59 protein-coding genes (2 of these 59 cut by a window edge) are annotated in these 57,671 nt (G+C 48.1%); 35 read left to right on the top strand and 24 right to left on the bottom strand.

From position 1 onward, the window contains the following. Both ABD744_RS11580 and upp read right to left on the bottom strand, forming a co-directional pair. On the bottom strand, positions 1–591 hold the 5' portion of the coding sequence (locus ABD744_RS11580; RefSeq protein ID WP_344798661.1) for a uracil-xanthine permease family protein. Its footprint begins 636 nt before the window's first position; 591 of the gene's 1,227 nt are visible here — the first part of the coding sequence; the start codon lies at positions 589–591; its stop codon lies off the left edge, out of view. A gap of 29 nt (positions 592–620) precedes the next feature. Next, the gene (gene upp / locus ABD744_RS11575) at positions 621–1,247 is read right to left on the bottom strand and encodes a uracil phosphoribosyltransferase (RefSeq protein WP_344798660.1); all 627 of its coding nucleotides are present in this window, start codon (positions 1,245–1,247) and stop codon (positions 621–623) included. Between the two features lie 279 nt (positions 1,248–1,526). Between upp and ABD744_RS11570 the strand changes: the two genes are divergently transcribed. Further along, a complete protein-coding gene (locus tag ABD744_RS11570) occupies positions 1,527–4,178 on the top strand; it encodes an EAL domain-containing protein (protein ID WP_344798659.1) in 2,652 nt (883 codons plus the stop codon). A 147-nt stretch (positions 4,179–4,325) separates the two neighbouring features. Here the strand turns inward: ABD744_RS11570 and ABD744_RS11565 are convergent, their stop codons facing one another. From ABD744_RS11565 to xdhA, 10 genes are all read right to left on the bottom strand, one after another. Further along, a complete protein-coding gene (locus tag ABD744_RS11565) occupies positions 4,326–5,726 on the bottom strand; it encodes a Rossmann-fold NAD(P)-binding domain-containing protein (protein ID WP_344798658.1) in 1,401 nt (466 codons plus the stop codon). Positions 5,727–6,259: 533 nt separating this feature from the next. After that, positions 6,260–7,438, bottom strand: coding sequence for a urate hydroxylase PuuD (locus ABD744_RS11560; RefSeq protein ID WP_344798657.1), 1,179 nt, complete (start codon positions 7,436–7,438; stop codon positions 6,260–6,262). Then, on the bottom strand, positions 7,438–8,778 hold the full coding sequence (guaD, locus tag ABD744_RS11555; RefSeq protein ID WP_344798656.1) for a guanine deaminase: 1,341 nt from the start codon (positions 8,776–8,778) through the stop codon (positions 7,438–7,440). The genes ABD744_RS11560 and guaD overlap by 1 nt, the downstream gene beginning before the upstream one ends. Positions 8,779–8,790: 12 nt before the next feature. Beyond that, a complete protein-coding gene (locus ABD744_RS11550; protein WP_344798655.1) occupies positions 8,791–9,303 on the bottom strand; it encodes an ureidoglycolate lyase in 513 nt (170 codons plus the stop codon). Then, a complete protein-coding gene (gene uraH / locus ABD744_RS11545) occupies positions 9,303–9,644 on the bottom strand; it encodes a hydroxyisourate hydrolase (protein WP_344798654.1) in 342 nt (113 codons plus the stop codon). The genes ABD744_RS11550 and uraH overlap by 1 nt, the downstream gene beginning before the upstream one ends. Positions 9,645–9,655: 11 nt before the next feature. Continuing rightward, positions 9,656–10,210 (bottom strand): 2-oxo-4-hydroxy-4-carboxy-5-ureidoimidazoline decarboxylase, encoded by a 555-nt coding sequence (gene uraD, locus ABD744_RS11540; protein WP_344798653.1) that lies wholly within the window; start codon positions 10,208–10,210, stop codon positions 9,656–9,658. A 3-nt stretch (positions 10,211–10,213) separates the two neighbouring features. After that, positions 10,214–11,329 (bottom strand): allantoicase, encoded by a 1,116-nt coding sequence (gene alc / locus ABD744_RS11535; protein ID WP_344798652.1) that lies wholly within the window; start codon positions 11,327–11,329, stop codon positions 10,214–10,216. Positions 11,330–11,487: 158 nt separating this feature from the next. Continuing rightward, entirely contained in the window at positions 11,488–12,384 is an 897-nt protein-coding gene (gene xdhC / locus ABD744_RS11530) for a xanthine dehydrogenase accessory protein XdhC (RefSeq protein ID WP_344798651.1), read from the bottom strand. An 8-nt stretch (positions 12,385–12,392) separates the two neighbouring features. After that, complete coding sequence (xdhB, locus tag ABD744_RS11525; RefSeq protein ID WP_344798650.1) at positions 12,393–14,840, bottom strand: xanthine dehydrogenase molybdopterin binding subunit; 2,448 nt, start codon at positions 14,838–14,840, stop codon at positions 12,393–12,395. After that, positions 14,833–16,368, bottom strand: coding sequence for a xanthine dehydrogenase small subunit (gene xdhA / locus ABD744_RS11520; RefSeq protein WP_344798649.1), 1,536 nt, complete (start codon positions 16,366–16,368; stop codon positions 14,833–14,835). Before xdhA ends, xdhB begins: the two co-directional genes overlap by 8 nt. A 550-nt stretch (positions 16,369–16,918) precedes the next feature. Here xdhA and ABD744_RS11515 point away from each other — a divergent pair. The 11 genes from ABD744_RS11515 to gpt all read left to right on the top strand — a co-directional run bounded on the left by ABD744_RS11515 (position 16,919) and on the right by gpt (position 28,000). After that, a complete protein-coding gene (locus ABD744_RS11515) occupies positions 16,919–18,484 on the top strand; it encodes an ABC transporter ATP-binding protein (RefSeq protein WP_344798648.1) in 1,566 nt (521 codons plus the stop codon). After that, positions 18,481–19,596 (top strand): ABC transporter permease, encoded by a 1,116-nt coding sequence (locus ABD744_RS11510; protein ID WP_344798647.1) that lies wholly within the window; start codon positions 18,481–18,483, stop codon positions 19,594–19,596. Before ABD744_RS11515 ends, ABD744_RS11510 begins: the two co-directional genes overlap by 4 nt. Before the next feature lie 12 nt (positions 19,597–19,608). Then, positions 19,609–20,535 carry an ABC transporter permease gene (locus ABD744_RS11505; RefSeq protein ID WP_344798646.1) on the top strand — a complete coding sequence of 309 codons (927 nt, stop codon included), beginning with the start codon at positions 19,609–19,611 and terminating at the stop codon, positions 20,533–20,535. 92 nt (positions 20,536–20,627) lie between these two features. Beyond that, on the top strand, positions 20,628–21,737 hold the full coding sequence (locus ABD744_RS11500) for a BMP family ABC transporter substrate-binding protein (protein WP_344798645.1): 1,110 nt from the start codon (positions 20,628–20,630) through the stop codon (positions 21,735–21,737). 175 nt (positions 21,738–21,912) lie between these two features. After that, positions 21,913–22,674, top strand: coding sequence for an outer membrane protein OmpK (locus tag ABD744_RS11495; protein WP_344798643.1), 762 nt, complete (start codon positions 21,913–21,915; stop codon positions 22,672–22,674). Positions 22,675–22,851: 177 nt separating this feature from the next. Further along, the gene (locus tag ABD744_RS11490; RefSeq protein ID WP_344798641.1) at positions 22,852–23,502 is read left to right on the top strand and encodes a TetR/AcrR family transcriptional regulator; all 651 of its coding nucleotides are present in this window, start codon (positions 22,852–22,854) and stop codon (positions 23,500–23,502) included. Positions 23,503–23,816: 314 nt separating this feature from the next. Continuing rightward, positions 23,817–25,196 carry an 8-oxoguanine deaminase gene (locus ABD744_RS11485; protein WP_344798639.1) on the top strand — a complete coding sequence of 460 codons (1,380 nt, stop codon included), beginning with the start codon at positions 23,817–23,819 and terminating at the stop codon, positions 25,194–25,196. A gap of 187 nt (positions 25,197–25,383) precedes the next feature. Further along, a complete protein-coding gene (locus tag ABD744_RS11480) occupies positions 25,384–26,229 on the top strand; it encodes a DNA ligase (RefSeq protein WP_344798637.1) in 846 nt (281 codons plus the stop codon). A 413-nt stretch (positions 26,230–26,642) separates the two neighbouring features. Continuing rightward, positions 26,643–26,891, top strand: coding sequence for a type II toxin-antitoxin system Phd/YefM family antitoxin (locus ABD744_RS11475; protein WP_344798635.1), 249 nt, complete (start codon positions 26,643–26,645; stop codon positions 26,889–26,891). Beyond that, complete coding sequence (locus ABD744_RS11470; RefSeq protein ID WP_344798633.1) at positions 26,881–27,165, top strand: type II toxin-antitoxin system RelE family toxin; 285 nt, start codon at positions 26,881–26,883, stop codon at positions 27,163–27,165. The genes ABD744_RS11475 and ABD744_RS11470 overlap by 11 nt, the downstream gene beginning before the upstream one ends. A gap of 358 nt (positions 27,166–27,523) precedes the next feature. Next, on the top strand, positions 27,524–28,000 hold the full coding sequence (gene gpt / locus ABD744_RS11465) for a xanthine phosphoribosyltransferase (RefSeq protein WP_344798631.1): 477 nt from the start codon (positions 27,524–27,526) through the stop codon (positions 27,998–28,000). A 124-nt stretch (positions 28,001–28,124) separates the two neighbouring features. Here gpt and ABD744_RS11460 read toward each other — a convergent pair whose 3' ends face one another. After that, on the bottom strand, positions 28,125–28,700 hold the full coding sequence (locus ABD744_RS11460) for a YceI family protein (RefSeq protein WP_344798629.1): 576 nt from the start codon (positions 28,698–28,700) through the stop codon (positions 28,125–28,127). Positions 28,701–28,727: 27 nt separating this feature from the next. After that, positions 28,728–29,276, bottom strand: a complete 549-nt coding sequence (locus ABD744_RS11455) for a cytochrome b (RefSeq protein WP_344798627.1) — start codon at positions 29,274–29,276, stop codon at positions 28,728–28,730. Between the two features lie 300 nt (positions 29,277–29,576). Between ABD744_RS11455 and ABD744_RS11450 the strand changes: the two genes are divergently transcribed. From ABD744_RS11450 to ABD744_RS11390, 13 genes are all read left to right on the top strand, one after another. Continuing rightward, positions 29,577–30,401 (top strand): helix-turn-helix transcriptional regulator, encoded by an 825-nt coding sequence (locus ABD744_RS11450; protein WP_344798625.1) that lies wholly within the window; start codon positions 29,577–29,579, stop codon positions 30,399–30,401. A gap of 154 nt (positions 30,402–30,555) precedes the next feature. Next, entirely contained in the window at positions 30,556–31,299 is a 744-nt protein-coding gene (locus ABD744_RS11445; RefSeq protein WP_344798623.1) for an AzlC family ABC transporter permease, read from the top strand. Beyond that, positions 31,296–31,652, top strand: a complete 357-nt coding sequence (locus tag ABD744_RS11440) for an AzlD domain-containing protein (protein ID WP_344798621.1) — start codon at positions 31,296–31,298, stop codon at positions 31,650–31,652. Before ABD744_RS11445 ends, ABD744_RS11440 begins: the two co-directional genes overlap by 4 nt. 18 nt (positions 31,653–31,670) lie before the next feature. After that, complete coding sequence (locus ABD744_RS11435; RefSeq protein WP_344798619.1) at positions 31,671–32,606, top strand: DMT family transporter; 936 nt, start codon at positions 31,671–31,673, stop codon at positions 32,604–32,606. 44 nt (positions 32,607–32,650) lie between these two features. Further along, a complete protein-coding gene (locus ABD744_RS11430) occupies positions 32,651–33,004 on the top strand; it encodes a ClpX C4-type zinc finger protein (protein WP_344798617.1) in 354 nt (117 codons plus the stop codon). An 85-nt stretch (positions 33,005–33,089) separates the two neighbouring features. Then, a complete protein-coding gene (locus ABD744_RS11425) occupies positions 33,090–33,515 on the top strand; it encodes a DUF4399 domain-containing protein (protein WP_344798615.1) in 426 nt (141 codons plus the stop codon). Positions 33,516–33,802: 287 nt separating this feature from the next. Next, complete coding sequence (locus ABD744_RS11420) at positions 33,803–34,162, top strand: TfoX/Sxy family protein (RefSeq protein WP_344798613.1); 360 nt, start codon at positions 33,803–33,805, stop codon at positions 34,160–34,162. An 11-nt stretch (positions 34,163–34,173) separates the two neighbouring features. Beyond that, positions 34,174–34,653, top strand: coding sequence for a DUF1499 domain-containing protein (locus ABD744_RS11415; protein ID WP_344798611.1), 480 nt, complete (start codon positions 34,174–34,176; stop codon positions 34,651–34,653). A 111-nt stretch (positions 34,654–34,764) separates the two neighbouring features. Further along, positions 34,765–36,171, top strand: coding sequence for an MFS transporter (locus tag ABD744_RS11410; protein WP_344798609.1), 1,407 nt, complete (start codon positions 34,765–34,767; stop codon positions 36,169–36,171). A 16-nt stretch (positions 36,172–36,187) separates the two neighbouring features. Then, on the top strand, positions 36,188–36,811 hold the full coding sequence (locus ABD744_RS11405) for a LysE family translocator (RefSeq protein ID WP_344798606.1): 624 nt from the start codon (positions 36,188–36,190) through the stop codon (positions 36,809–36,811). A gap of 117 nt (positions 36,812–36,928) precedes the next feature. Further along, a complete protein-coding gene (locus ABD744_RS11400) occupies positions 36,929–37,741 on the top strand; it encodes an acyl-CoA thioesterase (RefSeq protein ID WP_344798604.1) in 813 nt (270 codons plus the stop codon). A 321-nt stretch (positions 37,742–38,062) separates the two neighbouring features. Then, positions 38,063–38,518: an META domain-containing protein gene (locus ABD744_RS11395; protein ID WP_344798602.1), complete on the top strand. Its 456-nt coding sequence runs from the start codon at positions 38,063–38,065 to the stop codon at positions 38,516–38,518. A gap of 72 nt (positions 38,519–38,590) precedes the next feature. Beyond that, positions 38,591–39,577 carry a fatty acid desaturase family protein gene (locus ABD744_RS11390; protein ID WP_344798600.1) on the top strand — a complete coding sequence of 329 codons (987 nt, stop codon included), beginning with the start codon at positions 38,591–38,593 and terminating at the stop codon, positions 39,575–39,577. Here the strand turns inward: ABD744_RS11390 and ABD744_RS11385 are convergent. Continuing rightward, positions 39,532–40,434 (bottom strand): alpha/beta fold hydrolase, encoded by a 903-nt coding sequence (locus tag ABD744_RS11385; RefSeq protein WP_344798598.1) that lies wholly within the window; start codon positions 40,432–40,434, stop codon positions 39,532–39,534. The genes ABD744_RS11390 and ABD744_RS11385 overlap by 46 nt on opposite strands. Positions 40,435–40,642: 208 nt before the next feature. On the opposite strand from ABD744_RS11385, the gene ABD744_RS11380 reads away from it, so the two are divergent. Further along, positions 40,643–41,023 carry a DUF3461 family protein gene (locus ABD744_RS11380; RefSeq protein ID WP_344798596.1) on the top strand — a complete coding sequence of 127 codons (381 nt, stop codon included), beginning with the start codon at positions 40,643–40,645 and terminating at the stop codon, positions 41,021–41,023. A 78-nt stretch (positions 41,024–41,101) separates the two neighbouring features. Next, positions 41,102–41,668, top strand: coding sequence for a YfaZ family outer membrane protein (locus tag ABD744_RS11375; RefSeq protein ID WP_344798594.1), 567 nt, complete (start codon positions 41,102–41,104; stop codon positions 41,666–41,668). A gap of 112 nt (positions 41,669–41,780) precedes the next feature. On the opposite strand, the gene ABD744_RS11370 is transcribed toward ABD744_RS11375, so the two are convergent. After that, a complete protein-coding gene (locus ABD744_RS11370; protein ID WP_344798592.1) occupies positions 41,781–43,541 on the bottom strand; it encodes a DEAD/DEAH box helicase in 1,761 nt (586 codons plus the stop codon). Between the two features lie 215 nt (positions 43,542–43,756). On the opposite strand from ABD744_RS11370, the gene ABD744_RS11365 reads away from it, so the two are divergent. Further along, positions 43,757–44,203, top strand: coding sequence for a YaiI/YqxD family protein (locus ABD744_RS11365; protein WP_344798590.1), 447 nt, complete (start codon positions 43,757–43,759; stop codon positions 44,201–44,203). Between the two features lie 128 nt (positions 44,204–44,331). Beyond that, positions 44,332–45,078, top strand: coding sequence for an enoyl-CoA hydratase/isomerase family protein (locus tag ABD744_RS11360; RefSeq protein ID WP_344798588.1), 747 nt, complete (start codon positions 44,332–44,334; stop codon positions 45,076–45,078). A 78-nt stretch (positions 45,079–45,156) separates the two neighbouring features. On the opposite strand, the gene ABD744_RS11355 is transcribed toward ABD744_RS11360, so the two are convergent. Further along, on the bottom strand, positions 45,157–45,621 hold the full coding sequence (locus tag ABD744_RS11355) for a hypothetical protein (protein WP_344798586.1): 465 nt from the start codon (positions 45,619–45,621) through the stop codon (positions 45,157–45,159). 121 nt (positions 45,622–45,742) lie between these two features. Here ABD744_RS11355 and ABD744_RS11350 point away from each other — a divergent pair, with 121 nt between their 5' ends. Then, positions 45,743–46,642, top strand: a complete 900-nt coding sequence (locus tag ABD744_RS11350) for a hypothetical protein (protein WP_344798584.1) — start codon at positions 45,743–45,745, stop codon at positions 46,640–46,642. Positions 46,643–46,688: 46 nt separating this feature from the next. On the opposite strand, the gene ureG is transcribed toward ABD744_RS11350, so the two are convergent. The 7 genes from ureG to ABD744_RS11315 are packed head-to-tail and all read right to left on the bottom strand — an operon-like array spanning position 46,689 to position 51,951. Further along, the gene (gene ureG / locus ABD744_RS11345) at positions 46,689–47,324 is read right to left on the bottom strand and encodes an urease accessory protein UreG (protein WP_344798582.1); all 636 of its coding nucleotides are present in this window, start codon (positions 47,322–47,324) and stop codon (positions 46,689–46,691) included. Positions 47,325–47,379: 55 nt separating this feature from the next. Beyond that, positions 47,380–48,051, bottom strand: a complete 672-nt coding sequence (locus ABD744_RS11340) for an urease accessory protein UreF (RefSeq protein ID WP_344798580.1) — start codon at positions 48,049–48,051, stop codon at positions 47,380–47,382. A 12-nt stretch (positions 48,052–48,063) separates the two neighbouring features. Then, on the bottom strand, positions 48,064–48,591 hold the full coding sequence (gene ureE / locus ABD744_RS11335) for an urease accessory protein UreE (RefSeq protein ID WP_344798578.1): 528 nt from the start codon (positions 48,589–48,591) through the stop codon (positions 48,064–48,066). A gap of 22 nt (positions 48,592–48,613) precedes the next feature. After that, positions 48,614–50,317, bottom strand: coding sequence for an urease subunit alpha (gene ureC / locus ABD744_RS11330; protein ID WP_344798576.1), 1,704 nt, complete (start codon positions 50,315–50,317; stop codon positions 48,614–48,616). Between the two features lie 51 nt (positions 50,318–50,368). Beyond that, complete coding sequence (locus ABD744_RS11325; protein WP_344798574.1) at positions 50,369–50,674, bottom strand: urease subunit beta; 306 nt, start codon at positions 50,672–50,674, stop codon at positions 50,369–50,371. A gap of 35 nt (positions 50,675–50,709) precedes the next feature. Further along, positions 50,710–51,012 carry an urease subunit gamma gene (ureA, locus tag ABD744_RS11320; protein ID WP_344798572.1) on the bottom strand — a complete coding sequence of 101 codons (303 nt, stop codon included), beginning with the start codon at positions 51,010–51,012 and terminating at the stop codon, positions 50,710–50,712. Between the two features lie 57 nt (positions 51,013–51,069). Beyond that, entirely contained in the window at positions 51,070–51,951 is an 882-nt protein-coding gene (locus ABD744_RS11315) for an urease accessory protein UreD (protein WP_344798570.1), read from the bottom strand. Positions 51,952–52,489: 538 nt separating this feature from the next. Between ABD744_RS11315 and urtA the strand changes: the two genes are divergently transcribed. The 5 genes from urtA to urtE all read left to right on the top strand — a co-directional run. Beyond that, a complete protein-coding gene (gene urtA / locus ABD744_RS11310) occupies positions 52,490–53,788 on the top strand; it encodes an urea ABC transporter substrate-binding protein (protein ID WP_425562166.1) in 1,299 nt (432 codons plus the stop codon). 165 nt (positions 53,789–53,953) lie between these two features. Beyond that, positions 53,954–55,555: an urea ABC transporter permease subunit UrtB gene (urtB, locus tag ABD744_RS11305; protein WP_344798568.1), complete on the top strand. Its 1,602-nt coding sequence runs from the start codon at positions 53,954–53,956 to the stop codon at positions 55,553–55,555. A 3-nt stretch (positions 55,556–55,558) separates the two neighbouring features. Beyond that, positions 55,559–56,758 carry an urea ABC transporter permease subunit UrtC gene (urtC, locus tag ABD744_RS11300; protein ID WP_344798566.1) on the top strand — a complete coding sequence of 400 codons (1,200 nt, stop codon included), beginning with the start codon at positions 55,559–55,561 and terminating at the stop codon, positions 56,756–56,758. Next, positions 56,759–57,517, top strand: a complete 759-nt coding sequence (urtD, locus tag ABD744_RS11295) for an urea ABC transporter ATP-binding protein UrtD (protein WP_344798564.1) — start codon at positions 56,759–56,761, stop codon at positions 57,515–57,517. Between the two features lie 22 nt (positions 57,518–57,539). Continuing rightward, positions 57,540–57,671 carry the 5' end (the start) of an urea ABC transporter ATP-binding subunit UrtE gene (gene urtE, locus ABD744_RS11290; RefSeq protein WP_344798562.1) on the top strand. It continues 564 nt past the right edge of the window, so 132 of the gene's 696 nt are visible here — the first part of the coding sequence; the start codon lies at positions 57,540–57,542; its stop codon lies beyond the right edge, outside the window.

The following is a 57,671-nucleotide window of genomic DNA, read 5'->3' as shown; positions in this document are numbered from 1 at the left end:
CATGCCATACGCAATCGCTGCCAAATAACCTGCAATGATCCCGCTCAGAATAGGCAGCAACCGAAACAACCCTTTCGCCCAAACCGAAACACCTATGGTCACAAACAAAGAGATTGCCGCAACTATTAAGGCATCCGCTTGATCAACAAGCTGTACTGCACCATCTCCGGTTTGACCCATCGCCATGTGCACGGCCACAGGCGCAAGACCAAGTCCGATCACCATAATCACAGGGCCCACCACCACCGGCGGTAATAAACGATGAATGAACGCCTGACCTCGCCACGCAATGCAAGCACTCAAGATCATATATAGAACACCCGCAGCCACTAAGCCACTCATAGTTGCAGCAATGCCCCAGGTCTGAGTGCCATAAATAATCGGTGCGATAAATGCGAAAGAGGAGGCCAAAAACACCGGCACTTGCCGCTTGGTCACCAACTGGAAAATCAAAGTACCAACACCTGCGGTAAACAAAGCAACCGCCGGGTCAAGCCCCGTCAAAATGGGTACTAATACCAGGGCGCCAAACGCCACAAACAACATCTGGCCACCCAACAGAGCCATCTGCCATTTTTTTAAGTCATCCATTATCCAACCCTTATTGTTATGTAAGACGCTTATTTGGTGCCAAAAATCTTATCGCCAGCGTCACCCAACCCAGGAATAATATAAGCGTCATCATTAAGATGGCTATCCACCGAGGCAACGTATAAATCCACATCAGGGTGCGCAGCTTGTGCTTTTGCTATGCCTTCCGGTGCAGCCACCAAAAACAAGCCCATGATGTTGGTGCAGCCTGCTTTCTTTAGCAAATCAACCGTCGCAATAAACGAACCGCCCGTCGCCAGCATAGGGTCCAAAACCAAAGCCACACGTTGATCAATGTCTTTCACCAGCTTTTCAAAATAATAAACCGGTTCAAACGTCTCTTCATCACGGTACAACCCAACCACCGAGATTTTAGCATTCGGCATCATTTCCAAAACACCGTCTAACATACCAATGCCTGCACGAAGAATCGGCACGACAGTGACTTTTTTACCTTTAATCTGATCAACCTCAACAGGCCCGGACCAACATTCTTTGATCACTTTCTCAGTTTCAAAGTTGGCAGTCGCTTCATACGTTAAGAGCGCTCCCACTTCGGCCGCTAATTCACGAAATCTTTTGGTGCTGATTTCTTTTTCACGTAACAAAGACAGTTTATGTTGGACAAGCGGGTGGGTGATTTCGTGGACAGCCATGTTGCAGTCTCCTCGGTTGTTTAATTCGAAAAAGTTTACCTGAAATGTTTATAGAAGATATTCCGGATCTATACACAATTCGACAGGTAAAATAATGCGGCCATTTTGCCAAACCACCTCCGCCATTAAAAGCTGTCTTTTCGGTCAAAAGGAACTTTTGTCGGATATAACGAGAGAATTAGTGACGCTGTCCAGAGCCATATGCTATAAAGTTGAATGTTTTAGGGTTTATATAACTAATTTGCACTTTCATCACCGACTACAACAATAATGACACACGTGCTAAAAACTCTCGTTTTCCTGGTATTAATTACCTTCAGTTGGGTAATTCAGGCAGACGTGCCACCTCTGGAGCTTGATTCCACTCAGGACAAAGCCTCCCTGAGAGGGCACTTTCTGGCACTGGAAGATCCTGAAAACCAATTGTCCTTTGGCGATATCCTGAATAACGCACAACAACACTTTAAACCCATTGGCGCCATCAATCCTAACTTTGGTTTCAGCACCTCTACCTTTTGGCTCAAAGCAAAAATATCCGCACCCAAACACACAGGTTCAAGTAACGATCAACACGCCTGGATTCTGACCAGCAGCTATGCGCCATTGAAAGAACTCGAAGTTATTTTTTACGATGAATCCCAAAGAGCCATCCTCCACCACTGGAAAACAGGCACTGAACGTTCTTTTTATGATCGTCCGGTGGAACACCGAGGGTTTGTTTTTCCATTTGAGCTGAAGCAGAACAACGAACTGACCCTTTACGTTAAAGCCCGTTCGGATACTTCCATCCAATTGCCTTTAACTGTCTGGAAGCCAGAGAAGTTTTTCGCCAAAGACAGCTACACCATTTACTACTGGGGCCTGTACTTTGGCATCATGCTGTCCTTGCTTGCCTACAACAGCCTGATGTATGCCATGGTACGCAACGCATCATACGCCTACTACCTGATTTACGTGGTCGGCTTATCCGGAGTGGTGTTGTTTCTTAATGGTCAGGGTTTTCAGTTCTTTTGGCCAGACTTCCAACTATGGAACTCAATCGCACTGCCCTTTTTTACCGGCGTAACCCTGGCCAGCGGCGCTCAGTTCGGGCGGCTCATTCTCAAAAGTGAAAAGCTCACGCCCCAGTTTGATAAAATCATGCTGTGTTTGATTGGCATCGGTGTTTTGATCGCGCTGACCCCTTTCGTCGGTTTGCCCCAACTGCCACAAGTTTCAGGCTACTTAGGCGGGTTATTACCACTGATTTTATTAATCGCTGGCATATTTTCATTACGGGAAGGCAATCAACTGGCGGTATTTTTTATCAGCGCCTGGGTTTGTTTTTTATTAGGACTCACCTGCTATCTACTCAATGTATTCGGCTACCTGCCAACCAATGCATTAACCAGTAACGCCTTACAAATCGGTTCTGCCGGAGAAGTCACCCTGCTATCGTTTGCCCAGGCCTTCAGGATGAAGCTGGAGCGACAAAAACGATTCGATGCCCTCAAGAATGAAAATGAAGCGGTCTTAAAATGGCAGCAAGCAGAAAAACACCTGCTTCATCAAGCGCAACACCACCCTTTAACGCTGCTGCCTAATCACAGTTTATTGAGCATGAAAATCAATGAGTTGCTGAAACACACTGGCAGCAACCGATCTTCGTTTGCCATCATCTTAATTCACATCAACCGTTTCAGTGAGATCAATAAAACACTCGGCAAAATTAATGCTGATCAAATTCTGATTCAGGCAGCGGACCGGATACACTTATCCACCCTGGACATTCAGTCGCTGTACTCATTGGAAGTCACCAACAAAACGAAATACAACGTCGCCATGTTGGATAACGCCACCTTCGCCTGCATTACAGACACCACTGGAATGCGTAATACCGCTGGTTATATTACCGAACAAATTCAGCAATCCATCTCCGTACCGATTAACTTTCAGGGCATGTCGATCAGCCTGGACTGCAGCGCGGGCATTGCCAATTTCCCGGAAGACGGCCTTGATTCTGAAACGCTGCTCAAACACGCAGAAGTGGCCATGACGCTTGCCCGCAAACATCGTAAGTCGGTGGCCGTCTATAACCCTCTGCAAGACAGCTACAGTACCCGTCGGTTAAAGCTCATGGGAGAGCTGCACCATGCCATCGACCAAAATCAACTCAGCCTGTATTTCCAGCCACAGATAGATTCTAAAAGCCGGATGCCCATTGCCTTTGAAGCCTTGCTGCGCTGGACACATCCTACGGAAGGCTATATTCCTCCGACCGAGATCATCACCCTGGCGGAGCAGTGCGGCTTAATGAAGTCCATTACCCAGTGGGTAATTGCCGAATCTTTGACCTTCGGCAACACACTGGATCGCTTGGGGTATAACCTCAAGCTGGCCATCAACATTTCACCGAATAACCTGCATGAACACGACTTTGCTTCGTCCATCAGACAAGCATTACAGGTGCACCAATACAACCCAACCAAAATGGTATTAGAGTTCAGCGAAAGCAGCATCATTGACTTCTCGAACCAGGCGGAGAAAACGCTGCTCGACTTAAAGAAGTTAGGCGTGCAACTTTCACTCGATCAATTTGGCAGCGGCCATTCATCTCTGTCGAAGTTGAAAACCATTCCGCTCAATCAAGTGAAAATCAGCCCCGAGCTGGTGCTCGACATCAGCAACGAAAGCAACACCAAAAACATCGTAGAAACCATCATCAAACTGGGTCACTTACTCGGTATTCCCTGTGTGGCTGTCGGTGCTGAAAACCTGTTATTAACCGATTGCCTGACTGCAATGCACTGCGATGCATTACAAGGCAATTACATCGCAGCACCTATGTCGCAAGAAGCCATTTTCAAATGGCTCGAAAACCACCTGAAAACAGCCAAAGAAACTCAGGCCAAAGTCATCGATTTTACCACCTTCGATGACGGCCCTTCTTAAAAAGAAATCAAAAACCAGCAGGCTGTTGATTTTCGTTATCGAGGCAGGACTAACAAGGCAAAATCAGACAAAAAAGCGGGATTTATAGTTCATAAATGAGCACTTTGAGCCTGATTTTAACGCCGTTAGGGCAACACAGATAGAAAACTAGGAGTCATTTCGAGGCTTGATGAGCTGAGCGTAATAACCACTTGCCGAGGCGATTTCAAAAAATACCTCAGGGTCATTCGCGACCTGCCAACCATGCTCGCTGATCACCAAGCCTTCCAGCAAACACCCCGGAATGTTGCCACTGTGAAAATTAGGCATTCTGGGGTACATCGCAAACTCAGTTGCGCCGACCACGGTTTTAAACAAATGCACCCCCTGAATAGCCAGTCGGTTTCGAATAGGTCGTTTGATGCAAGGGTGTGTGTCATCCGCCACATAAGCGCCCGGCTTGAACCATTCCACCATGTCCTCGATGTCATTCCCCCGCGCAGTCAATACCAACACCAAGTCCGCTTCAGATAAACGTTCCGGTCGCTGACTTTGGAGCACCTGAGCGCCGTATTCAATGGTGCCAACTTCCTGTTCATACCTTGGATCAATCGCAATCACTTTCAGAAATAACTTGGATAAATCCTGAATTAAGGGCTCACCAATCCGGCCTGCCCCACCAAGAATGGCAATGGTCAGTTGATTTGTTGGACGACCGAACTTATCGGCCAGCTGCTTCGCCGACTCCACCATCGCAAAACGCGTTCCCAAACAGCCATTCACCAACGGTTGTTCCAGTTTCAGACCCGCCCTCAAGGCAAATCCGGGAAGCCGACCCACCAACGAGAAAGTGTCTGTGACTTTATAAGTATTTTGAATGCCATAAATGTAATTTCTGACGGCTTCCGAGTCTTCCGCCAGCTCATTTTCAGGAATGGGGGTCGTCACCATCATGCCCCAGCCTAATTTAGATTTGAACAACCCCACCAACACCGACGAAGGACTTAACGCCCGGAACCAGTCAGGAAAATAAGCACGCTGATCCCCCTTAGTGCCATAAACCGCAAACACCACCTTTGGCTTTAACGCCTTTTTAAGTAAAGGCGCCAGTAAATTCACCAGAAGAAACGCGAACATCCGCCCATAACGCCAGAGCGCGCGCTGTAACAGATAAATACCATGGAAACTGTGCTCCGGATCGGAGACTTTTTGTTCAGTGGTGGCGTCGCTCAGAAACTGTTCCGGAGAAGAAGAGATTTTTGCCAGAAACTCAAAATCCGGCGAGCCTTTTTCCGGCCGATCTTCAAACGCCAAACCAATCACGTTCTGAGAAATTTTTTGAATTTTTACGCGCTTTTTAAAATCCCCGGAATCACTGTGAATCGTTACCCCTAAAGACGACTTATTTTCTGCCGCAGTGGCCAACGAAGACGATGCGTTGTTGACTAATGTCAGCTGAATACCCTGATCGGATATTCCCGATGCTCTTGCCTGAAACGTACACTCCCCCACTTCAAGCTCTGCAGGTAAATCAATGCCATAAATTCCTTTTGAACCCAGCTCAGTCATATATCAATCCCTTTTTTTCTGATTATTTTGGTTTTCCATCACACAAACTCAGAGCGAGCAAAGACAATCTAAATACTTATATTTCAATAACTCCTACTGTTGATGATGAAAATTGTTCTGCACGCCTTCGGCCATCAAAATGATGAGCCTGTCACAGCATTCAAGAACTAAATAAAGTAATAGCGGGGATTGAATCAACTCGCAACGTAAGACAACAAAACTTTACGATTAAGACAATTAGTCAACCTATTAGACGACATTTCCTTAACGAAACGTCAGCCAATGACTGGTACTTTTTTATCAATCCAAAAAGAAACGGGGAAAAAGCATCCTGCAACTGCACCAGATTACAGCCATATCGACGCAGAACGCTTCTGACAAGGATAGACTCAGCTTGTCAGCCCCTAAAAACACAACGGGTAGTTGCTTACTCGGAGGAAGTAAAAGAAAAAGAGTCAAATCGCCGGGCGTCAACAACACCCAGCAATAGTTTGTGTATTGGTATTAAAAGATGACGCGATATACCGCACGAATTACTTGGCCAACCAGCCAATCACTTGCTGGCGCTCTTCATCCGTCATCTGGGTAATATTCCCTAGCGGCATGTATTTCGACTGAATCACTTCGATCAGTTTCGGTTTAAGCACATTCACCTGTGCCTGTGTTTCCAAAGAAACACCGGCCGGAGGCGAAGCAAAACCGGCCTGAGTCGGCTGGGCAGCATGACAACTTGCACAACGCTCTTTCATGATCGCCATACCTTGTACATCGGTAAAACCAGCAACCGCTTCCTGATCCACTTCCACCGGCTTAGGCGCGATCCAGAACGCCACACCCGCCATCATGATGGCCGCAATTACAAGAATCGCCGGTTTGAATTCGCCACGGTGACGCAAGTTAAAGAAATGACGGGCAAATGCCAGAATAAAACACATTGCAGATAGCACTAACCAATTCAGCTCATGAGAATACGTCATCGGATAGTGATTACTGATCATGATGAACAGCAATGGCAATGTGAAATAGTTGTTATGGGTTGAACGTAACTTGGCAAACGCACCGTATTTAGGGTCTGGCGCTTCGCCACGCTGTACCGCTTCAACCAACGCACGCTGTGACGGCATGATGCCCAAAAACACGTTACCGGCCATGATGGTACCAATCAAAGCGCCCACATGAATGAATGCTCCCCTTGGCGAGAACACTTCGCTGGCAAACCAAGCCATGAACACTAAGAAAGATGACAACACTAAACCAAAAGCTTTGGCGTTATGACGAAGCGGCGTTTTTACTAAGGCTTCGTACACCGCAAAGCCAACCGCGATATAGGCCATACCAAGGCCAATGGCCTGCCATTGAGTCAATTCCAGACGAGAGTTATCAATCAGGTAACTTTCTGCGCCGATGTAATACACAATCCACAACATGGCCATACCGGTCAGCCAGGTGGTATAAGCCTCCCACTTAAACCAGTGCAGATTATCCGGCATTTTTTCAGGTCCTAACTTGTACTTGGCTACCTCGTAAAAACCACCACCGTGAATCGCCCACAAGTCACCACCAATGCCTTTGTCTTTTTTCCACTGAGGTGGATTTTCAAGGCTGTTATCCAACCAGACAAAGTAAAAGGACGCACCGATCCAGGCAACACCGGCAATCACATGGAACCATCTGAAAAACAGATTGGCCCATTCCAGTAAATACGCTTCCATTATGATGCCCCTCCTGCTGTTTCAGAGGACTTGTCACGATCGTGAACCAGTTTTCCGGCCACATACGTCGCTCGTACTGCTCGGTCATCGCCAAGAATGATCATTGCAAACAGCTTTTCAGCCAAGGTCTTGCACTTACTCTGTTTCAGACTCATCAAAGGCGTGCTATTGAAATCCAATACCGCGAAATCGGCTTCATTACCCTGTTTGAACGACCCGATCTTATCTTCCAGCTGTAGTGTTTTGGCATTACCAAGGGTGGCCAAATACAGGCTCTTCAATGCAGACAGTTTATTGCCGTTTAACTGAGTGACTTTATAGGCTTCATTCAGGGTTTGAAGCATGGAGAAGCTGGTACCGCCTCCCACGTCCGTCGCCACACTGTACGCTACTTGCTCTTGTTCCAGCTCTTTAATGTCCAACAGACCACTGCCCAAAAACAGGTTAGACGTAGGACAGAAAGACACGCTTGAACCGGTTTCACGGAAACGTTCATGTTCGCGAGGTGTTAAGTGAATGCCGTGGGCAAAGACACTGCGCTTACCCAGCAAGCCAAACTGATCGTAGACATCCAGATAGTCCTTGCTGTCAGGGAACAGCTCCTGCACAAAAGCCACTTCGTCTTTGTTTTCTGAGATGTGAGTCTGCATGTACACATCCGGATATTCTTCCATCAGCTGGCCTGCTTTCTGAAGCTGCTCTTCTGTGGAAGTAATGGCGAATCGAGGCGTAACCGCATACAGCTGACGGCCTTTGTTGTGCCAGGCTTCAATCAGTTCCTTACTGTCCTGATAACTGCTTTCAGGCGTGTCACACAAAAATTCAGGCGCATTACGGTTCATCATTACTTTGCCGCAAATCATTCGGGTATTGCGTTGCTCTGACGCTTCAAAAAACGCTTCAACGGATTGCTTGTGTACGGTACCAAACACCAACGCCGTGGTCGTACCGTTCTTTAACAACTCATCCAGAAAGAAGTTAGCGATGTTGGAAGCATACGCTTTATCTTCAAACTGTCGTTCGGCCGGAAAGGTGTAATTATTTAACCAATCCAATAACTGCTCACCGTAGGATGCTATCACTTCCACCTGAGGAAAATGGATATGGGTATCAATCATCCCCGGAATGATTAAGTGATTCTTGTACTCAACCACCTTGATGTCATCCGCCAACTGAGCCAAAACCTCAGAAGCCTCTCCCAATTGAACGACCTTGCCGTCTTCAACCACCAGGGCGCCATCTTCAAAAAACTGATACGCCTTATCCCCGTCCACGTCCGGGTCGGATAAAAAGTGCAGTACTGCAGCTCGATAAACAGTCGGGCGTTGTGCATTCGTCATTATCACGGTCTCTTATAAATCTATTGTTATGTCCAGGTTCTTATCGAAAAAGAACTCTTCACAGTTATTGCCTTCACCCTTGCGATCCACCACCAGGAAATCACACACTTTATGCAATCCAAGGACGGGGTGATGCCAGGTATTCATGTGGTAATTAATGCCCTGTGTACTCTTGGCTAAAAACAGGTGCAAATGTTCCGGCGTCAGTTCTTCCACAGGGTCCGCCACCAAAACCAGATAGTCTTCGCCCGACAAAGGCTGAAACGATTGACTGCCTCTGGGATGACGCTCCATCATTTCAATCTTCATCGGTAACTGACGTGGCTGAGCACGGAAAATATTGATCACTGCGGTGTCCGCCGGAGTTTCCAGCTCAACCTTCACTAACGAATCATAACGCTCGGTGTTTCCGTCATTGATCATGATCAGTGAGTCTTTGGAAACATCGCCCGCTTCCACCACATCACCAAAGGCCGCAAACGCCTCTTTGGTTAACGGCTTAGGCGTTAATTGGTAAGTGCTCATTAACTGCCTCTGTAAGTCGATATGCCATACGCTGAAACCAACAGCGGCACATGGTAATGCTCTTCTGGCTTCTCGATCCGGAAATCAAACGTCACCACCGGGTAAAAACAGGTCTTACCTTGTTTCTCGAAATACGGGTCGGTTGCAAACTCAATCCGGTAAATGCCTTTCTCGCGCTGCTGACCATCCAGCCAATCAACTATCCGGCCATCGACATTAGTCACGCCCGATGCAATTTCAACCAGCGCACCGTCGATCTGCTTATAAAGCGTTACGGCCATGCCCTGAGCAGGGCCCCCTAAATTCGTATCCAACACATGCGTGGTAATCGGACTTGCCATTGTTCAGCTCCTTATCGCTCAGAGATTTTTGTTTCAGGATTGATGTCTGTCGGTAACAATTTATTGATACGGATGGCTGTGATTTTGGCCTGTTCGCCAGCCGCCGTTTCCAACTCCTGTTCACGGGCGTTTGGCAACCGAGCCTGAAGAATTTCCAGCATCTCAGCAGCACTCTTGCCGGTGGCACACACAATGAAAATAAACCCGTTTTGGTTTTCGTATTGGGTATTGCCGTCCGCCAACGCCTGAATCACTTCTTCCGAAGCCGTATTGACCGACGATTGCTCACCGGATGCCAACTGCTTGGTATGCGCATACTTCTTACGAAGGCTGGTTACATCACCAATTTTCGGATGACCTTCAAAGGCTTCCAAGTAATCCGCTTCGCCTAACCCACTCCACACCTCAATAGCCACTTCCTGACACTGCTGAATGGACACGAACGGCCGCCTGGCGACCATGCCCTCAATCCAGCGGGAAGACGTGCAGCAGTTTTCAAAGGCAAACTTTGCATCGTCTTCCGACAGGTTATTCAACTGACTTAACGTGTAGGTCAAATCACTCATTCGTTACTCTCCCTTGACCGTTTCAGGGAAGCCCCATAAACGCAAACGGCTGATACCACCATCCGGGTACATCTTGATACGAACGTGAGTAAATGCAGCGTTACCGCTGACCAATTCTTCTTTAAAGGTATGTTCACGGTCTTCATACAGCTTGGTCCGACCAATGATCGGCTGCCAGTAAATGTCCGCAGTACTTGAAGTTTCGGCCGTCAGTGCATCCGAGTGCGCGTCAGCTTTAAGTAATTCGATGTCTGACGCCTGAGCGTCTGTTAATACTGCGCCTTCCAGAGAGAACGCATCCGGGTAGTTACCTTTGAAATGGCAGGTATCAACCAATATTTTATTGATGCTGCCTTTCGCGGCAAGCTGAAGCACCAACCAGTCGTTATCACGATCTACCTGAACATCGCCAATGGTACGACGGCGTTTGGTTTCCCAACCATCACCCATGTTCGCACCGCGTTCCGGCATGATCAGGTTTTCCATATGACTGAAAAACATATCAGAACACACCAGCGGGCGAGCACCGTTTTTAATGTAGGCAAGATCCACCGGCTCACCCGGCAGGAACCAGTCCCAATCCGGTACAATGTCACCATACACGCGAAGACGGGCAACACCACCGTCCGGGTACATGTGGAAACGAACGTGCGTCCAAACGCCTTCCACCTCGGCGTCGATCAGGTTTTCACTGCCTGGCTCAACGTTCGTGACCGGCACGATTTCAGTCCACTCAGTGGCATCCGTCGGCTCACCTTTGATACGACAAGCTTCCAAAGAAACTTTCTGTGGTGCATTACCCAGGAAGTGATTGGTGTCGGCATTGATGCCTACAATTTTGCCCTGAGCACCCAACTTGATAATGCACCAGTCATGATCCAAACCGTCCGATGAAGAGCCGTCCGGACGGAAACGACGACGACGGGATTCCCAACCGTCCATCCACTTTCCACGGTCCGTGTACTTATCATCAATAAACACACCACGACCCGGTTTTAACAAATTCTCCATTTCCGCAAAAAAATCATCGCTGCAGGAAAGTGTCTGACCGCCCAAACGACGGCTGGCCAAATCGGTATAACGTTGTGAAAAACGATTCATCTCTACTTGTGTTGCCATGTATCTTGTTACCTTCAAACTGCCAATCCGTTAGAAACAGAATGGCCTATTCATTCCCAAGAGGCTGAGCTGTTCAGGCCTCGATTATTTTCATTTCAAATTTTATTGCCCGAGCGGGCTAACTTTGACCAATGACTTCATGCTCTGACACTTTGCACTTAAGTATGGGTCACTTTAAGGACGGAACCCTGGCCTTCGGTATTTACCTCACCGCCAAGCTCTTGTTTGATCTCTTTCCACGCCAATCCTCGGCGGGCATCAGTGGTTTTACCTTTGTTCTCGACTGCAATCAGCTGACCGGCAATCGACACAGCCACCTCCATAGGCAACTTACCCGGCACATCGCTTAATCCCACCGGACAGGTAATACGGTCAATATCGGTTTGATCGATACCTCGATGTAGCATGCGTTTAACAAAACGCTCCGCTTTGGTCAGTGATCCGATCAGACCAACGTGTCTCAAATTGCCATGCTTAATCGCGGACAAGCACAACTCATAATCCAACTGATGATTATGAGTCAAAATCAGCACATCTGAGCCGTTCGGTAACTGCTCAAGTTCATAGGTCGGTTGATCACTGATCACCTGAGTGACATTGGCAGGAACGTCCGCCGGAAACTCCGCTTCACGAGAATCTACCCAGGTTACCTTACAAGGCAGCCCGGCCAGAATCGTTACCAGAGCTTTGGCCACATGGCCGGCTCCGAACAAGCCGATATGAAAATCACAACCGGCAAACGTTTCCATCAGTACCGTTGCGCTGCCGCCACAACACTGACCAAGGGATGCACCCAACGGGAAGTGCTGTATTTCCTGCACCGACTTATTGTCAGAAATCATTTCACGGGCTTTATTGGTCACCACAAACTCCAGATGACCGCCACCAATGGTGTCGTAGGTGCTTTCACCGGTAATGACCATCTTGCTGCCCTGATCACGGGGAGTAGACCCTGTACAACCAAGCACCGTCACCAACGCATAAGCTTCGCCTTTATGCTGACAACGCTGCACTGCATCAAACCATCGCTGAGTTTTCATTGCACCATTCGCCATCACATCACCTACGCATTTACGGAATCAGCAGTTGCCGCGTCTTGAGCCCATTGCGCTTCCTTCGCGCGTTCCGTCGCCATCACCGCATTCAACACACACTCCGGCGTGGCTGGCGTATTCATTGGCGGGCTGAAACGGTAATCCGCAATACTCGATACCGCATCACGCAACGCCGACCAAACCGAAATGCCCAACATAAACGGTGGTTCACCCACGGCTTTTGAGCGATATACAGTAGCTTCACCGTTCGGACGGTCTTCCAGCAATTTCACCCTGAAATCAATCGGCGCATCACCGACCGCCGGAATCTTATAAGTGGCCGGGCCATTGGATAAAAGCTTGCCTTGGTTATTCCAAACCAGCTCTTCCGTAGTCAGCCAACCCATGCCCTGAACAAACGCGCCTTCAATCTGGCCGATATCAATGGAAGGGTTCAACGAGCGCCCCACATCATGAAGAATGTCGGTTCGCAGAACCTTATATTCGCCCGTTAAGGTATCCACAATCACTTCAGAGACTGCTGCGCCATTGGCGTAATAATAGAAAGGTCGGCCCTTGCCGGTTTCACGGTCGTAGTGAATCTTTGGCGTCTTATAAAAGCCGGTCGAAGATAAAGGCACCCGGCCCATATAAGCCTGCTGAACAAAGTCCGCAAAAGGTACCCACTGCTCTTCACCCGCAGCATTCGTGACCACTAGATGATTGGATTCAAGGCGAACCTTATCTTCTTCAACCTGATAGTGTTCAGTCGCAAATTTGAATAGGCCGTCTTTAATACGGAGGCAAGCATCGCGCGCTGCCATACCATTCAAATCAGTCCCTGACGATGCCGCCGTCGGCGAGGTATTCGGCACCTTATCGGTTCGGGTGGAAGACACCTGAACGGTGTCCAGATCCACCTGGAATTCTTCCGCCACAATCTGGGCCACTTTCAGGAACAAGCCCTGACCCATTTCCGTACCGCCGTGGCTCAAATGAATGCTGCCATCGGTATAAATATGTACCAAAGCACCCGCCTGATTCAGAAACTGAACGGTGAATGAAATACCAAACTTCACCGGTGTCAGCGCAAGGCCTTTTTTCATGAACGGGCTTTGTGCATTGAAAACTTTGATCTCTTCACGACGTTTCCAATAGTCTGAAGTGTTTTCTAATTCTTCGATCAATTCCGGCAATAAATTATGTTCAACCGTCTGGCCATAGTGCGTTTGATTACGCTCATCGATCTGGCCGTCGTCGGTTTTAATGTGATCGTATTTGATGCCATACAGATTACGCTTACGAATGGTTAACGGGTCTTCCCCCATATGACGGGCAATGTCGTCCATCATTAATTCAGCAACCATCATTCCTTGCGGGCCACCAAAACCACGGTAAGCCGTCGCGGAAACAGTATGAGTTTTACAACGATGACCCGTCACCGTCGCATTGTTCAGATAATAAGCGTTATCGGAGTGGAACATGGCGCGATCCACAATGGCGTCCGATAAGTCCGGCGAGTTACCGCACTTACCGGCAACCATGATTTCAGCGCCTTGGATAATGCCTTGCTCATCCACGCCCACATCGTAGGTGTTATAGAAATCATGGCGCTTACCCGTCATCTCCATATCGTCCTGACGGGACATACGGTATTTCACCGGCTTACCGGTTTTATTAGCTAAAATGGCAGCAATACAAGCCAAAGGCGCCGCCTGGGTTTCTTTACCACCGAAACCGCCGCCCATACGACGGACATCCACCTGCACTTTATTAATGCTGACGCCCAGTACTTCGGCGACCAACTTCTGAACTTCGGTCGGATGTTGGCTTGAAGTGAAAACTTCCATGCCTCCGTCTTCGGTAGGCACCACCGAGCTTACCTGCCCTTCCAGATAAAAGTGCTCCTGGCCTTTAACGTACTGCTCACCCTGAATCCGATGAGCTGCATTCTCAAGCGCTTTCGCTGAGTCACCACGTTTATGCTGATGGGTCGGACGCACGAAGAATTTATCTTTCAGCGCTTTTTCCACCGTCAACACGGGCTCTAAGACATCGTATTCAATTTCGGCCAACGCAGCAGCTTTCTTGGCTTGTTCAAACGATTGCGCGGCTACAGCAAAAATTGGCTGACCAATGAACTCACACTCATCACTGACCAATACAGGGTCACCCGGAAACACCGGACCAATATCAGTGTGACCCGGAACGTCTTTGACGGTAATGACCGCTTCCACGCCCGGTGCCGAACGAACCGCCGACAGGTTCATCAATTTGATTTTGGCGTGAGCGTATTTACTGCCCCCCACAACAACATGCAACTGATTCGGGTATTCCGGCATATCATCAACATAAACGGCTTTACCCGTGACATGTTTTTCAGCACTTTCGTGCTTCATGCTTTGGCCTGTTTTACCTTTTGATGGTCTTTCACGCATAGGTAATTCATTGGTATTGGTGTCGATTAACTTACGCATGATAAGCCTCACCTTGTTTATCAGAGCCGCTCACGGCGGTTAACACATCGTTCGGATTCAGCGCAGCGCTGTGGACTTGTTCGATACGTGAAATTTTTTCCGGTTCCAGTAACTCCAGCGCACACTTACGCATCAGCCCTTTGGCAACCTGAATGCGATACTCGGCTGTCGCACGAACATCACTTAATGGCGTAAAGTCATTGGGTAACTCATTGGCTGCATTCATGAAGCTCACTTCCGATAACGGCTTACCCACCAGAGCGCGTTCAACATTGCACGCCGCTTTCGGAATGCCGGCCATGCCGCCAAAACCGGTACGCACGTCTTTGATGATGCCGTCTTCAGAGGTCACCACAAAAGCGGCCAATACCGCCGAAATATCGTCTTCAATCCGCTTGGAAATTTTGAATACTTTCAGTGTCTGGTTTGCTTGCAAACGGGGAACCCGGATCGCACGAATGTACTCACCCGACTGCAAAGCGGTTTGTTTATAATCCAGGAAGAATTGATCAATCGGCAACCAGCGGTGGGTATGTTTACTCACCAACTCCAGCTCCGCGCCCAGCGCAATCAATACCGGCGGCGTATCGCCAATCGGTGATGCATTACCGACATTGCCACCCAGCGTACCGTTATTACGAACCTGACGAGAGCCCAGACGATCCAACAAAGCTGAAAATTCCGGATAATGGGTGGTTAGTGTTTCTTCAATTTCAGCGTAAGTTGCTGCGCCACCAAACGTCACTTTGTCGTCAGTCACTTCGATGGTTTTCAGGGACTCAATGGCTCCGATGGACACCAGCTTATTAATGGACTTATTAAACTGCGTCACTTCCAGCGCCAGATCGGTCGCTCCGGCTACCATACGGGCATCCGGGTGCTCGGCCAATAAATCCTTAAGCTGAGCTTCGTTTTCAACCACCCAGGATTGCTCTTTTTTCTTACGAAGGTTACGTGTTCTTCGTTCTGCTTCGGTGCCCGCATTATGAATCTCACCCGACAACTGTTCTTCTGGTTGCCAAATCCCCACATTGGCGACGTCGGGATATTCATTCATGTTTCGGGCGGCATCAATGATCGGGCGATAACCCGTACAACGGCACAAATTACCAGACAGGGCGTCTAGAATTTGATGTTCCGAAGGCTGTTCACCTTCAACATTTTGATGCAAGGCAGCCAGCGACATGATGATTCCTGGCGTACAAAAACCGCACTGCGAACCGTGATAGTCAACCATGGCCTGTTGCGCCGGATGAAGCGAGCGACCGTCGGCCAGAGCGTCAATCGTAATGACACTCTTGCCATGCAATTGCGCCAGAAACGTTATGCAGCCGTTGATCGCTTTATAAACCCATTTCCCTGCTTGTTTCTCACCTAACAGAACACTGCAGGCGCCACAATCACCGGAGCCACAACCTTCTTTGGTACCCGTTAATGATTTACGGGTTCTTAAATAACGAAGCACCGTCGTATCAGGCGTAAGATCGGCCTCTTCAATCCACCGACCATTTAGACAAAATTTAATCACAAGCTTACCTTCATCGAGCCTAAAACTTTCCGATAAACGCTATGGAAAGATAATTATTATTTTCTATCTGTATTAATAATGAACTATTTTCAGAAAATCACGTAACCAATCATCCGAAGACATCAATACCTTATGCAATTAACTGACCATACAGTCAGCTTTTTGTAAAATACAGACTATTTCATGAAAAGGAAAGAAAGATTTAGATAAAATCGATGAAACACACAGCAAAAACCTGACCATAAAGATCAACCACCTTGGTAATAATTTTAGCCAAAACCACAAACCCGCACCAAAACTAACCAATTGGTTACTTTTTTGCACCATTACATCCCATTTCCAACACCAAACCCAAACACGACTATTTTTTGTACAACACTTTAGTTGTACGAGATACAATTAGAACTCGAAACATAATTTTTGCAACCCGCATGGTTACTGACTCTCTGGACAAATTTTAAAGAAAGTACTATTTTCCGCACGCGATTTTACGAAATATGGCAAAGAACTTGCTTTTTAATTTCTGTCCACTTGGTCAAGTTGTAGAAAAATGAAACGCATTGAATTAAAAAACATCACCAAACGATACCCTGGCTGTATCGCGAACCAATCTGTGGCTTTATCTGTGGATGCCGGTGAAATCCATGCTTTACTCGGCGAAAACGGCGCGGGCAAAAGTACCCTGATGAAGATCATCTATGGTGTTGTAAAGCCAGACGAAGGTGAAATGCTGTGGGAAGGGAAGGCAGTCCAGGTTCAGGGCCCGGCCCATGCTCGTAAGCTGGGTATCGGTATGGTATTCCAACACTTCTCATTATTTGAAACCTTGACCGTTGCAGAAAACATAGCACTTAGTCTCCCAAAGTCAGAAGTAAAATCACTTGATGCACTAAAAGAACGCATTATTGACGTTTCGAAACACTACGGCATGCAGCTGGACCCGAATCGTTACGTTCATACCCTTTCCATCGGAGAGCAACAGCGCGTTGAAATCGTCCGCTGTTTATTGCAGGACGTAAAACTGCTGATTTTGGACGAACCCACTTCCGTATTAACACCCCAGGAAGTAGAGACTTTATTTAAAACCTTGCATCAATTATCCGATGAAGGCTGCAGCATTCTGTTTATTTCTCACAAGCTCGATGAAGTCAGAGCGCTTTGTGATAACGCCACGATTCTACGCGGCGGAAAAATCAGTGGGGACTGCATTCCAAAAGACACCACCACCGATGAAATTGCACGTCTGATGGTCGGAGACGATACCCCCCTGACGGAGGATTACCAAAAAGCCAGTGGCGGCCAACCTTATCTCACCATCCACCGTTTAAGTTACAAATCAAACGACCCGTTTGCGACACCGCTGAAAGACATCTCGTTTGATGTGAAAGCAGGTGAAATTCTTGGCATTGCCGGCGTCGCAGGCAACGGACAAGAAGAACTGCTCAGTCTGATCAGTGGTGAAGAAACCACTCAAGCCGCCGCCGTCAAGTTTGCCGAAAAAGCCGTGGCTCACCTGACACCCGAGAAACGAAGAGTGTTAGGGCTCGGTTTTGTGCCGGAAGAACGTCTTGGCCGAGGAGCTGTACCGGACATGTCCTTAGAGCAAAACGCCCTATTGACCGGTTATCAGGGCGACCTCACCCAAAAAGGCTGGATTAACACCGCCAAGGTCAAAGCCTTTACCCAAAAAATTATTGAACAGTTCAACGTGAAAACCGCCGGTTCCCTGGCTCAGGCCAAAAGTTTATCCGGTGGTAACTTACAGAAATACATCATAGGTCGTGAAATTCTGCAGAACCCAAAACTGCTGGTTTGTTCCCATCCAACCTGGGGCGTCGACATTGGTGCCGCAATTTTGATTCGCCATGCGCTGATCGAGTTGCGTGATCAGGGGGCCGCTATTTTAGTGGTGTCAGAAGACATTGATGAACTTTACTCAATCAGTGATCGCATTTGCGCTATCTGCGATGGCCAACTTTCGCCCGTCGCTCCGACCAATGAAGTTTCCATTAACCAGTTAGGTAAATGGATGGCCGGCGACTTTTCTTCTGTGCCCACCGACAGCAACACCAACGCGGCAACACCTCTGACCAATGCCGGAGGCCTGACCTCATGATATTCAATCAAATTGCACTCGAAAAACGCCCTTCTGACTCCAAAACCATGGCGTATCTGTCGCCAGTGCTGGCGATTGTCCTCACCCTCATCAGTGGCGGACTGCTGTTTGCAAGCCTGGGACAAGACCCGATCCATGCGCTTTATACCTTTTTTGTTGCTCCCCTGTCCGACCTTTACGGCTGGACGGAACTGGGCACCAAAGTGGCCCCGTTATTGTTATGCGCCATGGGCCTGACCTTATGCTTTAAAGCCAAAATCTGGAACATTGGTGCCGAAGGCCAGTTCATTCTAGGTGGCCTTGGCGGTGGCTACATCGCACTTGAGCTGCTGGAAGTGGAAGGTATGTGGGTACTGCCTGCGGTTTTAATTTTTGGTGCTTTGTGTGGTGTCGCCTGGGCGGCGTTGGCTGCACTGCTCAAAACACGCTTTGGTGCCAATGAAATTTTAACCACCATCATGCTCAACTACATAGCGTTGAACTGGCTGTTGTATGGCGTACACGGGCCACTGAAAGACCCGGAAGGCTTTAATTTCCCTGAGTCTGCTATGTTATCCGAGTTCGCAACCTTACCTGTAGTGTTCGACGATTACCGTTTAAACATCAGCATTTATTTTGCCTTATTTGCTGCGGCCGTGATTTGGGCGTTGATGTCTAAAACCATGGTGGGTTTCCAGATTTCCGTCATGGGCGAAGACAAAGCCGCCGCACGCTTTGCCGGTTTCAAAGAGAATCGTCTGACCTGGTTTGTGCTGTTAATGTGCGGGGGACTGGCAGGATTGGCCGGCGTCTCCGAAGTGACCGGCCCGGTCGGGCAATTAACACCGTACATTTCTTCCGGTTACGGCTATGCCGCCATCATCGTGGTTTTCCTTGGCCGTATGCACCCGGTAGGTATTGTCATGGCCAGTATGCTACTGGCACTGACCTACATGGGTGGCGAAATGGCACAAATGGATTTATCCCTGCCGAAATCATTAACAGGACTCTTCCAGGGCATGTTGCTGTTTTACCTGCTGACCTGTGACCTGTTAATCAGTTATCGGATCATTCGTAAGGCTCCCCAAAAAAATCACTCGCAGAGTGCACAGAAATTAAACGCTCAAGCGTAGTGAGGCACAGTTATGGACATTGATTTAATTACCAACATTTTATTCGCCACTATTCGTACCGGTACTCCGCTGATCCTTATCGCTTTGGGCGAGATGGTCTGTGAAAAATCGGGCGTGCTGAATCTTGGCCAAGAAGGCATGGTACTGATGGGCGCAGTGTTAGGCTTCATTGCCTCTGTCGTGACTGGCCATGCGGGCTTTGGTATTTTGGCCTCCATCATCGCGGGTATGCTGATGTCTGCGCTGTTCGGCTTCCTCGCCATCTCTTTGGTATCCAATCAGGTGGCGACCGGCCTGGCGCTGACCATTTTCGGCACCGGATTAAGTGCATTTTTAGGCGCGGGTTATGTGGGTATGGCCATCGATGGCATTACTGCCTGGGAAATCCCGTTCCTGAGCGAGATTCCGGTGATCGGTAAGATCCTTTTCTCTCACGACCCTTTGGTGTATCTCTCCTGGATCATCTTCGGCCTGTTGTTCTGGTGCTTTAAGAGCACACGCTTAGGTTTAACGATCCGCGCTGTGGGCGAAAACCCGGAAGCGGCCAATGCCATTGGTATTTCCGTCATGAAAGTGCGTTATGGCGCAGTACTGTTCGGTGGTGCTATGGCCGGTTTGGCCGGTGGTTATTTGTCGATCGCGTACACCCCGATGTGGAGCGAAGGTATGTCCGCCGGTCGTGGTTGGATTGCCTTGGCGTTAGTGGTCTTCGCCAGTTGGAAAGCCGAACGAATTCTGTTGGGCGCTTACTTGTTTGGCGCGGCCAGCATCATGCATCTGGTGCTTCAGGGGCTGGGCTTTGAAGCTTCACCTAACTTGCTGGCCATGCTGCCATACGCGGCCACCATCATAGTGCTGGTTATTTTGGCCAGCGACGCCGTCAAAACCAAACTGAGTACCCCGTTAGCCTTAGGCCAGCCTTACCGGCCACAGGTTTAAGGCTGCGGAAGAACAAACGAAAAACACAACGATAAATTAAAAAATCACACTGAAAACAGATAATTACATTCATGATACCGCAAGGAGATCACATGACACGTTTGGCTGAAAAAGGGCTTTTTAAGAAAGGCAGTTCCCTCACCAAATTATTAACCGCCGCCACCTTAGCCGCTGGTTGCAGCTTGGCAGCCGCTGAAGCGCCACTGAAAGTAGGCTTCGTATACGTTGGTCCAACAGGGGATGCTGGCTGGACATACGCTCATGACGAAGGCCGTAAATACATGGTTGAGCAGTTAGGCGATCAGGTCGAAACCACCTACGTTGAAAGTGTGGCAGAAGGCGCCGACTCTGAGCGCGTTATCCGACAAATGGCGGCCAAGGGCCACGACTTAATCTTCACCACTTCGTTCGGTTATATGAACCCGACACTGAAAGTGGCCAAGCGTTTCCCGAAAGTTAAGTTCGAACACGCGACCGGTTACAAGCGTGGTAAAAACACAGGCACCTATTTCGCCCGAGCTTATCAGGGCCGTTATTTGACGGGCATGATCGCTGGCAAAATGACTGAATCCAACGTCATCGGCTATGTGGCTTCGTTCCCGATTCCGGAAGTGATCCGTGGCATCAATGCCTTTACCAAAGGCGCTCAGGAAGTAAATCCGGACGTAAAAGTCAAAGTGGTTTGGGCAAGCACTTGGTATGACCCGGCCAAAGAGCGTGAAGCTGCTGAAACCCTGATGCTGCAAGGTGCAGATATTCTGACTCAACACACAGATTCTGCCGCCGTGATTCAGGCAGCGCAATCGAAAGGCAAATACGCCATCGGTTACCACTCAGACATGTCACCATACGGTGCTAAAGCACACCTAACCGCCACAGTGCATAACTGGGGTGAGCTTTACACTCAAAAAGCCAAATCCGTGCTGAGCGGCAACTGGAAGTCAGAAGATCTATGGCCTGGCATCGCGGAAGGTGTCACCGACCTGGCGCCGTTCAACGAAGCCATTCCTGCGGACGTCAAAGAACTTGTGCTCAATAAAAAGCAAGCAATCAAAGAAGGTAAGGTTCGCGTCTTCGATGGCCCTGTCATCAACCAGGCGGGTGAAGTGGTCATCCCGGCAGGTAACACCATGAGCGATAACGACCTGAAAGGCTTTAACTGGTACGTCAATGGCGTCGAAGGCCAGTTACCTAAGTCTTAATCACACCGCTCAATCTCAAGTTTTAGTACTTGATTCAAAAACAACAAAAAGCATTCAGTGCGGAAGGCTCATGCCTTCTGCACGCTTCAGGGTGCCGACCAGAGGCAAAAACATCGTATTTTTGCCCGTCTTTGCCCTGAAATGAATATCGAGAATTAGCAACAAGGAAAACAACATGAAAAACTTAAAAGCTTTGCCACTGGCTGCTGCAATTGCGGCGGGTTCACTGATGGCTGCCAACGCACAGGCAGAAATGTACTGGAGCGATAACAGCCTGACTATGCTGTACGGAGAAGATTACGAGAACCCGTTTGGCGATGACCGCGACCTGACCACCATGACTCTGGAGCATGTGTCAGGCCATAACTGGGGCGACGTCTTTATGTTTGTTGACCGTCATGACGGCGGCGATGATAATCTGTCTGAAATTTACGGTGAGCTTTCTCCACGTTTCAGCCTGAGCAACCTATCAGGTTCTAAGCTGGAATTTGGGCCAATCAAAGACGTACTGATTGCAACCACTTACGAGTTCAACAACTGGGACAACGACTTTGCCAGCGGCAACCAGGACAACTACCTGTACGGTATCGGTCTTGACTGGAACATTCCGGGCTTAAAGTTCTTCCAGACTAACTTTTTTCAGGTGAGCAACGACAATACGGAAGACGATCAGCAGTTGACGGTTGTTTACGGTGCACCTTTCTCTGTGGGTTCATTGGATGTCATGATTGACGGTTACATTGACTGGTCAACAGGCGAGGACGATCATAAGTCGGATTTCCACTTCAACCCGCAAGTACGTGCGGATGTCGGTAAGTACATGGGCATCACCAAATCTAAACTTGAAGTGGGTTTTGAATATTCTTACTGGCACAACAAGTTTGGCAGTGCAACGGACGAAAGCGTATTCAGTGCACTGGCAAAATTCCATCTATAATTGATCTACTGATCAGTTTTTGATGCCGAATAAGCCATGATTAGGGTATTTTCAAACCTTTTAATCATGGCTTTTTCGTTACGAGGAACATTCTGTTACAATTGCGCCGATTTGTTCAGCACTGAATACAAAAATGTATCTTCTAAACAGAAGTGAGCACTAAATAAGAGGTTTGTTTTGAGTACCGAGCCAAGAAAATATAAGCCAGGAAAAATCCGTGAACACAACAGCCAAAAAATCCTGGAAGCGGCTGAATGCGAATTTGTGAAACACGGGTATAAGGGTACCAGCATGCAGTCCATCGCTGATGCTGCCGAACTACCTAAGGCCAATGTTCATTACTACTTCAAAAGCAAAGCAAAACTGTATAACGCAGTGCTGGGCGACATTCTTCAACGTTGGAATGAAGTGCTTGCCGACATGAGTGAAGAAGGCGATCCGGCGGAAACATTAGAAAACTACATTCGCGCCAAAGTGGATTTATCCATTCGTTTCCCACAGGCGTCTAAAATCTTCGCCACAGAAATTATTCAGGGCGCCCCGAACCTGAAAGAACACATACGTACGGACCTTCGCCATTGGGTTCGTTCAAAAACCAAGATCATCGAAAGCTGGATTGATCAGGGCAAAATGACCCCGGTAGACCCGGAGCACCTGATTTTTATGATCTGGTCTACAACACAGCATTACGCGGACTTCGAAACTCAGGTACTAACCATCACCAATAAACTTGAGTACGAACAGGAAGACGTGAAAAAAATCAGTGATTTCTTATGTCATATGATTTTGACCGGTTGTGGTTTAAAACCAACCACCAGCTTGGCATAAGCAGTCAACTGATGAGCTACCATAGAAAATTTGGATAAAAAAATGCCGGATCATGTGATCCGGCGAAGGTTGGATTCGAGAAATTAGCCGAAGAAACTAACTAACTTGTATAGATAGACTGGCCAATTTCGATAAAGTTCAGAAGTTTTTAAAAATTATTTAAAATTTTTCAGGCAGATTAACACGCAAGTCACTGCCATGTACCGGACCGGTGCCTGGCTGAATTGCGCCTGACATTTAAAGTCACAAAGCAAAGTACATAAACCCTGTACTCAACAGCAATGCACCTGTCCCTCTTTAACGAGGACATAGGCATGACCTATCCAATATCAAACAACACGCCCCATCAACCTACACTTTGGCTTAAAAACCCATTAGCGGTATTTACCGCCAACGATCAGGACGCCACCAACGGTGTGGTCATCCAGGGCAACCGAATTATTGAACTCATCGCAGAGGGCCAACAACCCAACAGCACCATCGACCAAACCTTCGACGCCTCCCGTCATGTGTTAATTCCCGGCCTGATCAATACCCACCACCACCTGTATCAAACCCTGACCCGAGCCTTCCCGCCTGCACTAAATAAGCGGTTATTCCCATGGTTACAGACGTTGTACCCCATCTGGGCGAAGCTTCAGCCAGAGATGTTGCATGCTGCCACCGAGCTGGGGTTGGCCGAACTGATGTTATCCGGCTGCACCACCGTCGCCGATCATCACTATTTATTTCCTGACGCATTAACCGAAGCCATCGATATTCAGGTCAGTACAGCCAACACCATCGGCAATCGGGTGATGTTAACGCGCGGCTCAATGAGCTTGGGCCAGGATCAAGGCGGGCTGCCGCCGCAAAGTACCGTACAAACCGATGACATCATTCTTCGGGATTGTGAGCGGGTGATTAAACAATTTCACCAGCCCCATGAAGGTGCCATGATTCAGCTGGCACTGGCCCCCTGCTCACCTTTTTCAGTCACCCCCGAATTAATGACACAAACCGCTAGCTTGGCACGAGAGTATGGCGTTCGCCTCCATACCCATTTGGCCGAAACGGAAGACGAAAATGCGTTTTGTTTACAAACCTTCGGGCTTCGCCCCCTCGATTACCTTGAGTCCGTCAACTGGTTAAGCAACGACGTCTGGCTGGCCCACGGCATTCATTTTAACGACGACGAAATTCAACGTTTAGGCCAGGCCGAAGTCGGCATTTGTCACTGCCCTTCGTCAAACATGGTGCTTGCCTCCGGAATTTGTCGCACCAAAGAACTTCAGGCGGCGGGTGCGCATGTGGGTCTGGGCGTGGACGGCTCTGCATCCAATGACGGTTCCAATATGATTCAGGAAGTCCGTCAGGCCCTATTGATCAACCGTCTCCGTTATCAAGCGGATGAGGTTACCCATTTGGACGCCTTGTTCTGGGCGACCAAAGGATCAGCAAAGGTCATCGGCCGACACGATGTGGGAGAACTGGCCGTCGGCAAACAGGCCGATTTGGCTCTATTCAATTTGGATGCACCCAGATTTTCCGGCGCACATGACCCGCTCGCAGCCCTGGTTTTATGCGGAGCACATCAGGCGGATCATGTGATGGTGGGTGGCCAATGGACCGTGACAAATGGCCAACTGATCGGCCAGGATCTGGCAAACATTCAGTCTCGTCATAGCCAGCTGGCCAAACAACTGGTTCAGTAGACCACAGGTTCTTCTAAGCCAAAAGTTTAAACCGATTAACCTGAGCTTCCTTTTTAATTTTGAACAGCCAAACAAAAATGAAGTTCAAATCACGCCTTTCCCGGTAAATCACACTTTTTTCTTGTTGATTCGCCGGGCATCCCGTTTTTAGATGGCATCGAAACAACGCATTTGAAAAAGGATTTTCATGCAGTATTTAGCCATCTTGTTCTTAGTTCTGGCCTGCATCTGGCCCGTGATCAGTTATTCTCAGACCGCACCTTCGGTGATTCTTGCCAACTTATATCAGGGGTCAGAACAACTGGAGAATTATTGGGTCAGCGAAAAATACGACGGCGTTCGTGCCTATTGGACGGGGTCTGCACTGTTCACCCGATCAGGCAGAAAAATATACGCCCCCGAAGCTTGGACCAAAGACTTACCGGACACACCATTAGACGGTGAACTCTGGATTGATTATCAGCAATTTGACCGGGTTTCCGGAATCATCAGCCAAACCACACCGGACGTCGAAGCCTGGAAGCAAGTAAAATACATGGTGTTTGACCTACCGGAGCACAAGGGCGATTTCCAAAGCCGATACCGGGCCTTACAAGCCGTGATTGACGCCCACCAGCAAGACCACTCCCCTGCTCAACTTGTGGTACAACGGCCGGTGCCATCACACCAACAACTGGCGGCCTTGCTCAATCGCAAAGTAAAACAGGGTGCGGAAGGGCTTATGCTCCGTCATATTCACAGCCAGTACCAATCTGGCAGAAGCAATGATTTACTCAAACTCAAGCCTTACATGGACGCAGAAGCCACTGTGGTTGGCCACCAACCGGGCAAAGGTAAATATTTAGGCCTGCTGGGTGCGTTAATCGTTCAAAATGAAGATGGCCAAACCTTTAAAATAGGTACAGGCTTCAGTGACTCAGAGCGTCAATCCCCCCCGCAAACCGGAGAGAGAATCAGTTACCAATATCATGGTTTAACCAAAAACGGACTGCCAAGATTCGCCAGTTTTTTACGAATACGACCAACGGAATAAACTTGCGATTTCAACATAATGAAACCTTTTTTAATCAAAGATTAATTCGGTTTCTATGATCAGAAGTGGGCTTTTTTAGTCGCCCCGATACTGCGAGGGCGGCGAGTATTTATGTGTTGTTGCCAATCAGTGTGGCGGTGTCGAATGATTCAATGTTGCCAAAGAATATCGAAGAAGGGGAACCAAGTATTACAGGAGGATTGGTGCATCTAATTTGAACTTCTTTGGTTTCCGTCATGAGGAAAACCTCCTTGTTGTGAAGTCTTCAAGATAGACAGTCTTTGATAGTTTACTGCCAAAATTTCCACGAAAACGATTTAAAATAAAAAGACCTATTAAGCGGTCTTTTGGTAGCATTTTTCAAAATAAAGACGTATTGTAAGACCTGTTAACCAGTCTTTAAGGAGAGCGTCATGCCCCACAGTGTGTTGGCCGATACCTCGGCCAGTATTTCCGAATTGAAAAAGAACCCTATGGCGACGGTCGCAGCGGGCGGCGGATTTCCAGTGGCGATCTTGAATCGCAATGAGCCGGCGTTTTATTGCGTGCCTGCGGATGCATATGAAGCCTTGATGGATAAATTGGAAGACATTGAATTGAACGCCGTCGCCGACGACCGTGCCGAACAAAAGGAGATTGAGGTCGATTTGGATGACCTATAGCCTGAAGTTCAAGGAAGAAGCGCTTAAAGAATGGAAAAAATTGGGCCACACGCTTCAAGCGCAATTTAAAAAGAAGTTGGCCGAGCGATTAGCGGCGCCACGGGTGGAAGGCGATAAGTTGTCCGGCAGTGTTGATCGGTACAAGATCAAACTTAAACAGGCGGGTTATCGGTTGGTCTACGAGGTGCGGGATTCTGAAATCACGGTGATAGTGATTGCGGTTGGCAAGCGAGAGCGCAACCAAGTGTACAAAATCGCGGCCAAACGAATTTAATACGACTCAATCACCAGCTGTTGTTGCGACTGAAGCGTGTGGCGGTGCTCCATTGGCTGGCAAGAAAGTACCAAGAGCCGGGACACACGACCAAGCTGATTCCTCCCCTGTATTTCAATTCTATCGCCCTCTGTTATAGGTTAAGGGGAAATCAACTGACGCGACAACTATGCTGACACAGAGGATTACCAGAACAATTCAATTCGAATTAATGTGAAGTTAACAGTTTAGTGGCATCTTAAAGTTTCAATGAAAATAGCTGACCATTCTGTTAGAATTTAGCGCCTTTTTAACTTGAAGCTTCAGTTGATCAGAAATCAGGGTTCTGGATCATCAAAGCCGCCACTGAGGATAGTATATGAGTAAGTACGAACTGGATTTCTTCGTTTCTTGGGAAGAGCTTCATAAAACAGGCCGTCGTTTGGCCAAAACCCTACACGAGATCCAGGAGTGGAAAGGCATTCTGTGTGTGACGCGTGGTGGCATGGTGCCTACCGCCATCATTGCCCGTGAGCTGAACATTCGCCTGATCGATACTATCTGCATCACCAGTTACGATGGTCAAAGCCAAGGTGAATTCAAACTGAACAAAGCGCCGGACATAGCCAATGATGGTGAAGGCTGGCTGATCATTGATGATTTGGTCGACACCGGAAAAACCGCCGCTGAAGTACGTCGCCACTATCCAAAAGCCCACTTTGCAACCCTGTACGCCAAACCGGCCGGGCTTGAGTTTGTCGACAGCTACGTTGAAGCCGTGACTCAAAACACCTGGATTCGCTTCCCTTGGGATATGAAGTTAAGTTACGCCGACCCGATCGTTAAAGGCGGCTAACCTGCACGGTAAATTCGTTATTCTGAGCCATTTTTTCTGAACCACTAAAAAAGGGAACCATGAAGGCTCCCTTTTTAGTGCACACATTTTATGCGTGCGTTTCGTTTATGTATTCAAACGATCATTACTTCTGACGAATGCCTTCTGCATGAAGGTACAACTCAACTTCTTTCGAAGCAGGGCCAAGATTGAAGTTCATATTGAAGTCAGACAACGTCAACGTTGCTTTACCTTCAAAACCGTTACGGAATCCACCCCAAGGGTCATTACCGCCACCAATGTGTTCCGCATCAATCACGATCTCTTTGGTCACGCCGTGCAGAGTTAAATCACCGACAATCTGGAATTCGCCGTCCTTACCAGGAATGACTTTCGTGCTTTGGAAAATGGCTTTCGGGAACTCATCCACTTCCAGGAAGTCATTACCACGTAAGTGCTTGTCACGCTCAGCATGATTGGAGTCAATGCTCTTAGTGTTGATCACCACGTTGACCTGACTCGCCGCCAGATTTTTTTCATCGTAAGTGAATTCGCCTTTAAAGTCATTAAAACGACCAGTAAGCCAGCTGTAACCCAAATGCTTGATTTTAAACTGAACGGATGCGTGAGCGCCTTCAGTATCAATGGTGTACTTGTCTGCCCAAGCAGATACGGACATTAGGGCAGCCAAAGATGCCGCAGCAAAAGTTCTTAGTTTCATTCTTATTTTCTCCTAGTTGTTGTTTGGTTATTGACCTTTGATCATTCTCATTAAAGTTCTGTCTTTATCCACAAAGTGATGCTTGAGTGCACCCAATGCATGTAATACCGCTAATCCAATCAAACCGTACGCCAGGTACTCATGTACCCAGCCGGCAATATCACCTTGCCCATCAATGCCATGCACTAATGCAGGCACTTCAAATAAATCAAACACGTTAACCGGATGGCCTTTCGCCGTTGATATTAAATAACCCGCGACCATGACGGATAACATCAGCAGGTACAAACCCATATGCGCCAGCTTTGCACCTTTCTTTTCCAGCGCCGAATGGCTTTCTAAAGATTTGGGTTGAGTATTGATAAAGCGCCAGCCTAAGCGAAACAATATCAATAACAACAACACCATACCGATCGACTTATGGTAAAACGGCAAAACCTGATACAGGCTGTCGTAATAGGTTAGCGAGCGCATGTAAATTCCGGACGCAAACAAACCGATGACGGCCAGCGCTGCCACCCAATGTACGGTAATGGCAACCAAGCCAAATTGATTTTCTGTATTTTTGATTTTCATACGTTACTTCAGTAGTTCGTTAAGGCCTGTGTATTAAGATCGGTTTGCTAAGACAAAGTCGTCTTAAAATGTTTCGTTCAATCTAATGACAACAGAATAGCCTGTAAAATTCCGATAATCTTCTAGAATATTTTGACTAAATAGATCAATTTAGTTGATCTATTTAACGTATCCATCCCTCAGAAGCACGTACCTTTACGATCTTTACATATCCGGTCTTTTAACCAACAAGTCAATTTTGTACTAAACATTCAGCCACAAACTGGCTAGACTTTGAAGACTGTTTACCGGAAATATCGAATGTCTGAATCAGCCAAATACACCTACGCCAAAGACTTAAACAACCTGGAGATGTTGCAGGCCAGTTTTCGTCGTCAAACCTTCGGCAAACATGTCCATGAAGGGTTTTGCATCGGCGTCATCGAACAAGGGGCCCAGGCGTTTTATCATTCCGGTGAAATTCATGTTGCAGACACCAACAGCATCATTTTAGTCAACGCCGATGAAGTCCATACCGGGAATTCAGCGACCGACTACGGCTGGTCATATAAGGCCATTTATCCTACCGCCGAACATTTTGAGCTGATCGGTTCTGAGTTAAGTCAGGCCGGCTGTACCCCGTACTTCAACCAGTCAGTCCTCCACGACCCTTTGCTCGCCAGTCAATTGAAACGGCTATACGCGCTGATCGCTGACCCACAAAACCATGCAACGTTAGAACGTCAAACGGTCTACCTGGAAGTGATGACGCTCCTGATTCAGCGCCACAACCGACACCATTTTCTGTCACCGGTGACCGGTTCAGAACACTGGGCCATTCAGCAAATCAAAGATTATCTGAACGCCAACATGGATCAGAATATTTCTCTGGATGACTTGAGTACTCTGGTGCAGTTAAACCCCCATTATTTAGTCCGAACTTTTCAAAAAGCCACCGGTTTGCCACCCCACGCCTATCACGTTCAGACCCGCCTTCATCAGGCAAAAGCCTTATTGGCCCATGGTCAGCCAATCAGTAATGTTGCACTAAACACCGGTTTTACCGATCAGAGCCATCTCAACCGCCACTTTAAAAAAGCCTTTGGGGTTACTCCCGGTAAATTCCAGCAACAGGCGCGACATTGACATCTGCCGACGTTAAGGTGATCAATACCTGAAACCTGAAACGGACGGAATGTCAAAAACGTACAATATGCCCTTCTAAAACTGCCTTATAGTCACCGGTCTGCTGTCCTTTTAGTTTTACTTTTGGAATACAACACACGATGGTACTTAACCGATGACCCATTCACTCAAACACAAGTTCATAATGGCACTGTCCGGTGCCCGGGATACATTACCATTGGTGCTGGCAGCAGTGCCTTTCGGCATTTTGTTCGGTGCCTTATGTCAGGCATTCGGATTGCCTTTCATGCTTTGTATGGCTATGTCTGTTTTTGTATTCGCAGGATCTTCTCAATTTGTAGCGGTGAATTTACTCGGGATGGGAACCCCTTGGTTCGTGGTGGTGTGCGCAACCTTTGTCGTTAACTTACGTCACATGATGTACAGCGCCAGCTTAATGAAACATGTACGCCAATATTCTTGGCTCAGGCGAGCCGTTATGGCCTTCGGTTTAACCGATGAAACCTATGCAACTGTGCTGAACCGCCTAAATCAACAAGGCGACCAGGCGTTTTGCCAACACTACTATTTAGGCTCCTTCGCCTTTATGTATTCCAACTGGATTCTGTGCAGTGGCTTAGGGTTCTTGGTCGGAGCACAGCTGAAAGATCCTCTCGGCTGGGGGTTGGACGTGGCGATGGTGGTTGCCTTCATCGGCATTGTCACACCTTTATTAAAGAGCAAACTGATGTGGCTCAGCGCGGTGTTGTCAGGTGGCGTGGCCGTGTTAACCCATGACCTGCCGTTCCAAATGAGCATTCTGGTGTCTTCCGTCATCGCCATCGTAATTCCGACCTGGCTGACCTTCAGAACAAAACAAACTACGCCCGTCCTTCAACCTGAGGTGATACAAGAATGAACACCACAGAATTAACCGATCTGCAAAGCCTATTACTGATTGCTGGTATGATGGCGGTAACCTTTGGCATTCGCTTTTTTCCGTTCGCTCTGGCCTCCAAAGACAAACTCTGGGGAAAGTACCAGACACTGGCCGATACAGCATTGAGTTTTGTCCCCGTGGCGGTATTAACTTCGATCATAATGCCAACTGTACTGATCAGACAGTCAGGAATTGTATCTTTCTCTTTCGAAAATTTTCATCTATGGTCGTCATTAGTTGCTTTCGGTGTATCTCTCCTGACCAGAAATTTATTAATGACCGTCGTTTCCGGGCTCGGCACCTTTGCATTGCTCACCGTGTTATTCCATTAATTCAATGAAGGAAAGTCTGTGCCCAACACACTCCAGCCTGATTCAGGCCAGCTCACCCGAGGAATTATATTTGGCTTAATTGCCGCCATGATCTGGGGAGCCTGGCCCGTCATCTCAGCCTACGGAGTAAAGCAATCGCTGTCGGCCAGTGATCTGGTCTTTCTCCGGTTCTTCGTGTCGGGCATCATCCTGCTGCCGATTTTTCTGAAACACAAGTTCACCGGCATCAACCTCGGTAAAGGCCTGGTGTTGGCCGCAGGCGCTGGCGTTGGTTATATCTCGCTGTGTATGTATGGCCTGTCGTTTGCACCTGCCAGCCACTTCGGTGTCATTACCCCCAGCTGCATGCTGACCTTCACCACACTAGGAAGCTGGTTGTTTTTAAAAGAAAAGCTCACAATGAGCCGGGTCTTCGGCTTCGGTATCATTGTGTCCGGAGTCCTGACCATCGGCTGGTCAAGCATTCATTCCGGCACCGTCAACCCGGATTACCCTGAAAGCTGGAAAGGCGACCTGATCTTCATTGTCTGTGGTTCTTTATGGGCGACCTACACCCTATGCAGCCGATCCTGGAAAGTGGAAGCCTTCCATGCCACTTCACTGGTATCAGTATTGTCGATGCTGATTATCACCCCTCTGTATTTCCTGTTCATGGAGTCCAACCTGACGACCGCCCCGATCGGTGAAGTGATTTTTCAAGGAACGGCTCAAGGGGTATTTACCGCCGTGCTGGCTTTATTATTCTTCAGTAAGTCCGTTAATTTGATCGGTGCCAGCAAAGGCGCTGTATTTGGCGCTTTGGTTCCGGCCGTTGCCTTGATATTATCCGTTCCGGTTTTATCGGAAATCCCTAATTTCATGGAAATCATGGGCGTCATCATTGTCAGCATCGGGATGCTGTTCGCGTTGGGGCTGATAAAACCGCCAAACAGGCAAGTCCGCCTTCAAAACTGACAATTCAACTAAGTTGAAGGCCCCAAACAGAGATGGTTGCGCATATGAACGAACAACAGAAACAGCAAATTAAACGCCTTTTGGCGCAATTCTCTGAGCAGGAAAAACAGGATCTTAAAACACAGATGGGCATTGATTTGGATGCCGACCTAAACCCTGACACCATTGACCCTGAATTGGCCAAACTGTTAATCGGCAGTGGTGTTGTAAAGGATAGCGGCGCTGTTAAGTCAGAGAAGAAAGAAACTAATACGCACCTGACACAGACTTCGGACAAAAATGCGGCCTGCTCTTTCTGCGGCAAGTCCAGTGCAGTTGTGGGTTCTTTAATAACATCCCCGCAAGGCGCAGCCATTTGTCGTAAATGCATTATGCAACACCACGCCAGCGCAGAATAAACACCTGTTCGTCAGAACAAGCTGGCCATCCTTCCAGCGCAGACTACACTTTCTGAGTGATCTCTAACCACTCAGGAAGGATGCGATGAAAACCTATTCAAAATACCTCGCTGGTGTAGTGTTAGCGTGCACCTTAGGTGCATACAGCCATATCACCGTCGCCACCGAGTCCCCGGAAGGCGCCCAAGTCTACATTATCTCTCCTAACAATGGCGAAACAGTGCCCTCAACCTTCACCGTCAAATTTGGTCTTCAGGGCATGGGGATTGCGCCCGCAGGCATTGATAAAGCCAAAACAGGGCATCATCACCTGCTGGTCAACGCCAAATCATTACCTCCGTTCGATCAGCCAATGGGCAGTGATGTGAAGCACTTTGGCGGCGGCCAGACTGAAACCACCCTGACCCTGCCACCGGGTAACCACAAACTACAACTCATCCTTGGGGATAAAAACCACATTCCTCATAACCCGCCGGTGGTTTCTGAAGTGGTCAAGGTCATCGTTAAATGATACTTTTTCCAGCGTACCGTCATTCATCGTGCGCATCCGTAAGGTTGCCACGATGGACACTCACTCCCCGAAATACCTTATTTCTATCTATTATTCCGCTTACAGCCATTCAATGACGATCCCGGTTTTTTGATAAAATCACTACTTCTCAACGCAATCAACTTGGCTAATGGTGATTCTGGATTTATGCTGTTTTTGGCTGTCAGCCACTGTGGATTTGAACCACGGCGCCAGCCCGACTTTTGGGCATAACAATAATGTAACCCGCGTTGAACAGGCGACTTCTAATGAAAAATTCTGAGTTCGTTGACTATTTATGTGAACAATTAATGACTGTTGGCCCCGTTCGCTCTAAACGCATGTTTGGTGGCTTCGGACTGTTTATGGACGAGCTGATGTTCGGTCTGGTGGCCGATGACATTCTTTATCTGAAGACCGATGATCAAACCAGGGGCAATTTTGAAGCTCTGGGATTGGAACCCTTTCGTTTTCAAAAGGGAGATAAATTAATTGCGTTAAGTTATAGTCAGGCACCTGAAGAAGCGTTAGAACAGCCTCACTTACTCTGTGAATGGGCCAACGAAGCGTATGGCGCGGCCCTCAGGTCAGCCAAACCCAATAAAAACAAAAAAAAGAAATCACTGTAAGGCAAAGGATTATGTTCAAAAAGCTCGCTGTGTGGCTTTTCGTGGTGTTATTCATTGGATGCGCTGCGCTTATTACTCGTTTTTATACACTGGGCCTGCAATCCCAGGAAATGATGGCCATCGGCCTGGTTTCTGGCACCTTATCACCCTGCCCGGAAAAGCCCAACTGCATCAACAGTGAGTTTCCTGAGGACACTGGCCATTACACCGAACCCATGTCGATCGACGGTCGGGAATGGGCACAAATTCAAACGTTACTGAAAACAGCACTGCGCAAAGATAAAGGCGTCATCAAACACGTCAGTGACAACTATCTGGCCGCTGAATATCAAAGCCAGACGTTTGGTTTCATTGATGATGTGGAGTTTCGATTTGACCCCGTAACCCAGTTATTGCATGTACGTTCTGCCTCCCGTGTGGGTTACAGCGACCTGGATGCGAACAAAGAACGAGTCATGCGCTTAAAACAGTTCATCAATGACCTGCGTTAAATTACTCAAATCGAAAAATTTGACCAATTAGACCAAGATTTTTCACTGGTTAATTGATAGAAAGCTCTTTAAGCTGGAATCCTACCATCACTCCAGTTTATCGAGCTTTTTATGTCTTCTTCATCTGATAAAAACCTATCGGATCAGTTCATTATTTGGGTCATTATCCTGACTCAATTTGCCACTCCGTTTATGTTCTCCGGGGTTGCCATCACCTTGCCTGAAATGGGCCGGGAATTGCACGCCAGCGCTGTGGCTCTGGGGTTGGTTGAGTCGGTTTATTTGGGGATGTCAGCCGCTTTATTATTACCAATCGGCAGGATTGCCGACGCCACTGACCGCGCAACCTTGTTTAAAATTGGTTTGGTCGGCTACTCCTTGTGTACCCTGTTCATCAGCTTTCTGCCAAGCATTGAACTCATTATTGCCTTTCGGGCAGCACAGGGCGCATTTGGTGCCTTATTGATGGCGACCGGCATGGCAATCATTTCTCAGAAAATCCCCCCTGAAAGGCTGGGCAAAGTCATTGGCCTGAGCGTTGGTGCTGTTTATGCGGGGCTGTCTGCGGGACCGTTAATTGCTGGCTGGATCACCGCGCATTACGGCTGGCGCGCGGTGTACAGTTTGACATTTATCCCCCTTATGATATCGACCTTATTGGCCGTCTGGGCATTACCGAGCCACTGGCAACCGATGAAAACGCGCTTGGACTGGGTTGGCAGTGTTTGTATCTTCCTGGCGATGGGGTTATTGATTTACGGCAGCGCGTCACTGGATTCCGTATGGGGCATCGTCGGTTTAGTCAGTGGCTTTGGCTTCATGCTGCTGTTCTTTTTCAGCCAAACCAAAGTCACCTTGCCATTGCTGGACTTAAAAGAAATGCGTGCCAACTACAATTTCAGCCATGCCTTACTGACTCAGTTGTTCATGTACGTGGGGGCTTTTGGTGCCACCTTTGTACTGGGCTTATATTTACAGTCCATTCAACATTTTTCGCCAAGTGAAGCGGGTCAGACGTTGGTTGTCGGGCCGATTTTAATGGCCATTTTAGCGCCGTTATCAGGTCGGCTGTCGGATAAGTTCAACAAGCGCATCTTAACAACATTCGGCGTTTCTATGGCGATTATCAGTATGAGCCTAGCGTTACAGCTCGACCAGAATTCGGGGCTGCCTTTGATTCTGGCGGTGATTATCTTTCAGGGGCTGGGCTTTGCGTTCTTTTCTTCACCGAATATTGCCATCATTATGAGCAGCGTAGACGCCAGCAAATATAGCTTAGCAACAGCACTGAGCGCTAAAATGCGAGCCTTGGGCATGGTATTCAGCATGATCATCATCACGTTGGTGACCTCAGTTTACCTAGGCAAACAAACCATTGAGCAAGCCCCTGACGATTACATGCAGGTGTTAGCCATTACTTTTTCGGTGTTTACGGGCCTGCTGATCATTGCCTGGTTGTTTTCTGCCAGTGCAATTAAGGCCAGACAGCAACCGGATCAAGTGACCGCCAATCAATAAGGAAGCATAAATTGTTATGTTGAGCATCGAAACCATCACCTTATTTTTCACCGCCAGTGTGTTGCTGTCTCTAAGTCCGGGTCCCGACAACATTTTTGTGCTGATCCAATCCATGACGCAAGGTTTCAAAGCCGGCAGCGTCATCATTTTAGGGCTGTGCTCCGGCCTCCTGACCCACTCCATTGCGGTGGTGCTGGGGGTTGCGGTCATTTTTCAAACCTCGGAAGTCGCGTTCACCGTGTTAAAACTGGTGGGAGCCGCCTATCTCATTTACCTTGCCTGGGGCGCACTACGAGCCAAACCCTCTGAGCTTAATCAAGAACAACAGCGACTGCCGTTAAAACAGCTCTACTTCAGAGGCATAGTGATGAGTTCAACCAACCCTAAGCTGTCCATTTTCTTCATGGCGTTCTTACCTCAGTTTGTCACCCCTGAAACTGGCAATGTTACTCTACAGCTGATCACCCTGAGTGGCTTATTTATCCTGGCCGCCCTGTTGGTCTTTCACACCATCGCTTTATTATCGGGCTACTTAGGCAACAAACTGAATGAATCAGATCGTGTTCAGTTGTTTCTCAACCGACTGTCCGGCTTTGTTTTTGTTGGATTAGCGTTGAAGTTAGTCACCACAGACAGATAAGCCACCAGCATGCGTTTCCAGCCACTCATAATCATCATGATTATGAGTAATGGCTTGTTTCATCGGCTTTGATTAGTATGCATAAGCATTGCAACATCCGATGAATTTGAGGCGACTATGAGCAACTACCACAACACGCTTTCCCAGTTATCCACAGCCCAGCCAAATTACCGCATTGAAATACCGGAAAGCTGGGGACAAGGCCGGGCAACCTTCGGCGGCTTAATTGTCTCTCTGCTGTACAAAGCCATGCGCCTCAACGTAGCGCAAGATCGGCTGATTCGCACGGTCAGCGTCTCCTTCGTAGGACCAGTAGCCCGTGGCGCACTGGACATCGAAGTAACCATTTTACGAGCCGGCGGTTCAGTGACTCAGGTGGAAGCCAAAGCGCTGCAGGAAGGTCAAGTGCAATGCGTGGTACTGGCCAGTTTCGGCGCCAAACGAGATTCTGAGCTGAACATCCCTGCCCCGCTAGCACCGGATGCCAAACCACCCGAAGACTGCCGTGAAATGCCCTACATCCCGGGCGTACTGCCCGAATTCACACAACACGTGTGTTATCGCTGGGCATTCGGCGACATGCCATTTTCCAACTCGAAGCATCATGAGATGGGCGGCTGGATTCGCTTCAAACAACCCGAGGAAGAACTGCAGCATCAACCGGTAGACGAAGCGGCTGTTTTGTCGCTGGTAGACGCCTGGCCACCGGCTTTATTGCCTTTGTACAAAAAACCTGCACCGGCCAGCTCTCTCAGCTGGTACATCGAGTTCATTCAACCCATCGAAGCCATTGACGCCGAAAGCTGGTTACTCTACAAAGCGGACATCGACCAGGTTTCGAGCGGTTACGGCCAAACACACGCACAGCTTTGGTCCAGTGACGGTGAGTTAATCGCCATCAGCCGTCAAACCATTGCTGTATTTGCTTAATGCCAGACACAGCAAAACGCCAGATGAAACAGAAAAACCAAATTCAACAGAAAGCCAAGTCAGTCATTTTGAGACCTTCTGCACCAGCAGGCTGCTGAGTTTCGTCATCGAGGCAGAACTAACAAGGCAAAATCAGGCGAAAACGCGGAGTCAGTGTGCCCCTTGGGTATTATGTTTATAAATGAGCATTTTGAGCCTGATTTTAACGCCGTTAGGGCAACACAGATAGAAAATCAGCAACCTGCCAGATTGAGCTTGATCTTTTAAGCAAAGCCCTCACAATACCAGATCATTCAATTTTTGGCCCGAGAAGACTGACACATGCGCACCTCAAAACATTTCATTCCTCGTAAACCTTTCGCTGTGTTGGCGTTTTTGATGATCAGCAGCCTGATTACGGGCTGCTCTTCTTTGATCGGCCCTTCATCCCCTTCTCTTATTAACACCCAATGGACGTTAAAAGAGATTTTTGGCCAACCGGCTCAAGTTCAAGCGCATCAAAAACCGGCCTATTTAGTGTTTGCAGCGAGCGGAGAACTCAAAGGCTATTCGGGCTGCAATCACCTGTTTGGCCGGTACCACCAGTTCAATACCACCTTATCTTTCTCCCAAGTCGCCAGCACTCTGATGGCTTGCCCCGGCAACACCATGGACAATGAATCCAATCTGATGAAACTTCTGGAGCAGCCAATCACCTACATCATCAAAGGCAAAACCTTGGTGTTCTTCGATAACAAACAACAGCCTTTAGCCAAGTTCGTATTGGTTAATTCTTAAGCGCAATGATGTCATGGACAGTTCGGCCTGCTCAGCCATAATCAATACACGGGGTTAAAATGAGTAAACGCCATGCCTTCTGCCAGCATTCACAAAAATGACTATTTAAGTTCTGAAGAAATTCAACGACTCAAGACTGCTAATAACAAGAAGGCAGCTTGGGGCTTGGCGTTCAACTGGATTGTGATTGGCCTGGCGTTTTTTCTGGTGGCTTTCGACACCAACCCGCTGACGTTGCTGATAGCGCTCATTCTGCTTTCCGGCAGACAACTGGGGTTAGGCATCATCCTTCATGATTGCTCCCATCGTTCCTGGTTTGCAACCCACAAACAAAACGACTTCTTTGGCCACTGGCTGGCCGGAATTCCAATTTTAGTGCCAATGCGGTTTTATCGGCCTTACCACTTCGTACACCACACCAAAACCGGCACCAAGCAAGACCCGGATGTGGATAACATCAAGCAATACCCCGTCACCCGTGCGAGCATGCAGCGCAAAATTATTCGTGACTTTGCCGGGTTATCGGGTTTAAAAGCCATTTACGGCGTTTTGTTCTTCGCAAATACCGGTCGTGTTGGCAATACGGTATCTCTTGGTAATCAAGCATCGGGAAAAAACCAACAACAAGCCATTCAATTCGCATTAGCCAATTTCAGAGATATTTTGATCTTTCACGGTTTGGCATTCGGTTGCTTTGTTTACTTCGACCATCCCTGGCTTTACGGCCTTTGGTGGCTTTCTTATATTTTCACTTACCCTTTCATTATTCGACTCAGACAAATCGCTGAACACGGTGCTATGCCAACGCTCGCCAGTAAAGACGTTCGGGAGACGACCCGAACCACGTTAGCCTCTTGGTGGGAACGATTAACCTTCGCCCCGAATTATGTCAATTACCATTGCGAACACCATTTCTTACCCACAGTGCCAGGTTACCATCTGCCAGAAATGCATCACCTATTGAAAAACCGGGGGTTTTATCAGGAACACAAACCCGCGTTAGTTGAAGGCGGCTATTTGGAAGTACTAAGACTTGCGGCTTCTGCCAAAGCCGATTGAAAAGCCTGACAGACCTCTTCTGGCGCTTCTACTTGCGGATAATGACCAATACCGGCCAACTCAGAAACGCATCCATTCGGAACCAACTCTCGGAAGCGTTCGACCAAATGGGCACCGGATATCGGATCAATCAAACCATCAATCAAATGCAAAGGCACATCCGTTTCTTGTAGCGCGCCCACCCATCGAGAGCGAAATTGTTTGCGCTCTTTCATGTAGCAAATTAATTTCGGCATGACAGCCCGCCCCTCGTGGTGCGTCAACAATTCCCACAAAAGAGCAATGTCATCACAGGTCATTTTCGAAGAACAAATACGCTGAAAGTTAGCCATGAGCTTTTGTTTGGTCATGAGCCGGGCAATCCAGCCACCTACAGGGCTCATCAACAACTTCTGGACAAGCAAGGGCCGATGGGTTTCAGGAAACAAACCACCATTTAAAAAAGTGACAGATTCAATATGAAAACTCAGCTGCCCAAGGTTATGCCTTGCTAACAACTCCTGAGCAACCGTATCGCCATAATCATGTGCAAGAATATGCGCGGTTTCAACACCCTGAATACTCAACAACATCTCGTATAAATCCGCCTGAGCAGCAATGGTGTAGTCAAAGTATTTGGGCTTATCCGACAAACCAAACCCGAGCATATCCGCAGTGATTAACCTGAACTTAGCCGACAACGCCGCCCACATCGGTTGCCAATCCCAGCTCGCCGAAGGAAACCCGTGAATTAATAACAATGGCGACCCTGCACCGGATGTTTTATAGAAAATCCGGTGCTGTTGATAATCAAAAAAATCACCTGTGTTTTGCCAATCCATTAAAGGCTGAGACAGCATAGAAAACCCTTTAGTCATTCTTATTATCGCCAAACATCATGAGTTAAAGCTCACCTTAACAATTACCCACTAAGAAACAAGTCCGAACTGACCCATTTTGAACGATTAGCCCTCAAGACCTGTCAGACATCATTATCGAAGCGATGGTTATCTGCTAATGTAGTAGCATAACAATCGTTTCTACTGTCACTTTTATTTGTCATCCGTAGCCATAGTCGAGGTCGTCATGGAATACAACTCCCTCAAATCTCTCGGTGTGAAAAACACTGCAGACATTGAAAAATACACCCTTCGCAGTGAACTGACTCAGGACGTGCTAAAAATCTATCACACCAAAAAAAAAGGTGAGTTATTTAATCGCAGTGAGAAGTTTAAATTCCCGCGCAGCAAACGCATGGTGCGCTCTCAAAGTAACCCGAATGAATACAAAGAAATGAGCGAAGTATCCGCCGTTTTAACCCACGTGCTGGCCGAACTGGACGACATCACCAACCACGTTCATGACGAAAAAACCGTGAAAGAACAAATTCTTTCCGACCTGCGTCATCTGGAAAAGGTAGTTCAAAGTAAAATTTCAGAAATTGAAGAAAAGCTGGATAGGATTTAACGGTTGGTTGTCCAATTGCGTATTATTTAAAAGTATACTGTTACTTTTAGGTTAAATACCCAATACTCAAGGACTCCAATGAAATCAAACATCTTTGCAAAATCCTTCATTACAGGCCTGGCAGCGCTGGGCTTTTCCGGCAGCCTTTTGGCCAGCGGCTTCGAGTTCAACTTATCGGATGATTCGGTTTACGGCAAATACACATCAACCGACGAATTACCGGTACAGTTTGGCGCAGGTTACCTCTACCACGAGGGTGGCAGAAATCTGTTCAACCTCGATTTACACGCGCAGAATACATCAAGCTTTCAAGGCCAAAGAGTTCATACGGGGATTGGCTTTAAAACCATAGGCTACAAAGAGCATGGCGTTGATGGTTTAGGCGTGGGTCTGGGTGGTTTTGGTGAAATGGAATTAAGTCAGGTGCCGGGGTTATCACTCAGCGCTTCTGGCCACTACGCCCCATCCATTTTAACCTTCAGCGACACCGACAATTTCACCTGGCTTGAAGCAGCGGCAAACTACCAGGTTATGCCTAACGCAGATGTACAAGTGGGTTATCGCTACGTGGAAGCCGGTTTTGATCACACCAAGGATCGAAGTGTAGAGTCGACCGGCTTTTTGGGCTTCCGTTTCCACTTCTAAGATCGCGGGGCATGGCCGTTGATGCTCATGCTTAAATAGCTTGGCCATAAACACCGGACACAAAAAAAGCGCTTGGTCACCCAAGCGCTTTTTTTATATAACCTCAGACGAGTTATTCGTCATCGGTCTTACGAGGCTTGCGGTTTGCGCCTTTTTTGAATGGCTTGCCTTTGCGAGGCTTAGGGCCATTGCTCACTTTGGAAATACGCATTGGCATACCGACAACACGAATTTTCTTCAAGTGATCAAACACTTCTGAAGGCATACCTTCCGGCAAAGAAACAAAAGTACAGTCATCTTGAATTTCAATCTGACCAATGTACTTGCTTTCCATGTCGGCTTCGTTAGCGATCGCACCAACAATGTGCTTAGGCTCAACACCGTGGTTGCGACCCACTTCCAAACGGAAGTTTTCCATCGGCACACCAGTGTCACGAGGCTTACGCTCACGAGGCTTACGATCACCACGCTCTCCGCGCTCACGACGAGTACCACGGCCGTCATCATCACGTGTTTCAAAGTCTTTACGACGATCACGCTTAGGACGGTCTTTGATCAATAATGGCTCATCACCCTGAACCAACTTAGCCAGAGCCGCAGCAATTTCAAGCGCCGGGATGTTTTGTTCGTTCTGATACTGCTCAACCAATTCCTGGAAGAACTGCAAATCACCTTCAGCAGATAAAGCCTCAGTGATCTTATCTTTAAAGCGAGACACACGACGATCGTTAACGTCTTGCGTGGAAGGCAAGGTCATTTCTTCGATCTTCTTGTTGGTCGCCTTTTCAATGGCACGCAACATACGACGTTCACGTGGCGCAGCGAACAAAATAGCTTCACCGCTACGACCGGCACGACCAGTACGACCAATACGGTGAACATAGGCCTCAGTGTCGTAAGGAATATCGTAGTTGATCACGTGCGTAATACGCTCAACGTCCAAACCACGGGCAGCAACGTCGGTAGCAATCAGAATATCTAACTGACCATTCTTCAAGCGATCAACCGTACGGGTACGGGACGCCTGAGCCATATCACCATTAAGTGCGGCGGCTGAATAGCCACGCGCTTCCAGCTTTTCAGCCAGCTCTTCGGTCGCGTTTTTGGTACGAACGAACATAATCAAGCCATCAAATGGCTCGGTTTCCAGAATTCGGGTCAATGCATCCAGTTTATGCATACCGCTGACCATCCAAACACGCTGACGAATGGTCGATGCGGTTTGAGTTTTCACCTTGATGGTAACAATCTTAGGTTCATTCAGATAATTGGTTGCGATGCGTTTAATTTCTTTTGGCATCGTTGCCGAGAACAAGGCGATTTGACGCTGCTCAGGGGTTTGCTCCAAAATCCACTCAACGTCGTCAATGAAGCCCATGCGTAGCATTTCATCCGCTTCATCCAGTACCAAAGACTGAAGGTCGGACAAGTCCAGAGTGCCACGGCGCATGTGATCCATAACACGACCCGGTGTACCTACTACAACGTGGACACCACGTTTTAGCGCACGAATCTGGGCACTGTAATCCTGGCCGCCATAAATCGGCAGAACATGGAAACCTTTACGACGTGAAGCGTACTTCTGGAAAGCTTCAGCAACCTGAATTGCCAATTCACGCGTTGGCGCAAGCACCAAAGCCTGTGGCTTATTTTTACGAAGGTTAATAGTAGAAACCAGCGGCAAAGCAAACGCCGCAGTTTTACCGGTACCGGTCTGAGCCTGACCCAGTACATCGTGACCTTCCATCACGTGAGGAATAATTTGAGCCTGAATTGGCGAAGGAGATTCATAACCCACGTCTTTTAGAACTTTCATGACGTAATCAGGAAGTCCAAGATCGTCGAAGGTTAAGTTTTCTATCTCATCTGACATTTAGGGGGCCTTATATAGCAAAGGAAAAAGATAAAACGGACCACCCTAGGATAAAATTTGAACGAAGTCAGACAAGACCACCACCCTGGTAATCTCAAAATCCTTAAGTGGATACGTTTTCGGCTGCGCAGTATAGCGACTTGCCGTCCACATTGCATGTACTGTTTAATAGCAACCTTCATTTCCTATCAGACTTACCTTCAGGAACTATACATATGTCGATCTGGGTTGATGCCGATGCTTGTCCAAGAGTCATCAAAGACATTTTATTTCGGGCTGCAGAAAGGGCCGCTATTGAGTTGATTCTAGTCGCAAATCAACCGCTTTCCACACCTCCGTCCAAATATATTCGCTCGGTGCAGGTCATGCAGGGTTTTGACGTGGCCGATAACCACATTGTTCAGAACAGCGAAGCTGGCGATCTGATCATCACCGGCGACATTCCGCTGGCCGCCGAGGCCATTGAGAAAGGCGCCATCATATTAACGCCTCGCGGTGAAAGCCTGCATAAAGGCAACATTGGCCCAAGATTAACCATGCGAAACTTCATGGAAGACATGCGCAGTGCCGGTCAGATCAGCGGCGGCCCTGCCACTATGAATCAAACCGAACGTCGGGATTTTGCCAATAAATTAGATCAGTGGATCGCAAAAAATAAATGAGCATTAACCAGCTAAATCACCGAGTTTCTTAACATATGTAATTGTGCTTCAGGACACTCCAGACTAAAGTGTCGACCACATTATGTCTGAACATCTTGACACATCACCCAATTAAGGATGGAAATTTCATGTACCAAGACATCACCTTAACGATTGAAAACCGCATTGCACACCTGCAGATTAATCGCCCGAAATGTTTGAACGCCATTCGCATGCAGACGTACAAAGACATCATTGCAGGCTTAAAAGAAGCCGATCAATCGGATGACGTGTCCGTAATTGTGGTATCCGGCGCGAACAATGCTTTTACCGCAGGCAACGACTTGTCTGACCTGGTCGGCGACGAAATCCAGGCATTAATGGAATGTGTTCAAGGCATCATTGAAACGTCTAACGCAATCACCAAACCGGTCATTGCAGCCGTTGAAAAAGTAGCGGTAGGCATAGGAACAACCATGTTGCTTCATTGCGACATGGTAATTGCAGCTGAAGGAACGCGCTTCCGCGTACCATTTGCCAACCTAGGGGTTTGTCCTGAAGGGGCTTCAAGCTACCTGTTAGAGCGTAATGTAGGACCAAAAATTGCTGCCGAGTTGTTGATGACAGGTCGTTTCTTTAGCACTGAAGAAGCCCAACAATGGGGATTCATCAATCAGACTTGTGACAAAGGCGAAGCAATCAATAGCGCCATGGCACTTGCAGGCGAACTGCTAAAACAGCCGTTGCCATCACTCATTGCAACTAAGCGTTTGATGAAGAAAGACTACATCGACCTGATTCCTGAAATTTCTCAAAACGAATTAAACGAGTTCGTAGCGCTGCTTAACTCAGACAGCACTCAGGCACGTATTAAAGCAATGCTCAAAGGCGCTTAACGCCTAAACACCAGTCAGCCAACGCTGGCTGGTCATATCTCGATGCCCTTATCTACAAACAAGCCCTTGATAAAGGGCTTAATTCAGCAATCGTTGAGATTCGAAACGGACACTTTCAGCCGCACCGTTACGATTATGACGTTCCAAAAACTGCACCAGTGCATCTAACGAACGTTCACAGATGCGTTGCACACTTTCCTGCCAACTGTCGTTCTTTTTAAGACTTTCACTGACCATGGATAAAAACTTGTAATGAGCACGGGAAAGATACTGTTCGGCCTTCAACAAATCACCGGCCATAGCAAATGAATGCGATGCATTTTGACAAGCGATTAAAAAGTGCTGAAAGCTTCGATCATCGGTACAAGTAACGCAGGCACGGCCTACCGTGACTTCCAGGTATTCGACAGACACCGAATAACAATAAGCAGCTCCTTCGTACTGACTGCGGAAATAATACTCATTGCCCTTCATTAAGTAATATTCCCATTTGTTTATGTCTTTTTCTTCCACTGCAACGCATTTTTTAGCTCGACGAAACATAGGAGTTCTTCCATGCAAATGATAATTATTTTTATTTATAGCATAATAAGAATAATTCTCAAGTAGGAATTACAAAAATGTCATCTAATATTTAAACTATTGGATTCGCGTAGTAGTTGCCATGAGAAACCTAAAACACACACTGATTGCATTCATCGTTATCACCTACAGTGCCTATAGCTTGGCGGATGAATACGTACTGGCCAGGCCAAAGTCTGAAAACGACCCTAGGCAAGAGTACGTCAATGCGCTGTTAGAAACATTACTCAACCTGGATCTGCCTGCAACCCGCCACACTCTGCGTTATACCAATGAAGTACACAGTCGAGAGCGGATCAAAAAGCTGCTACTCGAAGGTCGGCGACTGGATGTACAGGCAACAGCCACCCGCAATGACTGGGAAGATGATTTACTGACTATCCGCATCCCCATCTACAAAGGACTGCTTGGTTATCGAATACTGTTGATTCATCAAGACGAACGTCAGGAGTACGAGTGGATTCACAGCCTGGACGAATTAAAACAAAAACAAGCCATTCTCGGCTCACAATGGTCGATCACCCCCGTTTGGAAACAAGAAGGGTTTCACACCATTACCAACGGAGATTACGAGAGCCTATTTAAAATCATCCACTTCAAACGCGCGGATTATTTCCCAAGAGGCGTCAATGAAATCCTTCAGGAGTATCAAAAATTCAACCCCTTGTACCCTGATCTGGCAATTGAGCAACATCTGGGGGTCTACCTGCCGCTCCCCATGTATTTTTTTGTGTCACCTCATAAGCCGGAGCTTGCGGAACTGATTCGAACCAACTTTGAAACTTTCATCAAACGAGGAGAATTTGACCAGTTTTTCATGAGCCGCTTTGAAAACATCATTACGGAATTGAACATTGATTCAAGACGTACTTTTTACGTGCCCAATCAACACTTACCTAAAGAAACACCTTTGCATCGACATGAGCTTTGGTATCTGAACCCTAAGCAACACCAGCCTCAAACACATACACCAAAGCGGTGAAACAAAACCGGCCACCGAGGCATGATTCACCGCTTATCGGATATAATTACCCGTCTTTCATCAAACCGGTTTCTCGCAACATGCCCTGCTCAATAATAAAGCGAACAATCTCCTTTACGCCCTGACCGCTCTTTAGGTTTGAAAACACAAACGGACGATCGCCACGCATTTTCTTAGCATCGCGATCCATCACGTCCAGCGAAGCACCCACGATAGGTGCCAAGTCGGTTTTATTAATGATCAGCAAGTCCGACTTAGTAATGCCCGGGCCACCTTTACGCGGAATCTTTTCTCCGGCAGAGACATCAATGACATACAGCGTCAGGTCTGACAACTCAGGGCTGAATGTAGCGGATAAATTATCGCCGCCAGATTCCACCAGCACCATTTCAAGGCCGTCATGACGCTCACACAATTCTTTCACCGCCGCCAGGTTCATCGACGCATCTTCACGAATGGCGGTATGCGGGCAACCGCCGGTTTCAACACCGATAATGCGGTCTTCACTTAATGCTTCGTTTCGCGTCAAAAACTGAGCATCTTCTTTGGTGTAAATATCATTGGTTACCACCGCTATGTTGTAATGCTCGCGCATTTCATGACACAAAGTTGTTAACAACGCCGTTTTACCTGAACCTACAGGTCCGCCAACACCAACGCGTAAAGTTTGTTTACTGCTCATCTCTATTTATTTCCCAAGTAAAAAATATTGGTTCAATTATCTTTCAAAAATTCGTTTAAGACCGGAATAGCCTTGAATATTGATGTTCGTGTAACGCCGAAGACATGGCCAAACCGGCCAGGCCGGAACCAATTTCATGGTCTTCCATGGTCATCGCCCGCTCAATTACATCCTCAATCATCGGAATCAGATGCCGGATGATCCGCTGTCCATCCGTTTGCCCCATTGGCATCGCCTTACTGGCAGCGGTAATCTGATTTTCCAACCACGCCCAGGTAAAACCAATCAGGGTTTGTTCCACCGGAATCTCTGAAATCACGCTGCTCAACGCATACATGGCCGCAACAGTGGGTTTTTCAATCCAGTCCAGTTTTGCTTCGTGACCCTTAGACTGAGATAAATGCCACTGCTTAAAAGCATCACCCACCTGCACGTCTTCCAGGTATAGTTCTTTGGTCTCCCGGAACGCCAGCAACATCCCGTTCCAGTACTCTAAAGCCGCTTGGTCTTCTTCCAGCCAAGCCCGATGAAGACGAGCCAAAACAGGAAGATCGACGCCACCCAATCCATAATTGAGAACCCCCGATATCCAGGCCTCAACGTCCTTGGCCTGCTTACACCACCCCGCATCCAAGGTGTATTCCAACCCTTGTGAATAAGCAAACGCACCAATGGGCAACGCCGGACTGGAGATATGCAACAAGCTTAATAAACTGCAGGTTTTCAAGCCCTGAACCTCTTAATTGTGATGGTGGTGAGCGTGACCATGCGACGGGTCGTCCAGCTCATTATGGTGATGAGAATGACCGCCATGAGCATGCTCGCCATAAGCGCCATTTTCAGGTTCAAACGGCGCCTGTTCCTGAATAACGGTCAAGCCCAGTTGGCGCAGCATGTCATCCAACACATAATCATTCTGATAACGCAGCCAGCCCTCGCCGACCTGCAACGGCACATGCCGATTGCCCAGGTGATAACAGGCACGCGCAAACAAATGCGAATCCTCGGTCGAGGCGGTGGTGACTTCCTCATCCGCTGATTTCACCCGATAAACCGCCCCCGATTCAGCACGAAGCAAAGTGCCATCACGCATCACATCACCACGTTCAACAAAAATACCGACCGCCTGACCGGACTCGGTTTCCGTTTTTAACCGACCCCGCTTGCGTTCATCAAAGGGCAAACGGATGATATCTTTAACTTCGCCCCCAGAGCGTTCCCACTCGGCAACCTCAGCTAAAGACAATTTTTCGGTAACAGTAATCATGCACTCACCACATTAAATCGAATTAAAACAAATAATATCTCTGTGCCAACGGCAACTCTTCCGCCGGTTCACACGTCAACTCTACGCCATCGGCTTTGACCACATACGTCTGAGGATCAACCTCCACCACCGGTTGATAGTCATTCAGCTTCATGTCGGATTTACGAACCGAGCGACAGTCTTTCACTGCGGTCAGTGTTTTTTCCAGGCCCAAGTGATCCAGCGAATTAGCCGCAAGTGCAGCTTTGGAAACGAAGGTCAAACTGGTGGCCGTCACCGCTTTGCCCAAAGCACCAAACATATGGCGATAATGCACAGGCTGAGGCGTAGGAATGGAAGCGTTGGGGTCGCCCATCGGCGCGGCCGCAATCATGCCACCCTTCAAAATCAACGACGGCTTAGTGCCAAAAAACATCGGTTTCCACAACACCAGATCGGCCAACTTACCCACCTCCACCGAACCCACTTCTTCCGAAACCCCGTGAGTGATGGCCGGGTTAATGGTGTATTTGGCTATGTAACGGCGAGCACGGAAATTATCATGGCCTGCATCATCTTCAGGTAAAGCTCCACGTTGTACTTTCATTTTGTGCGCGGTCTGCCAAGAGCGAGTAATCACTTCACCCACACGCCCCATTGCCTGTGAGTCTGATGAGATCATACTGAATGCACCCAAGTCATGAAGAATGTCTTCAGCCGCAATCGTTTCACGACGAATACGGGAATCCGCAAAGGCCACATCTTCCGGGATATTGGGATCAAGGTGATGACAAACCATCAGCATATCCAGATGTTCATCCACGGTATTCACTGTGTAAGGCCGGGTCGGATTGGTTGAGGAAGGTAGCACATTGGCCTCACCACAGGCCTTGATGATATCCGGAGCGTGACCGCCACCCGCACCTTCGGTGTGGTAGGTATGAATCACCCGCCCTTTCAAAGCACCCAGCGTATCCTCGACAAAACCCGACTCATTTAACGTATCGGTATGAATGGCCACCTGAATGTCGTGCTTTTCAGCAACACTCAAGCAATTATCAATTGAAGCGGGCGTGGTTCCCCAGTCTTCATGCAACTTCAGACCGATGGCACCGGCAACCACTTGCTCATCTAAAGCCTCCGGTAATGACGCATTGCCTTTCCCTAAAAAGCCAAAGTTCATTGGTAACTCATCCACCGCTTGCAACATCTTACCGATGTGCCACGGCCCCGGCGTACACGTGGTCGCGTTAGTTCCGGTTGCCGGTCCGGTGCCACCACCGATCATGGTAGTGATCCCCGACATCAAGGCTTCTTCCACCTGTTGTGGACAAATAAAATGAATATGAGCATCAATCGCGCCCGCCGTTAAAATCTGACCTTCTCCAGCAATCACTTCCGTGCCAGGGCCGATAATAATATCGACGCCTGCCTGCGTATCCGGGTTGCCTGCTTTACCAATGGCACTGATGCGTCCGTTGTTAATGGCCACATCGGCCTTAACCACTCCGGTATAATCCAAAATAAGGGCATTCGTAATGACGGTGTCCGGTACCTTATCCGAAGTTTCCTGACTTTGACCCATGCCATCACGGATCACTTTACCGCCACCAAATTTCACTTCATCGCCATACACTGTGAAGTCTTTTTCTGGCGAAATAAACAATTCAGTATCACCCAGCCGTACCTTATCGCCAACGGTGGGTCCGTACATATCAACATAAGCTTTACGATCAATCGTAGTCATGTGTTCTCTCCTGTTTCCCTAATCCATGAGCCGTTTTACGTTAGCCAAACATTAAAGTTGGCCCATGACATCACCACGGAAACCGTAAATGGTTTTAGTGCCTGCGTATTCTACCAATTCAACTTCGCGGGTTTGGCCCGGCTCAAAACGAACGGCAGTGCCTGCTGCAATGTTCAATCGATAGCCCTTAGTGCTTTCACGATCAAACTGCAGCGACAAGTTGGCTTCATAAAAATGGTAGTGAGAGCCGATCTGAACCGGCCGATCTCCCGAATTGGACACCTGAACTTTGATCGTGGTACGGCCTTCATTCAAAGTGATTGGCTCGTCCGACACTATGTATTCACCTGGAATCATGAAAACGCTCCTATGCGTTAAGTTTGCCGATTAAGTTAGGCGATGGGATTGTGCACTGTGACCAGCTTAGTACCATCGGGAAAGGTTGCCTCCACCTGAACATCGTGAATCATGGATTCAATGCCATCCATGACTTCATTTCGGCTAATCACTTCGCGCCCTTCATTCATCAATTGAGCGACGGTTTTGCCATCGCGGGCACCTTCCATAATAAATGACGAAATGAGCGCAATGCATTCCGGGTAGTTCAGTTTAACGCCACGCTGCCGACGCTTTTCAGCCAGTTCGGCCGCCACAAAAATCAGTAATTTATCTTTTTCTCTGGGTGACAGTTCCATAATGTCCTCTTAAACAGTTCCTCGTAAAATCAGTGACCAGTTTGCACTGAAAATCCGCTATGTATTCCAAATTCGGGGAGGGCATGCCCCACGTTGGTTAACGTGTGGCCGAACCAATGCCCAATAATGGGTAAACACTTTCTTCGCCGTCTCGGCGCATGCGCCAAGATAACGCACAACCACTGCACCGGGCTTCTGAGTTACAGCAAACAGCCCTGTACCCGCCAATTCCTGCAGCAATTCAAAATCCTGTTCGTTCAGTTGAACGACCCGGTTTAAGATGTCTTCTTCGGCTGAGATCACAAAACAGCCAAACACAGGCTCACCTGCCAGACCTGCTTTTAACTGCATAATATCCTGGGCAGCATCGATCCGGTTTCGCTCAATAAACACAGGCTTGGCGTCTCGCCGGATAAGGAGTGATTGTTCAATACGCCCCTTGGCAAACCAGTCTTCACTGCTCGGTCTGCCCAGACAAACGATGTCCCAGCCCACAAAAATACCGGAGCCCGAAATATCAACCTGAGTAATTAACTCCCCTTTGGCACCGTCAAAAACGATTGTTTCCTGCGGCATCCACTCCAGCACCGCCTGATCTTTGATGCACAGACGGACTTTTTGAGTTTGGTTCAACTCAGTAATATTATTGTATATTTTGCCGGCAGAAGGCGTAGTAACAAGCGCTTGGGCGCCATCATCCAACAATAAGGAAATGGTTAAGTAGTCCCCTGCCACCAAACCACCCGGCGGGTGTAACAGATAAAGGTGGGCACATTGATGACCTTCAGGGTAAAACGGACGCTGTACCCGCAACGGGCCAAAATGACGGGTTTTTCCAAGCCGTGTTTTCTGATCCAGATACACCAGTTCAGCCTGATAATTAGCCAGCCAGTGCAGACTTGGATCAAGACTGTCCTGCGAAGTCTCCGCGTAATTCAATATTCTTCCCTATAAAATAGTCTTTGTTTTAAAATCTTTGCACATAAGTGCAGACATAAAAAGAACAATCTCGCACCTAAGCACACGACAACACTTGCAAGATAGCCACTCACCAACGAATGCAAAGAGTCTGCCAAACCTCAAATACTGACTATACAGACAACTTATTTCCAGTCCTTTGGTATGAATCATGGTGCACACAGCTTGTGCAGGCCAAACCATAAATCAACGAGATAACATCCATATCTCAACAAAAATGGAACAATTTGGTGCTAAGTAAAAAACAAACGCACTAAAACAAAACACCAATCGTCCGCTTGGACAGCTTTTAACAGCAGCAATACCTGATAAACACACGACTTACGTCGTAGTGGCATACCCATTGCTAAACATTGTCAATCCTTTTAAAAGACTCACAATCTAAAAGGCGACAAGCGGTCAACAACACCAGAGAAAAGTACAGAGCAATAAGACTGCTGGCTTCTCTTTGGACCGCTTTGATCAGATTCAATTACAGAGAAATCAACTAGGAATCACTATGAAAAGCATCAAGCAATTCTCACAGTTTTCTGCATTGGCGTTATCCGTTACCTTCGGTTCAGCGGTCATGGCGGCCGACGACACCATTAAAGTCGGCGTGCTCCACTCATTGTCAGGCACGATGGCCATTTCCGAAACCACCTTAAAAGACACTGTGTTGATGATGGTCGAAGAACAGAACAAAAAAGGTGGCCTGCTGGGTAAAAAACTGGAAGCGGTCGTCGTTGATCCGGCTTCCAACTGGCCACTGTTTGCAGAAAAAGGCCGAGAATTACTTTCCAAAGAAAAAGTCGACGTTATCTTCGGTTGCTGGACGTCAGTGTCCCGTAAATCCGTATTGCCAGTGGTTGAAGAACTGAACGGTTTAATGTTCTACCCGGTTCAATACGAAGGGGAAGAGTCTTCTAAAAACGTTTTCTACACAGGTGCTGCGCCAAACCAACAGGCGATTCCAGCGGTTGATTACCTGATGAGTGAAGAAGGCGGCAGCGTGCAGCGCTTTGTCCTGGCTGGTACCGACTACGTTTACCCTCGCACCACCAACAAAATCCTTGAAGCGTATTTAAAAAATAAGGGCGTGTCGGAAAAAGACATCATGATCAACTACACCCCGTTTGGTCATTCCGATTGGCAAACCATCGTCAGCGACATTAAGAAGTTCGGTGCTGAAGGTAAGAAAACTGCGGTCATCTCAACCATCAACGGCGATGCTAACGTACCTTTCTACAAGGAATTAGGTAATCAGGGCATTTCAGCCGAAGACGTTCCGGTGATCGCATTCTCCGTAGGTGAAGAAGAATTATCCGGTATCGATACAGGTCCGCTGGTCGGTCACTTGGCAGCATGGAATTATTTCCAGAGCGCAGAAAGCGACACCAACGAAGCGTTCATCGACCAATGGCAGAAATACGTCAAAAATGAAGACCGCGTAACCAACGACCCTATGGAAGCCACCTACATTGGTTTCCAAATGTGGGCCAAAGCGGTTGAGATTGCGGGCACCGAAGACGTCGACAGCGTTCGTGATGCGATGTACGGCATCACAGTACCTAACCTCACCGGTGGGACGGCGGTGATGAACACCAACCACCACTTAACCAAACCGGTCTTGATTGGTGAAATTCAGGACGATGGCCAGTTTGAAATCGTTTGGCAAACCAAAAAAGGGGTCATCGGCGACGCCTGGACCGATCACCTGCAAACCAGTGCCAAGGTTGTGGCCGATTGGACTGCGCCCATCAACTGCGGTAACTACAACATCGAAACCAACGTGTGCTCTGGTCAAAACTACGAGTAAACACAACTGTGCGTGACTAGAAACCCGTCGCGCAACTCAACACCCCCTTGCCACGCACAAGGCAAGGGGATGTTCACCGAAAACCATTCAATTTTTGCAGCAAGGCAATACGAAACAACGTCGTAGGCCATTGCTGTGCCAAAATACGAGAAGCAGGTTCATATAATGAACAGGTTAGCCCCCTTTTTAGCATTGCTCATCTCCGTAATGTTTACCGCATTAAGCCAAGCCTCGGCTTTGGAATCTCATTTCGAGCATTTAAAATCTAAGAAAGTATCCGAAAAAATGGATGCCCTTAACGCCATCGCAACCACCGGCGATCCACAAGCAGAAACAATTCTGAATCAAATGCTTGAGGGAAAACTGTATTACATCAAAAGTACGGGCGAGTTTGTTTACATCGAAAAAGGCGATGATAAAAAATACACCGCTTACAGTGCCCTGACCAACGAAGTGGTGGGCAGCTTTAAAAAACGCAAACTAAAAAAAATCCGAGTAAATAACCAAATCCGGGGGGAAATTCGAACGGCCCTGGCCGCTATCCAACTCACCTCCCCCGATCCGGAATTGCGGCTTCAGGCGGTTCGGAACTTACGGGACGCGTTAAACCCCAACATGTTACCGGCGCTGAAAAAATCATTGGCCCGCGAAGAAACCGACAAGATCACCTCGGCGTTAGAAACCACCATCGCCGCCATTGAGTTCGCCAATGGCGACATTGAAGTACAGCTTGCATCCAGCGCCGTGCTCGCTGACAGCGACGATCCTAAGATCCTGGCTCTGTTCAAACAAACACTGGATAAAACAGCCAAACCGTCTGATCTGGCATCCGCCATTGAAAAGTCCATTGAAATCATTGAATCCAGACAACAGCTTTACGGCGTGGCAGAAAACCTGTTTTTTGGCCTGAGTGCCGGTTCGGTACTATTGCTTTCCGCCATTGGCCTCGCCATTACTTTTGGGGTGATGGGTGTCATTAACATGGCCCACGGCGAAATGATGATGATCGGCGCTTACACCACCTTCGGCATACAGGTGTTGTTCCCTAATTTCATCGATTATTCCTTATTCATTGCCATCCCGGCCGCCTTCCTGGTTTCCGGCCTGGTCGGTATTTTGATTGAACGCACTGTAATACGCCACCTCTACGGCCGCCCGCTTGAAACCTTACTGGCCACCTTTGGCATCAGCTTGGTGTTGCAACAAGCTGTTCGGACATTCGTTTCACCGCAGAATCAAAGTGTGGAAAACCCAGGCTGGATGAGCGGTTCACTGGAGATTACCGAATCATTCGCCCTGACCTACAACCGCCTGTACATCATCCTCTTTAGCTTGGTGATTTTCTTCGCCTTGATGGGCTTATTAAAGAAAAGTTTGTTCGGCTTGCAAATGCGTGCCGTCACCCAGAACCGCGCCATGGCCAACTCCATGGGTATCCGCTCGGGTTGGGTAGACGCATTAACTTTCGGCTTAGGTTCCGGCGTGGCCGGTATTGCTGGCGTGGCCCTGTCTCAAATCACCAACGTAGGGCCAAACCTGGGTCAGAACTACATCATCGATTCCTTCATGGTCGTGGTCTTTGGCGGTGTGGGTAACCTATGGGGGACTTTAGTTGCAGCCATGGGCTTGGGTGTCGTCAACAAACTCATCGAACCTTGGGCCGGTGCGGTATTGGCTAAGATCATTGTGCTGGTATTCATCATCCTATTTATTCAGCGTCGACCACGCGGCTTGTTCGCTCTGAAAGGCCGAGCGGTGGAGGGCTAACTCATGAAAGTTAATTCCATGAAAGATTCATTTTTAATGAAAGACAAAGGCGGGTTGAGAATGCTCTCAATCCTGGGCGCAGCGTTGGTTATTATTACCTTCTTAAACCAAGCGGTGCCTGTGGATAACCCACTGCATGTGACCACTTATACCGTCACGCTGTTCGGTAAATACCTGTGTTATGCACTGCTTGCCTTAGCCGTAGATTTAATCTGGGGTTATTGTGGCATCCTGAGTCTTGGTCACGGGGCCTTCTTTGCGCTCGGCGGTTATGCCATGGGCATGTACCTAATGCGCCAAATTGGTGATCGTGGAGTCTACGGCAACGCCGAGCTGCCGGACTTCATGGTTTTCCTCGACTGGCAGGAACTGCCTTGGTACTGGCAGGGGTTTGACTCCTTTGGCTTTGCCATGGTGATGGTATTAGTTGCCCCTGCAATCTTGGCCTTCGTATTCGGTTGGCTGGCTTTCCGCTCTCGTGTAACGGGCGTGTATCTGTCCATCATCACCCAAGCACTGACTTACGCCTTGATGTTGGCTTTTTTCCAGAACGACATGGGCTTCGGTGGCAATAACGGCCTGACGGACTTCAAAGACATTCTGGGCTTTGACCTGCAATCCGACAGTACCCGTATCAGCTTGTTCCTCGCCTCCGGCATTGCCCTGGCATTGGGATATATCCTGTGCCGCTGGATCGTTTCTTCTCGTCTTGGCCGGGTGTTGGTCGCCGTTCGGGACGCTGAAAGCCGTACCCGTTTCCTCGGCTATCGGGTCGAGCATTATAAGCTGATGATCTTTGTGTTATCCGCCATGTTAGCGGGTGTGGCTGGCGCCTTATATGTCCCTCAGGTGGGCATCATCAATCCAGGGGAATTTGCCCCAATCAACTCCATCGAACTGGTGATCTGGGTGGCTATGGGCGGTCGCGGCACCTTATACGGCGCAATTCTTGGCGCAATTTTAGTGAACTACGCCAAAACCTGGTTCACCGGCGTATTACCAGACGCCTGGTTATTCCTGTTAGGCGCATTGTTTGTAGTCACCACGCTGTATTTACCGAAGGGCATCGCCGGGCTTTATAGCCAGATACGCGAGCGACAGGCGGAAAAGAAAGCCACCTCCGGATCAACGCCAAACAGCGCTCTTGAAAACAATGAGCAATCACCTCACGCATCCAAGTCCAAACTTGTGGAGGAAGTGTAAATGACCGATAAACACATTCCTGATGACACCATACTTTATCTCAATGGCGTCAGTGTCAGCTTCGACGGTTTTAAAGCCATTAACGGTTTATCTTTGGTGCTCAAAGAAGGCGAGCTGCGCGCAGTGATTGGCCCGAACGGTGCTGGTAAAAGCACCATGATGGACATCATCACCGGAAAAACCCGACCGGACGTTGGCGATGTGTATTTCAAAGGTGAAATCGATTTGACCCAACACGACGAAGCCGACATAGCCAACCTTGGCATAGGCCGAAAATTCCAGAAACCGTCCGTCATCGAAACATTAACCGTATGGGAGAACCTGGAACTGGCATTAGCCGGAAACCGAACGCCTTTGCAAAGTCTGTTTTTTAAGCTGACGAAAGAAAACCATAAGCAGCTGACTGACATGGCGGCGTACATCAACCTTGATGATCAAAAAGAAACCGTTGCGGGCGACATTTCTCACGGCCAGAAACAATGGCTGGAGATCGGCATGTTACTGCTTCAGGAACCGGAAGTACTGTTAGTAGACGAGCCGGCTGCCGGAATGACCGACGAAGAAACTTTTAAAACCGCCGATTTGCTCCGTGACGTCGCCAAAAGCCGCTCCGTCATTGTGGTTGAACATGACATGGAATTCGTTAAAGCGCTGGACTGCAAAGTAACCGTCTTGCACGAAGGTTCCGTATTGTCGGAAGGCACCCTAGACGCCGTTCAGAATGACGAACAAGTCATCGAAGTTTATCTGGGCCGATAACCAATTTTAAAGAGAGAACAACATGCTGAACGTCGACAACATTGATATTTTCTACGGCGCCAGTCAGGCCCTTAAAAAGGTGTCCCTGACGGCAGAAGTGGGCAAAGTCACCACTGTGCTTGGACGCAACGGTGTGGGAAAAACCACCCTGATG

Origin of the sequence: Litoribacillus peritrichatus (genome assembly GCF_039537985.1) — a bacterium.
Classification (GTDB): Bacteria; Pseudomonadota; Gammaproteobacteria; order Pseudomonadales; family Litoribrevibacteraceae; genus Litoribacillus; species Litoribacillus peritrichatus.
The sequence above is the reverse complement of the archived record's forward strand: the minus strand, read 5'-3'. Positions and strand labels throughout refer to the sequence as shown.

Bases quoted from the DNA above. Each gene is read 5' to 3' on its own strand.
- ABD744_RS11515 (WP_344798648.1), top strand. From the start codon at position 16,919: ATGAAACGCATTGAATTAAAAAACATCACCAAACGATACCCTGGCTGT.
- ABD744_RS11510 (WP_344798647.1), top strand. From the start codon at position 18,481: ATGATATTCAATCAAATTGCACTCGAAAAACGCCCTTCTGACTCCAAA.
- ABD744_RS11410 (WP_344798609.1), top strand. From the start codon at position 34,765: ATGTCTTCTTCATCTGATAAAAACCTATCGGATCAGTTCATTATTTGG.
- ABD744_RS11415 (WP_344798611.1), top strand. From the start codon at position 34,174: ATGTTCAAAAAGCTCGCTGTGTGGCTTTTCGTGGTGTTATTCATTGGA.
- ABD744_RS11395 (WP_344798602.1), top strand. From the start codon at position 38,063: ATGCGCACCTCAAAACATTTCATTCCTCGTAAACCTTTCGCTGTGTTG.
- ABD744_RS11470 (WP_344798633.1), top strand. From the start codon at position 26,881: ATGACCTATAGCCTGAAGTTCAAGGAAGAAGCGCTTAAAGAATGGAAA.
- uraH (WP_344798654.1), bottom strand. From the start codon at position 9,644: ATGGCAAGTCCGATTACCACGCATGTGTTGGATACGAATTTAGGGGGC.
- ABD744_RS11475 (WP_344798635.1), top strand. From the start codon at position 26,643: ATGCCCCACAGTGTGTTGGCCGATACCTCGGCCAGTATTTCCGAATTG.
- ABD744_RS11430 (WP_344798617.1), top strand. From the start codon at position 32,651: ATGAACGAACAACAGAAACAGCAAATTAAACGCCTTTTGGCGCAATTC.
- ABD744_RS11385 (WP_344798598.1), bottom strand. From the start codon at position 40,434: ATGACTAAAGGGTTTTCTATGCTGTCTCAGCCTTTAATGGATTGGCAA.
- ABD744_RS11565 (WP_344798658.1), bottom strand. From the start codon at position 5,726: ATGACTGAGCTGGGTTCAAAAGGAATTTATGGCATTGATTTACCTGCA.
- ABD744_RS11425 (WP_344798615.1), top strand. From the start codon at position 33,090: ATGAAAACCTATTCAAAATACCTCGCTGGTGTAGTGTTAGCGTGCACC.
- ABD744_RS11505 (WP_344798646.1), top strand. From the start codon at position 19,609: ATGGACATTGATTTAATTACCAACATTTTATTCGCCACTATTCGTACC.
- ABD744_RS11455 (WP_344798627.1), bottom strand. From the start codon at position 29,276: ATGAAAATCAAAAATACAGAAAATCAATTTGGCTTGGTTGCCATTACC.
- ABD744_RS11390 (WP_344798600.1), top strand. From the start codon at position 38,591: ATGCCTTCTGCCAGCATTCACAAAAATGACTATTTAAGTTCTGAAGAA.
- urtA (WP_425562166.1), top strand. From the start codon at position 52,490: ATGAAAAGCATCAAGCAATTCTCACAGTTTTCTGCATTGGCGTTATCC.
- ABD744_RS11560 (WP_344798657.1), bottom strand. From the start codon at position 7,438: ATGGAAGCGTATTTACTGGAATGGGCCAATCTGTTTTTCAGATGGTTC.
- urtB (WP_344798568.1), top strand. From the start codon at position 53,954: ATGAACAGGTTAGCCCCCTTTTTAGCATTGCTCATCTCCGTAATGTTT.
- xdhB (WP_344798650.1), bottom strand. From the start codon at position 14,840: ATGCGTAAGTTAATCGACACCAATACCAATGAATTACCTATGCGTGAA.
- gpt (WP_344798631.1), top strand. From the start codon at position 27,524: ATGAGTAAGTACGAACTGGATTTCTTCGTTTCTTGGGAAGAGCTTCAT.
- ABD744_RS11420 (WP_344798613.1), top strand. From the start codon at position 33,803: ATGAAAAATTCTGAGTTCGTTGACTATTTATGTGAACAATTAATGACT.
- ABD744_RS11500 (WP_344798645.1), top strand. From the start codon at position 20,628: ATGACACGTTTGGCTGAAAAAGGGCTTTTTAAGAAAGGCAGTTCCCTC.
- guaD (WP_344798656.1), bottom strand. From the start codon at position 8,778: ATGACGAATGCACAACGCCCGACTGTTTATCGAGCTGCAGTACTGCAC.
- urtC (WP_344798566.1), top strand. From the start codon at position 55,559: ATGAAAGTTAATTCCATGAAAGATTCATTTTTAATGAAAGACAAAGGC.
- ABD744_RS11380 (WP_344798596.1), top strand. From the start codon at position 40,643: ATGGAATACAACTCCCTCAAATCTCTCGGTGTGAAAAACACTGCAGAC.
- xdhC (WP_344798651.1), bottom strand. From the start codon at position 12,384: ATGGCGAATGGTGCAATGAAAACTCAGCGATGGTTTGATGCAGTGCAG.
- ureE (WP_344798578.1), bottom strand. From the start codon at position 48,591: ATGATTACTGTTACCGAAAAATTGTCTTTAGCTGAGGTTGCCGAGTGG.
- ureC (WP_344798576.1), bottom strand. From the start codon at position 50,317: ATGACTACGATTGATCGTAAAGCTTATGTTGATATGTACGGACCCACC.
- ABD744_RS11360 (WP_344798588.1), top strand. From the start codon at position 44,332: ATGTACCAAGACATCACCTTAACGATTGAAAACCGCATTGCACACCTG.
- ABD744_RS11495 (WP_344798643.1), top strand. From the start codon at position 21,913: ATGAAAAACTTAAAAGCTTTGCCACTGGCTGCTGCAATTGCGGCGGGT.
- ABD744_RS11355 (WP_344798586.1), bottom strand. From the start codon at position 45,621: ATGTTTCGTCGAGCTAAAAAATGCGTTGCAGTGGAAGAAAAAGACATA.
- upp (WP_344798660.1), bottom strand. From the start codon at position 1,247: ATGGCTGTCCACGAAATCACCCACCCGCTTGTCCAACATAAACTGTCT.
- ABD744_RS11450 (WP_344798625.1), top strand. From the start codon at position 29,577: ATGTCTGAATCAGCCAAATACACCTACGCCAAAGACTTAAACAACCTG.
- ABD744_RS11550 (WP_344798655.1), bottom strand. From the start codon at position 9,303: ATGAGCACTTACCAATTAACGCCTAAGCCGTTAACCAAAGAGGCGTTT.
- ABD744_RS11440 (WP_344798621.1), top strand. From the start codon at position 31,296: ATGAACACCACAGAATTAACCGATCTGCAAAGCCTATTACTGATTGCT.
- ABD744_RS11445 (WP_344798623.1), top strand. From the start codon at position 30,556: ATGACCCATTCACTCAAACACAAGTTCATAATGGCACTGTCCGGTGCC.
- ureG (WP_344798582.1), bottom strand. From the start codon at position 47,324: ATGAGCAGTAAACAAACTTTACGCGTTGGTGTTGGCGGACCTGTAGGT.
- ABD744_RS11405 (WP_344798606.1), top strand. From the start codon at position 36,188: ATGTTGAGCATCGAAACCATCACCTTATTTTTCACCGCCAGTGTGTTG.
- ABD744_RS11325 (WP_344798574.1), bottom strand. From the start codon at position 50,674: ATGATTCCAGGTGAATACATAGTGTCGGACGAGCCAATCACTTTGAAT.
- uraD (WP_344798653.1), bottom strand. From the start codon at position 10,210: ATGAGTGATTTGACCTACACGTTAAGTCAGTTGAATAACCTGTCGGAA.
- ABD744_RS11460 (WP_344798629.1), bottom strand. From the start codon at position 28,700: ATGAAACTAAGAACTTTTGCTGCGGCATCTTTGGCTGCCCTAATGTCC.
- ABD744_RS11375 (WP_344798594.1), top strand. From the start codon at position 41,102: ATGAAATCAAACATCTTTGCAAAATCCTTCATTACAGGCCTGGCAGCG.
- alc (WP_344798652.1), bottom strand. From the start codon at position 11,329: ATGGCAACACAAGTAGAGATGAATCGTTTTTCACAACGTTATACCGAT.
- urtD (WP_344798564.1), top strand. From the start codon at position 56,759: ATGACCGATAAACACATTCCTGATGACACCATACTTTATCTCAATGGC.
- ureA (WP_344798572.1), bottom strand. From the start codon at position 51,012: ATGGAACTGTCACCCAGAGAAAAAGATAAATTACTGATTTTTGTGGCG.
- ABD744_RS11370 (WP_344798592.1), bottom strand. From the start codon at position 43,541: ATGTCAGATGAGATAGAAAACTTAACCTTCGACGATCTTGGACTTCCT.
- ABD744_RS11400 (WP_344798604.1), top strand. From the start codon at position 36,929: ATGAGCAACTACCACAACACGCTTTCCCAGTTATCCACAGCCCAGCCA.
- ABD744_RS11365 (WP_344798590.1), top strand. From the start codon at position 43,757: ATGTCGATCTGGGTTGATGCCGATGCTTGTCCAAGAGTCATCAAAGAC.
- ABD744_RS11350 (WP_344798584.1), top strand. From the start codon at position 45,743: ATGAGAAACCTAAAACACACACTGATTGCATTCATCGTTATCACCTAC.
- ABD744_RS11485 (WP_344798639.1), top strand. From the start codon at position 23,817: ATGACCTATCCAATATCAAACAACACGCCCCATCAACCTACACTTTGG.
- ABD744_RS11480 (WP_344798637.1), top strand. From the start codon at position 25,384: ATGCAGTATTTAGCCATCTTGTTCTTAGTTCTGGCCTGCATCTGGCCC.